The sequence below is a fragment of the Allobosea sp. UNC402CLCol genome, from assembly GCF_000745475.1.
Lineage (GTDB): Bacteria > Pseudomonadota > Alphaproteobacteria > Rhizobiales > Beijerinckiaceae > Allobosea > Allobosea spartocytisi.
In genome coordinates, this window is sequence record NZ_KN050692.1 from 279,683 (window position 1) to 327,794 (window position 48,112).

The 48,112-nt window shown below is 62.4% G+C and carries 70 protein-coding genes; 11 read left to right on the plus strand and 59 right to left on the minus strand.

Annotated features, from left to right (window positions below):
* Nucleotides 1–410 precede the first annotated feature (410 nt).
* The 17 genes from GY40_RS23875 to GY40_RS23955 all read right to left on the minus strand — a co-directional run bounded on the left by GY40_RS23875 (nt 411) and on the right by GY40_RS23955 (nt 11,809).
* Entirely contained in the window at nt 411–710 is a 300-nt protein-coding gene (locus GY40_RS23875; protein ID WP_038367811.1) for a PRC-barrel domain-containing protein, read from the minus strand.
* A gap of 181 nt (nt 711–891) precedes the next feature.
* Nucleotides 892–1,257, minus strand: coding sequence for a hypothetical protein (locus tag GY40_RS23880; protein WP_038367814.1), 366 nt, complete (start codon nt 1,255–1,257; stop codon nt 892–894).
* Nucleotides 1,244–1,726, minus strand: coding sequence for a hypothetical protein (locus GY40_RS23885; protein WP_051988462.1), 483 nt, complete (start codon nt 1,724–1,726; stop codon nt 1,244–1,246). The genes GY40_RS23880 and GY40_RS23885 overlap by 14 nt, the downstream gene beginning before the upstream one ends.
* A gap of 10 nt (nt 1,727–1,736) precedes the next feature.
* Complete coding sequence (locus GY40_RS23890) at nt 1,737–2,000, minus strand: Pam3-gp28 family putative phage holin (protein WP_038367816.1); 264 nt, start codon at nt 1,998–2,000, stop codon at nt 1,737–1,739.
* 3 nt (nt 2,001–2,003) lie between these two features.
* The gene (locus GY40_RS23895; protein WP_038367819.1) at nt 2,004–2,309 is read right to left on the minus strand and encodes a hypothetical protein; all 306 of its coding nucleotides are present in this window, start codon (nt 2,307–2,309) and stop codon (nt 2,004–2,006) included.
* A gap of 269 nt (nt 2,310–2,578) precedes the next feature.
* The gene (locus tag GY40_RS26770) at nt 2,579–3,379 is read right to left on the minus strand and encodes a peptidoglycan-binding protein (RefSeq protein ID WP_051988463.1); all 801 of its coding nucleotides are present in this window, start codon (nt 3,377–3,379) and stop codon (nt 2,579–2,581) included.
* 64 nt (nt 3,380–3,443) lie between these two features.
* The gene (locus GY40_RS26775; RefSeq protein WP_051988464.1) at nt 3,444–4,523 is read right to left on the minus strand and encodes an acyltransferase family protein; all 1,080 of its coding nucleotides are present in this window, start codon (nt 4,521–4,523) and stop codon (nt 3,444–3,446) included.
* Nucleotides 4,524–4,580: 57 nt separating this feature from the next.
* A complete protein-coding gene (locus GY40_RS23910) occupies nt 4,581–5,366 on the minus strand; it encodes a hypothetical protein (protein WP_038367821.1) in 786 nt (261 codons plus the stop codon).
* Nucleotides 5,363–5,782 carry a hypothetical protein gene (locus GY40_RS23915; RefSeq protein ID WP_038367823.1) on the minus strand — a complete coding sequence of 140 codons (420 nt, stop codon included), beginning with the start codon at nt 5,780–5,782 and terminating at the stop codon, nt 5,363–5,365. The genes GY40_RS23910 and GY40_RS23915 overlap by 4 nt, the downstream gene beginning before the upstream one ends.
* Before the next feature lie 3 nt (nt 5,783–5,785).
* Entirely contained in the window at nt 5,786–7,072 is a 1,287-nt protein-coding gene (locus tag GY40_RS26780) for a hypothetical protein (RefSeq protein ID WP_051988465.1), read from the minus strand.
* A gap of 15 nt (nt 7,073–7,087) precedes the next feature.
* Nucleotides 7,088–7,765 (minus strand): DUF2612 domain-containing protein, encoded by a 678-nt coding sequence (locus tag GY40_RS23925; RefSeq protein ID WP_038367825.1) that lies wholly within the window; start codon nt 7,763–7,765, stop codon nt 7,088–7,090.
* Nucleotides 7,765–8,949, minus strand: coding sequence for a baseplate J/gp47 family protein (locus tag GY40_RS23930; protein ID WP_038367828.1), 1,185 nt, complete (start codon nt 8,947–8,949; stop codon nt 7,765–7,767). Before GY40_RS23930 ends, GY40_RS23925 begins: the two co-directional genes overlap by 1 nt.
* A complete protein-coding gene (locus tag GY40_RS23935; protein ID WP_038367829.1) occupies nt 8,949–9,308 on the minus strand; it encodes a contractile injection system sheath initiator in 360 nt (119 codons plus the stop codon). The genes GY40_RS23930 and GY40_RS23935 overlap by 1 nt, the downstream gene beginning before the upstream one ends.
* A gap of 7 nt (nt 9,309–9,315) precedes the next feature.
* A complete protein-coding gene (locus GY40_RS23940) occupies nt 9,316–10,017 on the minus strand; it encodes a Gp138 family membrane-puncturing spike protein (protein WP_051988466.1) in 702 nt (233 codons plus the stop codon).
* A gap of 3 nt (nt 10,018–10,020) precedes the next feature.
* The gene (locus tag GY40_RS23945; RefSeq protein WP_156116059.1) at nt 10,021–10,872 is read right to left on the minus strand and encodes a phage protein; all 852 of its coding nucleotides are present in this window, start codon (nt 10,870–10,872) and stop codon (nt 10,021–10,023) included.
* Between the two features lie 86 nt (nt 10,873–10,958).
* Nucleotides 10,959–11,273, minus strand: coding sequence for a phage baseplate plug family protein (locus tag GY40_RS23950; protein WP_038367831.1), 315 nt, complete (start codon nt 11,271–11,273; stop codon nt 10,959–10,961).
* Nucleotides 11,273–11,809 carry a phage baseplate protein gene (locus tag GY40_RS23955; protein ID WP_051988468.1) on the minus strand — a complete coding sequence of 179 codons (537 nt, stop codon included), beginning with the start codon at nt 11,807–11,809 and terminating at the stop codon, nt 11,273–11,275. The genes GY40_RS23950 and GY40_RS23955 overlap by 1 nt, the downstream gene beginning before the upstream one ends.
* A gap of 60 nt (nt 11,810–11,869) precedes the next feature.
* Here GY40_RS23955 and GY40_RS23960 point away from each other — a divergent pair, with 60 nt between their 5' ends.
* Together GY40_RS23960 and GY40_RS23965 are read left to right on the plus strand one after the other, a co-directional pair.
* On the plus strand, nt 11,870–12,193 hold the full coding sequence (locus GY40_RS23960; RefSeq protein WP_038367832.1) for a hypothetical protein: 324 nt from the start codon (nt 11,870–11,872) through the stop codon (nt 12,191–12,193).
* The gene (locus tag GY40_RS23965; protein WP_156116060.1) at nt 12,184–12,510 is read left to right on the plus strand and encodes a hypothetical protein; all 327 of its coding nucleotides are present in this window, start codon (nt 12,184–12,186) and stop codon (nt 12,508–12,510) included. Before GY40_RS23960 ends, GY40_RS23965 begins: the two co-directional genes overlap by 10 nt.
* On the opposite strand, the gene GY40_RS23970 is transcribed toward GY40_RS23965, so the two are convergent.
* Genes GY40_RS23970 through GY40_RS24030 form a run of 14 tightly spaced genes read right to left on the minus strand, consistent with a single transcriptional unit; the run spans nt 12,507 to nt 23,423 of the window.
* On the minus strand, nt 12,507–14,483 hold the full coding sequence (locus GY40_RS23970) for a phage tail tip lysozyme (protein ID WP_038367838.1): 1,977 nt from the start codon (nt 14,481–14,483) through the stop codon (nt 12,507–12,509). The two genes, GY40_RS23965 and GY40_RS23970, sit on opposite strands and share 4 nt — an antisense overlap.
* The gene (locus GY40_RS28070) at nt 14,476–14,625 is read right to left on the minus strand and encodes a DUF6889 family protein (protein WP_210340009.1); all 150 of its coding nucleotides are present in this window, start codon (nt 14,623–14,625) and stop codon (nt 14,476–14,478) included. The genes GY40_RS23970 and GY40_RS28070 overlap by 8 nt, the downstream gene beginning before the upstream one ends.
* A gap of 41 nt (nt 14,626–14,666) precedes the next feature.
* Complete coding sequence (locus tag GY40_RS23975) at nt 14,667–15,149, minus strand: phage tail assembly chaperone (RefSeq protein ID WP_038367840.1); 483 nt, start codon at nt 15,147–15,149, stop codon at nt 14,667–14,669.
* Nucleotides 15,149–15,610, minus strand: a complete 462-nt coding sequence (locus GY40_RS23980; protein ID WP_038367842.1) for a tail tube family protein — start codon at nt 15,608–15,610, stop codon at nt 15,149–15,151. The genes GY40_RS23975 and GY40_RS23980 overlap by 1 nt, the downstream gene beginning before the upstream one ends.
* A gap of 14 nt (nt 15,611–15,624) precedes the next feature.
* Complete coding sequence (locus GY40_RS23985) at nt 15,625–17,433, minus strand: DUF3383 domain-containing protein (RefSeq protein WP_038367844.1); 1,809 nt, start codon at nt 17,431–17,433, stop codon at nt 15,625–15,627.
* A 2-nt stretch (nt 17,434–17,435) separates the two neighbouring features.
* Nucleotides 17,436–18,017 carry a phage neck terminator protein gene (locus GY40_RS23990; RefSeq protein ID WP_038367846.1) on the minus strand — a complete coding sequence of 194 codons (582 nt, stop codon included), beginning with the start codon at nt 18,015–18,017 and terminating at the stop codon, nt 17,436–17,438.
* Between the two features lie 6 nt (nt 18,018–18,023).
* Nucleotides 18,024–18,392 carry a hypothetical protein gene (locus tag GY40_RS23995; RefSeq protein ID WP_038367849.1) on the minus strand — a complete coding sequence of 123 codons (369 nt, stop codon included), beginning with the start codon at nt 18,390–18,392 and terminating at the stop codon, nt 18,024–18,026.
* Nucleotides 18,392–18,877: a hypothetical protein gene (locus tag GY40_RS24000; protein ID WP_038367850.1), complete on the minus strand. Its 486-nt coding sequence runs from the start codon at nt 18,875–18,877 to the stop codon at nt 18,392–18,394. The genes GY40_RS23995 and GY40_RS24000 overlap by 1 nt, the downstream gene beginning before the upstream one ends.
* Entirely contained in the window at nt 18,874–19,290 is a 417-nt protein-coding gene (locus GY40_RS24005) for a DUF4054 domain-containing protein (protein WP_038367853.1), read from the minus strand. Before GY40_RS24005 ends, GY40_RS24000 begins: the two co-directional genes overlap by 4 nt.
* Nucleotides 19,291–19,300: 10 nt before the next feature.
* Entirely contained in the window at nt 19,301–19,645 is a 345-nt protein-coding gene (locus tag GY40_RS24010; protein WP_038367855.1) for a hypothetical protein, read from the minus strand.
* Nucleotide 19,646: 1 nt separating this feature from the next.
* On the minus strand, nt 19,647–20,075 hold the full coding sequence (locus GY40_RS24015) for a hypothetical protein (protein WP_038367858.1): 429 nt from the start codon (nt 20,073–20,075) through the stop codon (nt 19,647–19,649).
* 3 nt (nt 20,076–20,078) lie between these two features.
* Nucleotides 20,079–21,122 carry a major capsid family protein gene (locus GY40_RS24020; protein WP_038367860.1) on the minus strand — a complete coding sequence of 348 codons (1,044 nt, stop codon included), beginning with the start codon at nt 21,120–21,122 and terminating at the stop codon, nt 20,079–20,081.
* 14 nt (nt 21,123–21,136) lie between these two features.
* Nucleotides 21,137–21,637 (minus strand): structural cement protein Gp24, encoded by a 501-nt coding sequence (locus GY40_RS24025; protein ID WP_038367862.1) that lies wholly within the window; start codon nt 21,635–21,637, stop codon nt 21,137–21,139.
* Between the two features lie 16 nt (nt 21,638–21,653).
* Entirely contained in the window at nt 21,654–23,423 is a 1,770-nt protein-coding gene (locus GY40_RS24030) for a DUF2213 domain-containing protein (protein WP_051988469.1), read from the minus strand.
* A 49-nt stretch (nt 23,424–23,472) separates the two neighbouring features.
* On the opposite strand from GY40_RS24030, the gene GY40_RS24035 reads away from it, so the two are divergent.
* Nucleotides 23,473–23,709: a hypothetical protein gene (locus tag GY40_RS24035; protein WP_038367865.1), complete on the plus strand. Its 237-nt coding sequence runs from the start codon at nt 23,473–23,475 to the stop codon at nt 23,707–23,709.
* On the opposite strand, the gene GY40_RS24040 is transcribed toward GY40_RS24035, so the two are convergent.
* From GY40_RS24040 to GY40_RS24065, 5 genes are read right to left on the minus strand one after another with little or no spacing between them, the layout of a single operon-like run.
* A complete protein-coding gene (locus GY40_RS24040; RefSeq protein ID WP_038367867.1) occupies nt 23,694–24,473 on the minus strand; it encodes a phage head morphogenesis protein in 780 nt (259 codons plus the stop codon). The two genes, GY40_RS24035 and GY40_RS24040, sit on opposite strands and share 16 nt — an antisense overlap.
* Entirely contained in the window at nt 24,470–26,035 is a 1,566-nt protein-coding gene (locus GY40_RS24045; RefSeq protein ID WP_038367870.1) for a DUF1073 domain-containing protein, read from the minus strand. The genes GY40_RS24040 and GY40_RS24045 overlap by 4 nt, the downstream gene beginning before the upstream one ends.
* Nucleotides 26,032–27,585, minus strand: a complete 1,554-nt coding sequence (gene terL, locus GY40_RS24050) for a phage terminase large subunit (RefSeq protein ID WP_349236416.1) — start codon at nt 27,583–27,585, stop codon at nt 26,032–26,034. The genes GY40_RS24045 and terL overlap by 4 nt, the downstream gene beginning before the upstream one ends.
* The gene (locus GY40_RS26785; protein WP_051988471.1) at nt 27,548–28,003 is read right to left on the minus strand and encodes a terminase small subunit; all 456 of its coding nucleotides are present in this window, start codon (nt 28,001–28,003) and stop codon (nt 27,548–27,550) included. Before GY40_RS26785 ends, terL begins: the two co-directional genes overlap by 38 nt.
* Nucleotides 28,004–28,006: 3 nt before the next feature.
* The gene (locus GY40_RS24065) at nt 28,007–28,228 is read right to left on the minus strand and encodes a hypothetical protein (protein WP_038367872.1); all 222 of its coding nucleotides are present in this window, start codon (nt 28,226–28,228) and stop codon (nt 28,007–28,009) included.
* Here GY40_RS24065 and GY40_RS24070 point away from each other — a divergent pair.
* A complete protein-coding gene (locus tag GY40_RS24070; RefSeq protein WP_038367875.1) occupies nt 28,227–28,481 on the plus strand; it encodes a hypothetical protein in 255 nt (84 codons plus the stop codon). The two genes, GY40_RS24065 and GY40_RS24070, sit on opposite strands and share 2 nt — an antisense overlap.
* On the opposite strand, the gene GY40_RS24075 is transcribed toward GY40_RS24070, so the two are convergent.
* The 22 genes from GY40_RS24075 to GY40_RS24170 all read right to left on the minus strand — a co-directional run bounded on the left by GY40_RS24075 (nt 28,456) and on the right by GY40_RS24170 (nt 44,602).
* A complete protein-coding gene (locus GY40_RS24075; RefSeq protein ID WP_156116061.1) occupies nt 28,456–28,701 on the minus strand; it encodes a hypothetical protein in 246 nt (81 codons plus the stop codon). The two genes, GY40_RS24070 and GY40_RS24075, sit on opposite strands and share 26 nt — an antisense overlap.
* A gap of 512 nt (nt 28,702–29,213) precedes the next feature.
* A complete protein-coding gene (locus GY40_RS27310) occupies nt 29,214–30,731 on the minus strand; it encodes an AlbA family DNA-binding domain-containing protein (RefSeq protein ID WP_349236417.1) in 1,518 nt (505 codons plus the stop codon).
* Complete coding sequence (locus tag GY40_RS27315) at nt 30,670–31,914, minus strand: S1 family peptidase (RefSeq protein WP_081925635.1); 1,245 nt, start codon at nt 31,912–31,914, stop codon at nt 30,670–30,672. Before GY40_RS27315 ends, GY40_RS27310 begins: the two co-directional genes overlap by 62 nt.
* A gap of 9 nt (nt 31,915–31,923) precedes the next feature.
* A complete protein-coding gene (locus GY40_RS27780; protein WP_197062812.1) occupies nt 31,924–32,682 on the minus strand; it encodes a M12 family metallopeptidase in 759 nt (252 codons plus the stop codon).
* 746 nt (nt 32,683–33,428) lie between these two features.
* A complete protein-coding gene (locus GY40_RS26790) occupies nt 33,429–34,253 on the minus strand; it encodes a hypothetical protein (protein ID WP_051988472.1) in 825 nt (274 codons plus the stop codon).
* A complete protein-coding gene (locus GY40_RS24095) occupies nt 34,250–34,615 on the minus strand; it encodes a hypothetical protein (protein WP_038367881.1) in 366 nt (121 codons plus the stop codon). Before GY40_RS24095 ends, GY40_RS26790 begins: the two co-directional genes overlap by 4 nt.
* A gap of 65 nt (nt 34,616–34,680) precedes the next feature.
* The gene (locus GY40_RS24100) at nt 34,681–35,043 is read right to left on the minus strand and encodes an HU family DNA-binding protein (protein WP_349236421.1); all 363 of its coding nucleotides are present in this window, start codon (nt 35,041–35,043) and stop codon (nt 34,681–34,683) included.
* A complete protein-coding gene (locus GY40_RS24105) occupies nt 35,001–35,297 on the minus strand; it encodes a hypothetical protein (protein WP_038367884.1) in 297 nt (98 codons plus the stop codon). The genes GY40_RS24100 and GY40_RS24105 overlap by 43 nt, the downstream gene beginning before the upstream one ends.
* Entirely contained in the window at nt 35,294–35,785 is a 492-nt protein-coding gene (locus tag GY40_RS24110; protein ID WP_156116063.1) for a hypothetical protein, read from the minus strand. The genes GY40_RS24105 and GY40_RS24110 overlap by 4 nt, the downstream gene beginning before the upstream one ends.
* Nucleotides 35,775–36,650, minus strand: coding sequence for a DUF1376 domain-containing protein (locus tag GY40_RS24115; RefSeq protein ID WP_038367886.1), 876 nt, complete (start codon nt 36,648–36,650; stop codon nt 35,775–35,777). The genes GY40_RS24110 and GY40_RS24115 overlap by 11 nt, the downstream gene beginning before the upstream one ends.
* Nucleotides 36,647–38,062, minus strand: coding sequence for a replicative DNA helicase (locus GY40_RS24120; RefSeq protein ID WP_248311286.1), 1,416 nt, complete (start codon nt 38,060–38,062; stop codon nt 36,647–36,649). Before GY40_RS24120 ends, GY40_RS24115 begins: the two co-directional genes overlap by 4 nt.
* A gap of 5 nt (nt 38,063–38,067) precedes the next feature.
* Entirely contained in the window at nt 38,068–38,868 is an 801-nt protein-coding gene (locus GY40_RS26795) for a hypothetical protein (protein ID WP_051988474.1), read from the minus strand.
* Complete coding sequence (locus tag GY40_RS24130) at nt 38,865–39,131, minus strand: hypothetical protein (RefSeq protein ID WP_038367893.1); 267 nt, start codon at nt 39,129–39,131, stop codon at nt 38,865–38,867. Before GY40_RS24130 ends, GY40_RS26795 begins: the two co-directional genes overlap by 4 nt.
* Nucleotides 39,128–40,150 carry a DNA-methyltransferase gene (locus tag GY40_RS24135; protein ID WP_038367895.1) on the minus strand — a complete coding sequence of 341 codons (1,023 nt, stop codon included), beginning with the start codon at nt 40,148–40,150 and terminating at the stop codon, nt 39,128–39,130. The genes GY40_RS24130 and GY40_RS24135 overlap by 4 nt, the downstream gene beginning before the upstream one ends.
* Entirely contained in the window at nt 40,147–41,550 is a 1,404-nt protein-coding gene (locus tag GY40_RS24140; RefSeq protein WP_038367897.1) for a helicase-related protein, read from the minus strand. Before GY40_RS24140 ends, GY40_RS24135 begins: the two co-directional genes overlap by 4 nt.
* Nucleotides 41,547–41,882: a LexA family protein gene (locus tag GY40_RS24145; RefSeq protein WP_051988475.1), complete on the minus strand. Its 336-nt coding sequence runs from the start codon at nt 41,880–41,882 to the stop codon at nt 41,547–41,549. The genes GY40_RS24140 and GY40_RS24145 overlap by 4 nt, the downstream gene beginning before the upstream one ends.
* Nucleotides 41,882–42,445 carry a hypothetical protein gene (locus GY40_RS24150; protein WP_038367900.1) on the minus strand — a complete coding sequence of 188 codons (564 nt, stop codon included), beginning with the start codon at nt 42,443–42,445 and terminating at the stop codon, nt 41,882–41,884. The genes GY40_RS24145 and GY40_RS24150 overlap by 1 nt, the downstream gene beginning before the upstream one ends.
* 2 nt (nt 42,446–42,447) lie before the next feature.
* A complete protein-coding gene (locus GY40_RS24155; RefSeq protein ID WP_038367901.1) occupies nt 42,448–43,104 on the minus strand; it encodes a hypothetical protein in 657 nt (218 codons plus the stop codon).
* 25 nt (nt 43,105–43,129) lie between these two features.
* Nucleotides 43,130–43,579: a hypothetical protein gene (locus GY40_RS24160; protein WP_156116064.1), complete on the minus strand. Its 450-nt coding sequence runs from the start codon at nt 43,577–43,579 to the stop codon at nt 43,130–43,132.
* On the minus strand, nt 43,576–43,725 hold the full coding sequence (locus GY40_RS27785; protein ID WP_156116065.1) for a hypothetical protein: 150 nt from the start codon (nt 43,723–43,725) through the stop codon (nt 43,576–43,578). The genes GY40_RS24160 and GY40_RS27785 overlap by 4 nt, the downstream gene beginning before the upstream one ends.
* Nucleotides 43,726–43,743: 18 nt before the next feature.
* Entirely contained in the window at nt 43,744–44,088 is a 345-nt protein-coding gene (locus tag GY40_RS24165; RefSeq protein ID WP_051988476.1) for a hypothetical protein, read from the minus strand.
* A gap of 283 nt (nt 44,089–44,371) precedes the next feature.
* Nucleotides 44,372–44,602, minus strand: coding sequence for a helix-turn-helix domain-containing protein (locus GY40_RS24170; RefSeq protein ID WP_038367906.1), 231 nt, complete (start codon nt 44,600–44,602; stop codon nt 44,372–44,374).
* Nucleotides 44,603–44,675: 73 nt separating this feature from the next.
* Between GY40_RS24170 and GY40_RS27790 the strand changes: the two genes are divergently transcribed.
* Nucleotides 44,676–45,431: a S24 family peptidase gene (locus GY40_RS27790; protein ID WP_156116066.1), complete on the plus strand. Its 756-nt coding sequence runs from the start codon at nt 44,676–44,678 to the stop codon at nt 45,429–45,431.
* A gap of 50 nt (nt 45,432–45,481) precedes the next feature.
* Here GY40_RS27790 and GY40_RS24180 read toward each other — a convergent pair whose 3' ends face one another.
* On the minus strand, nt 45,482–45,784 hold the full coding sequence (locus tag GY40_RS24180) for a hypothetical protein (RefSeq protein ID WP_156116067.1): 303 nt from the start codon (nt 45,782–45,784) through the stop codon (nt 45,482–45,484).
* Between the two features lie 440 nt (nt 45,785–46,224).
* On the opposite strand from GY40_RS24180, the gene GY40_RS24185 reads away from it, so the two are divergent.
* From GY40_RS24185 to GY40_RS24210, 6 genes are all read left to right on the plus strand, one after another.
* On the plus strand, nt 46,225–46,563 hold the full coding sequence (locus GY40_RS24185; RefSeq protein WP_038367911.1) for a hypothetical protein: 339 nt from the start codon (nt 46,225–46,227) through the stop codon (nt 46,561–46,563).
* Nucleotides 46,560–46,799: a hypothetical protein gene (locus GY40_RS24190; RefSeq protein WP_038367913.1), complete on the plus strand. Its 240-nt coding sequence runs from the start codon at nt 46,560–46,562 to the stop codon at nt 46,797–46,799. The genes GY40_RS24185 and GY40_RS24190 overlap by 4 nt, the downstream gene beginning before the upstream one ends.
* On the plus strand, nt 46,799–47,053 hold the full coding sequence (locus tag GY40_RS24195) for a hypothetical protein (RefSeq protein WP_038367915.1): 255 nt from the start codon (nt 46,799–46,801) through the stop codon (nt 47,051–47,053). Before GY40_RS24190 ends, GY40_RS24195 begins: the two co-directional genes overlap by 1 nt.
* Nucleotides 47,053–47,295 carry a hypothetical protein gene (locus GY40_RS24200; protein WP_038367918.1) on the plus strand — a complete coding sequence of 81 codons (243 nt, stop codon included), beginning with the start codon at nt 47,053–47,055 and terminating at the stop codon, nt 47,293–47,295. The genes GY40_RS24195 and GY40_RS24200 overlap by 1 nt, the downstream gene beginning before the upstream one ends.
* Nucleotides 47,292–47,606 carry a hypothetical protein gene (locus tag GY40_RS24205; RefSeq protein ID WP_038367920.1) on the plus strand — a complete coding sequence of 105 codons (315 nt, stop codon included), beginning with the start codon at nt 47,292–47,294 and terminating at the stop codon, nt 47,604–47,606. Before GY40_RS24200 ends, GY40_RS24205 begins: the two co-directional genes overlap by 4 nt.
* A gap of 84 nt (nt 47,607–47,690) precedes the next feature.
* On the plus strand, nt 47,691–47,918 hold the full coding sequence (locus GY40_RS24210; protein WP_156116068.1) for a hypothetical protein: 228 nt from the start codon (nt 47,691–47,693) through the stop codon (nt 47,916–47,918).
* Nucleotides 47,919–48,112: the final 194 nt, after the last annotated feature.

A 48,112-nucleotide genomic window follows, 5' to 3' on the forward strand; every position in this document is an offset into this window, starting at 1 on the left:
ATCGGGAAGGCGCTCAATGCGGAGCGCTGGCGACACGTCAACTCGGCGCGGTCGCCTCGGAACCTCGGGTTTGCGCGCAGAGACCGACCGCAATGCTGCGCCGAAGGTGTCGAAATAGGCCTGTGCGGTGCCGCCAATCCAAAGGCGATCCATGATCTCCAACGCGTCATTCAACGCGGATGGAGATGATCATGATGAACCGACGTGCGACTGTGATCCCGCACCCCACCGACCCCAAAAGGTTCCGGATAATCTGGGACGCTCCAGAGCCCAACGAGGCGCCGGAGATTGAGGTTGAGTTGCTGAGGCCGAACGTAACCCGGCCGCCCAGGCGTTCATTGCGCCGGGTCTGAAACAAAAAAAGCCCCGCCAGCCAGAGCTGACGGGGCCGTTGATCGAAAGAGCCAGCGTCAGGGGTCAACGTGCTCCGGCATCGCCTTCAACTCGTCCTTGGTCCAGTTCGTCACGGCGTGCACGTTTCCGTCTTCATCACGCATAAATTCGAGCTGGTTGATCGGTATGGGGACCGGCTTGGTACCGATTCCGAGGAAGCCGCCAACATCGATAATGGCCTGCGCCATTGGGCCGGAGCCGTAGACATGCGAGATCGAGCCGATTTTTTCGTCGCCCGGCCCATAGATGGTGGCGCCGTCGAGAACGTCGGGCGTCAGGTCGGTCGATGAAAGGCGGGTATGCTGAGAATGATCCATCGTCTCCTCCCAGGGTTGTTTCAGAATTAACGGTCAGAAGACGACCGCGTTCCTCGCAGTGCCGGCTCAAAGCAAAAAGGGCCGCCGCTCCCGAAGGAACGACGGCCCAAGTTCAGGGAGGAAACGCCCAAGGAGGGCCGCCCCTTACGAGGGCGAGGCGATCGGCGGCCGGAGCCGCGATCTATGTTCGGCGCCGGCGCGGCGCTGGCTTCGTGACCTGCAACTGCTTCAGCATCTCCTGAGCCATGATTTCGGCTCGCCGGACAATCTCGGCGTCCTCAGCGCGCTCCTGGCTGATGGCCAGCATCTTCTCGAGCGAGACGGCGATGCGCTCCATGATCGCGGTCAGCTTCAATTGCTCGGCGGCCATTTCCTGAAGCGGTCGCATATCTGCGATCGACAGCCCCGGGATCAATCGATCGCCGGACGGCGTTGTCGGGCTCTTCCGATCCTTCAGGTACTGACGGATCATCACGGCGCCGATGGCAAGGCCAGCGACGAGCGTGCCGATCGCGTTCTCTGGGGTGATACCTTCAGGGAGAACCATCGGCGACGACCCTGTCCATGCTCGCGGCATCCTTGGTCGCGGCGACGATGTTCATCGCGTCGAGGACAAGAAGGCCGGGATACACAGCAAGGCCAGTCGTCGCCGCATCGGAGGCCAGCAGGCCGAAGGTGATCTGAAGCCAGAGGAAGCAGGACAGAAACGACGCCAGAGCCCGCACATGCGGCGACCAGCGACCGTACCATGTGCCTGAAAACGTCCCGTTCACGACGAGTGCCAGCAGCCGGAAGACCCCGATCGCGATGGCGAACCACCCCCAGGTGCTCTCGTTCATCATGGCCGCCATCTGGGCCCAGGCAGGGTTGCCGGCGAAGGTTGGAGCCGGGCCGATCAATATGCAGCCCCACGCCACCATGATCCCGGCCAGAACCCATTCGGAGCGCCGGGCCGGGAAATGGTCATGGATGCCGAGGTAGATCCGGACCGGAAGCGGGTGATTGCGGTAGGGCACCGGCCTCCTCCTATCCCGCGGTCACGCTCGGGTCTTCCACCTTGCGAGCCATTTCCGGCGTGGTGCGGATCTCGCTCACCTCCGGGAGTGCGGCGGCCGAGGCGACCAGACCAGCCTTGCGGCGGACATAGAGCCCCCAGACCGTCGGGATCAGCCACATGACGAAGGCGACCACCACCGTCTGCCCCTGCGCATCGAGCACTCCGTAGGTGCCGAGCGCGGCCGCGGCTGATTGGACGACGGTGCGGATAAGGCTGAGGATCTGTTCGTTCATGGCTCAGGCTCCTTTCTTCGCGGATTCGATCGCCTGCAGCGCCTTCATCGTTTCGCCGATGGCGATAGCGAGATCGGCAGCGGAGCGCGGCGGTTTGGCGCAGAACTGCGCGAGCACGACCTGTCCCTGCTGCGCGGCGGCGCGCACCCTCTCCGGCGCGAGCAGGTCGACGGTCAGCGCCGCCGTCTGCAGATCGGCGCAGCGGGCGGACAACCGATCGCTGACCTGCGCGATCTGGCTGTCCAGCGTCTGGCAGCCGGCAAGCGCCAGAGATCCCAAGGCGACGAGCGCCAGGACGACACGTTTCATGTGATGCTCCGGGGTGATGAGGGTGCGGCAGGCCCGGCCGCTGCGGGATCAAAGGCGCGGCACCGCATTTGCGGAGATGCCGGTCATGTAGACTGGAGTGTTCTCAGATGACCCAATCGGCTCCACATCGGCACAAGCGAAGCACGGAGAGGCTGAGCTCAGAGGCCGTAGAATTCATGTTCGCCACGGCGCTCGTTGCGACCCAAATCACCTGGATCGGTGCAATAGCGTTCTGCTTCTGGAAGGCCGTGCAACTGATCGTCAGATGATCAAGCGGTGGCCTTAGCCGCAAAGATAGCCGCCATGAACTGGCGATAGAAGCCGGCGATCTCTTCCCAGTGGTCCGTGAGGTTGACCGTGCGGCGCGCGTTCTTCAGGTCATCGGGTCCGGCGTTCGGGAGATAGAAGGAGATGCCCTTCCCCTGCCCGTTCCATCGGCCGTCAATCAGGCCGGAAAACATGAGCTCGGCAGCGAACTCGGGATCGAGCGCACGATCGGGATCAGAGGCAATGCCCTCACGGTCGTAATTGTCAAACCAGGTCAATTGAACGATTCCCCGGCCATAATAGACGTGGCCCCACGGCCCGGCTGGCTTGCTGTAGCCCTTGTCGGGATAGTGCTTGGCCACATAGGCGCGGGCCGCCGCGTCGGTCTTGCAGAAGCCCTCCCGCACCGGCACCATGCCGGAGCCAACCTCGCGCCGCGCCGTGGCGAGCCCATAGCCCAGCGTCTTGTCGCGGCCATCCCCCGTCTTCGTGAAGCCGTCGAGGATGCCTTCAATGCCTCGGACCTGACCGGGCGAGAGCGACGTGCCGAACATCGAAGCTTTGCCCGACCTGAGATAGGCAAAGAACTTCGCGCGATCGATGGCCAAGACGCCCTGCGGTCTTCCCGCCGCCGCCGCGCTCAGCGCTGCAATCGTCTTCGGTCCAACGATCCCGTCGACATGCAGCCCATGTGACACCTGAAACGCCTGAACGGCCGCCTTCGTCGCCGGCCCCGGCTTGCCGTCAACCACAAGCGAATAGCCGAGCGCGACCAGCGCCCGCTGAACTGCGGTCGTGTCCATGAAGTGCTCCGAGCAAAAAGAAACCGCCTCAGAAGGCGGCTAGACGGGCCAAGCGTTGCGCTGCTCAGCTTGCGCCGGATTTGGCCAACAGGCCGGGCTTTGTCGATTTCGCAAAATCGAGAATGCGATCATGCACCGGATCGCTGAAATACCGCCGAACGAGCACAGACAGGGCAATGAGCGCCGCGATATAGATCGCTAAAGCGACAAGCGGGTATGCCGAGACGAATGGCGCGAGTGGCCTGACGATCATGATCAGGCTCACATGGAAGAGATAGAGTTCATAGCTGTTCCGCCCAAGATAGCTCAGTGGGTCAAGCCGCCGTCTTGGCTCGAAGGTGGAAGCTGCAATGACCAAGCCAGCCGATACACCCATTAAGAACGGGCCAATCGCATAGTGAAATTGCATGCTGACAAATAGATAGGTCAGCAGCATCGCCGTCGCGCCGCCCCAGCGGGTCAGAAGCCGGGTCACAGGCGTGAAGAACTGCTGCAGGCGGTTGAAGATGATCGCGACAAAAGCGCCCATCGCGATTGCGTCAAAGCAACCGAAGTAATCCCAAGGGGTAAAGTGCAGGCTAGAGCTTGTCGCTCGATAGATGGGTCCGTAGGCAATGATTGAGACGAGCGCTGCCACTATTAGGCCGCGCCAAGCAAGGCCGCGGCAAAGAAGCGGATACCAGAGGTAGAACATCTCCTCTATGGCCAGCGACCAGAGGATTAGCCAAGCTGCAACGCGATACCCCTCGTGCCAGTGAACGAAGACATTAAAACGGAATGTCAGAGCATACCACGCCATCTTCAGCGTCGACATGTCGTCTGGCACAGCGAGCCCATCGACCCCCGATTTGCTGACGGCCACCAAGAAAACAAGGAAGAGCAAGAACAGCGGTAGGATTCTAGCGGCACGCCGCACATAGAAATCCGGAAGCGCGACTGCGCCGAGAGCCCCGTTTCGCTTGAGAATATTGGTCGTTATCAGAAAACCGGAGACGACGAAAAAGACGGTGACGCCGTAATATCCGTTGCCTGCTGGCCCCATGATGGTGACGCCGAAAGGCAGCGTGAGATACTGTCCGTAGTGCAAAGCGATGACGGCGAGGATCGACAGCCCCCTCAACCGTCCTACCGTGACATTGAACATCGCGCCCTCCGCCAAGGCGCTGTAGCCCTATGCCCTGCACAAGAGCAACTGTCGCAATCAGCTCCCATCGCCCGACAGGAAGAAGCCGGTTGCATCCATCCCACCCGGCTCGCTGCCTGGGAAGGTGTTGCGTGACGCGCACCCGATGATACCGCGGTTGCTGGCCCAGAAGCGCTTTCCCGCCGCCGCGCCGTTGAATGTCTTGGTATGAGACGTGACGTTCCCGCCGAAATTCGCCCATGCGAACGCGGCTGAGAAATACGGAATGCCGACCAGATCGGTGTTGCCGGTCGTACTGAACGCCTCGCCCGTATCGGAGGCATAGAGGTGCGCGGTGGCCCAGCCGGAAATGCGGATATCGCCTAGATCGAAGGTAGAGCCGCCCTTGGAGGCCGCGAGATGGGGGCCGTTCGGACAGGCACCGAATTCCACATGATGATAAGCGACCCAGCTTCCCTCGTGCGAGTAGATGCCGGCGCCATAAGCCGAGGTGACTTTCACGCCCGCGAGCGTGAACCGCGCGCCGTAAGCAGCGTCCAGAGCGTTGCCGCCTGACGCGGCGTTGATGCGGCAGCTATACGGCGCCGCTAGGTCGCCTTCGATGAGAACAGAATCGGGGTCGGCGAACCCGACCCAAGGGCCCGCGATCCAAGCCGATGCGTAGTCACCCGCAGCGAGTTTGATCTTGAGCTGGTTCCCGCGCAGGTCGACGTTGTCGCGAGTCCATTGCGCGGCCTTAGCGAGAGAGGCCCAAGGCAGCGCCATGGAGCCGTCGCCGGTTGCATCGTTGCCGGAGGACGAATCGACGTAGAAAGTCGTGGGCGCGGTGAGTTCAAGTCTCATGGCGTGGCGCCCGCAAGAACCTGAACCTTTCGCGCCGCGGTGATCAACTTCGCGCTGACCAGTGCGTCTAGACCCGCCGCGAGATCGGCGTCGCCAAGATCAATGAACTCCGCCCCAACCGCTTGATCATACCAGAGCTTTGTTGCGGCATCAGTCATCGCTGCCTGAGCAATCCCCAACTGCTCGTCTTTGGTGAAAAGCCGGATGAACTCTCGGAAAGACAGCCGCGGCGAAACAACGGCCATAGGCTGGAGCTTCACTGAAGCCAGATCAGCATCGCTTGGCTGGGGTCCAAGCTTCGTTTCGTTCCAGTTGTAGATGCCGACCTCTTCGCCGGGGGGGTGATAAAGCAGGAAATCGACATCCGGGATGGCGATTGGATGCAGCGCCAGAATGCGATCGTTGAGACGGTCCATGGGTCAGCGCCCCGTGAGGAAAACAGAGAATTCGGAAGCGTTGCCGTTGATGATACCGGAGCCACCCGCGGCGCGGACGCCGATCAGCAATATGGTGCCCTGGGGGTAATACTGCGTGTAGGTCAACTTTGGTTTTGCGGCGAAGCTGTTGAAGATCGCCAAAGACGAAGTTCCCTGTGAAACTAGGCCGGAAGTGTTGTTGAAAACAGAGACATCCAAATTATCCCACGCTGCAACATTGTTATATCCATTGACGCCGGCCACTACGTTGTAGACGCCAGAAACAGGCACAGTGATAGTTGCAGAGGTGAGCTGGAAGACACCTGGCGTCCCGGCATTTGTGTCAACGTTGACGTTGCCGAAGGACGTGCTGACCGCAACAGTCGCAGGTTGGCTGGTGGCGGTTCGGTAAATGCCGATAAGACCGGGCTGGGAAACCAGACGGATCAGCCACTGCGTGCCGGTATTTACGAACTCGAAGACTTCGCCGCCGCCAATCAGATAAAATGTCGCAGTAGCAGCGGCGCGGTAAAAGAGATTTCCGCCGCCCGTGGCGTTCACATACGCAGTTTGGAAGCCGGACGGGCTGTTGCTCGTTTCCAGCGTGCAGCGAAAACCGACCGGCACGCTGCTCGCCGCCGGTAGCGTGAAGACCTGGCGCACCGACAGGTCCATGACATAGGTGGTATATTCGTTCGCCGCAGTGACAGTGACGCCCCCGCTCGGCACCGTCACGCGAGGCGTGCGCAGGCGCGGAACAGCCTGAAGGCGGAACGACGTGCCGTCGTAAATGAGCGTGCACGTCCCCAGCATCTCGCCGCCTTCCAGCGCGGCGCCGTTGTCGTTGCGGACGATCGCCTTTGCACCCAAGCCGTTAACGTTGAGGGTCGCCGCCCCTGTATTTGGACCGCCGGGAACAATGCGAATGGGCGCCCCGACCAACTGCGCATAGTCGGTATTGGCCGGAGAGAAGGAGGCGGTGATGGCATTGGCCGTGCCCCCAACGACGCCGATGTAGCTATAAGACTGCCCACGAAGACCGAGTTCGAAATGAGCCTGGAGGGTGGCCAAGTCGCCGTTGTCCAAGGCATCGAGCTGCGAGCGATCTGCCGTGAATTGTCCGATCATGGCAGCCATGGCGGCAGATTGGCGCCAGGCCTTGTTCGCCTGCTCGGGAAGCGCGATTCCGTTGACAAACCCGGCCAGCCGAGCCGCCAATGCTGCATAATCCGCTTGCGAAATGACATTCGCTCCGCCCGTCGCAGCGAAAGGCAGAAATTCATTGGCCATGTGGCTCTCCGAAGATCAGGACGTGAAATAGTCTGGAGGCGCGCCCCAGGCGCCGGTGCCCCAGCCGCTGATGAACTCGTTATTGACGCCCCAGCCGAACAGCGGTCCGTCAACCGTGGTGATGCGGTAGTTGGCCTTCACACCTTCGGGCTTCAAAGGAAGATATCCCTGCGAAAGCAGAGCGATGAACAGAGCTGAAGGGATGATACCCGCGACGCCGAAGGTGATCGACATGTCCTGGTTGTCGATGACGACGATTTTTGTGTCGCCACTGGGGAACAGAATCTCGAGCGCTGCCTTTGCGCTTGGCAACGTCCCGTCCCAGTTGTTGGCCGCAATCTTCGCGCGTAGAAGCGTGCGATAGGTGTCGTCGTCTAGGCGGGTGATACCGGCGGGCGTATCGTATCGCGAGTCATACCAGACACCCCGCCCCCAGCCTCGGGTTGCGTCGCCCCAAGTGAACCAAGCGTTCGCGATCGGCACCTTGACGAAGCGTGTCCGACCAACCCACTCGCCAACCTCATCGAGCTGGACGCCGATGGCCTGGTCGAGGTCGAAGTCGAGCGGCAGATGCTCCATGACAGCCTGCTGCGCGACGATCGGCTCGACCAGAGCCTTGATCATCGCTTCGAACTTCGGCTTGCCCGCGTGGAGACTCGTGATCAGCGCCAGATAGGCGTCAACGTCAGCCATCAGGGCACCACGGTTATCGTCACGTCGGTTAGGGCTGCCGATGGCGCCTCATTAAATGCTATCGGCAGATCGGCGGTGCCGAACGATCCGCCGTTCTTCGCAATTGTGAGGGCCGTGATCTTGTAAGTCTTGGCGTTGCCGGCGAGCGCCAGGTTGGCCGGGACAAAAACCTCTGCCCATTCGACGGCGCCGCTGGTGCCGCCGATTTCGAGGCCGTTGATGAAGTCGACGACCGCCTGCTTGATGCTAGTCTCGATGGCTGTCGTGTAGCCGACCAGCGCCTTCAGTGAGATCGCAACTTTGATCGTCGCCGCGGTAGGCCGGTAGAACTTGATAGCGCGCGCGACGCCATACTCATCGGTGATCGTGACATTGGTCGTGCCGTATGTGCCTGTCCCCGCGGTCTTTTTAGCAGCGATGGCCTGGGCGATCGCGGTTGCGTCGCCCCCCTGGACAACCAGCGAAATCGAGTGCGCCGGGATGCCATTCGCATCTGTCGTGCCGGTATCGTTCTCGTAGCCTTTCAGTCGATCGACGCCGGCCACGCTTGCAACGGCACCCATGGTGCCCTCAAAGACCGTTAGGGACGGGAGGGCGGTCGAGATGGTCTGGCGCTGGCGAAGCTGAGCGTCGAGTTCAACGGGCTGACCGGGCGCAGCGGCATTGGCATTTGTGACGCTCTGCCAACCGCGCGTCGGTGTTCCGATGGTCGAAATCGCGCCGGGCAGTGCTTGAATTGCACCGGCATCCTTCGCGATGGCCGTGACCGTGATTGATCCGCCCGCCGGGATGGTGACAGACGTCGGCAAAAGCCACTGATTGCCAGCGTTATCCTTGGCAATTCCGCCTGTGATCGTGGTGCCAGCCTGCCCGATCAGCGTGAGATCGACGGTCGAGTTCGATGCAACCAGCCGCTTGATGCCGTTGATCTTGACGACGGAAGAGAGCCCGACGCCGCGCGCAGTCGAAGGCGAGAAGGCGTTGTAGACCTGAAGGGCCATGGCGTTGGCGTCATCCACCGCCGCGGCGAAGATGGCGATCTGCTGGCCATCCTGGGTGTCCGGATCGATGTCGATGTCCTGCCCGAAGATCGCGCGGAACTGCTCCTGGAAATAGGCCAGCACGGTGGCATAATCCGGCTTGAAGATGCCGTTCTCGTCGATCGTGCAGACAGGAAGCGCCATCAGAAATTCACCCCACGCACGGTTGCGGCGCCGTAGATTGTGTCGAGCGTCAGCGTGTCGACGCTGAAGGCGCGGTTGTCGCGGTTGAGGTTGCTTGAATAGGACGTGATCGCCTTCACGCCGGTCGTGCCGAGCACGCGGCGCCGGATGGCCGGATCACGGGTGTTCGCGGTGCGGACGCCCAGTACTTCGGTCTTCCACGTCATGCCTTCGGTCTGGTCGAGGAACCACTCGCCCTGCCAGAGGCCCAGACGGGTCTGGACTGACTGCGCGACAGCTTCGGGCTGGTCTATCCAGAAGTCCTGCTTCCCACGGCCGAACGAATAATCGCCCTGCGCGTCGAGCTTGCGGTAAAGCATGGCTGCCTCAGTTCGTCGGGCCGGCCGAGTTGCCGCCGCCGGGTTGCACGCCGGAGTGCTTGTGCGTCGAAAAGACGATGTCGTTCACGATGAGCTCGCCATTGATGCGAACGGTGCCGGTGATTGCCGTCTCGCCCGCCCCGCCGCCAATGCTGACGCCATTCGCAGCCGAGATGCCGACCTGCTTGTCCGTCGAGATGCCGACACCGCCAGCGCCGGACATGCTGATCTTGGTCTTTCCATCATCGGAACGGATCTCGGTCGAGCTCGTGCTGATGCCGTCGATCGCGTTCGGGTTCGACTTGAGGCCAGGCGTGAAATAGCCGTTCGACAGGCTGTGCATGCTGGCGTCTGCCGGCACCTGCTCGCCCCCGCTCTGTTGCCAGGTATCCGGCGAGCGGGAGGTGAAATTCACCATGCCCTCGTCACCAACCTTCAGCGGGAAGGTGATGTTCATGCCCCCGCCGCCGGGATAATGGACCGGGACGTCCTGCAGCACAGGAAGGTCGATCGCCTTCTGTGACCCATCCTCCTGCTTCACGAAGGACTTGATGCCTATTTGAAGTTTGACGGATGGTGCCTTGCCCGCACCGCCCGGATCGAAGGCCAGCACGCGCGCCGGCGCTGATGTCTGGATCCGCGAAATGTGTTGTTCGATCGCCGCCCGAAGGTTCTCCTCGGGATCGTCGACTCGCTGGCGAAGGTCCATGGATTACTGGCCCGGATCGAGATCGATGCCCTGCTGCACGAGACGGATGGGCTGCGGGCCCTGCCCGTCTGCACGAATGCAGGTGGCATCGGTGTAGTAGATGTTCCCCTCGGTATCGCCGATAAGGTCGGCGACGAGAACGCGGTAGAGGCCGTCGTCCGCGAGCGATGGAATCATCGAATTCTGGACTTCTGCCGTAAAATTTGGGCTGAGGGCGGCCTGATCGATGCTGGCCTGGTCGATCTTCAGCCGGGTGTCCGGACGAACCTTCGGATTCAGCAGCATCCGGACAATGATGCCGTCCAGCGTCTGGACGGGCCGCCCGACCATGCCGGTATCCGAGTTGATCACGAATGCCTCACCGGGGCGCGGCTCGTTGTTCTTGGTGATATTGAGCTTGTCGTTCTCGACGAACCAGCTCGAGCCGGTTGAAAAAGCGATGTCGCGCATGACGTCGCGCGCCATTCCGAACAGCACTCGGGGCCGCGGCATCTGCTTGGTCCCCAGATCGGCGATGTAGCCAGCCGTGATGCCGTGCGGCTTGAAGGCTTCCAGCACGACGTCAACCTGATCCTTGAAGGTCGACCCTGCCGCGAGCGTCTTGCTCACGGTGGCGAAGTTGTAGGCCTTGTCGCCAGACGTCGCGAGCAGCGAGCAATAGGTGTCGACGGGGTTCTCGCGCCCGGTCCGCTTCTGGATCAGGTTGCCCTTGAAGATGATCTCGCGGGCGCCCTGGTATCCAGCCGAGAGCGTGACGGACTGGCCCTCTTTCTTGATCTTCTGCGCCGTTGATTCCTTGAGATTTGTGATTGTGATTTCGGCGGCATTCGGCGTCTGAAGCCGGTTCTGCGTCACCTTGAAACGGATCCGCAGATTGGAAACGTCGATGGTCTCGCCGCCGGCATCGATCGTCAGCGCGACATCTCTGATCCACTGGCGTGTCATGGCGAGATGAAGAGGACTTTGCCGTTGGTGCCGAGATTGGCGTAGGTCGGCTCGACGAGCTCGCTGCTGTCCGTCATGACCCTGATTTCGCCTGGGAAGCCGAGGTAATCGAACTGCTGCAGGACGTTCTCGCCGGCGGTGAGCGGGAGCCCTTGCACCAGCGGGTTGCCGTCGATATCGGCGATGTCGATGAACCACCCTCCGTCAGGCGTGTCGCACCAGCCGAACCGAACCTGATACTCAACCGTGCCGAGCGTGATCGACATCTGCTGCGCCTGAGGCAGCAACGGAAACTCGTAGACGGTCGCCATCAGGCCCTCGCAGACGGTGACGCGAAGCCGCTCGTACCGGAACTCTTGAGCTGCTGCTGACCGACATTCGCGGTCGCGCCGGTTTTCGCTGGATTGGCCTGGGCCGAATTCGGAGCGCCAGTGGTCTGCGTCGAGACGATCCGCGCCTCGCGCAACCGTACCGAAATCAGCGAGATGTTCTCGGTCCGCTCGTCCTTGGACAGCGAGACCGAGCTCAGAAGCATGTTCTGGTACTGGCGCGAGCCAGTAGTGACCTCGAAGGGCTCGCGCTGCCGCTGAAGCGCTATAAGTTGCTCATAGGCCTCAGTGGCATACCCGACATAGCCGCCGGTCGAATCCGACCACGCAATCTGCATCTCGATCTCGGACGGACGGAAGAACGCATGATCCGAAATCGAGGCGCCGCGCTCGACCGGATGGTCCGTCACTACCATCTCGTCCTTGCTGATCTCGCGGATCACGACATCGGGGATCAGCGTCCCGATCTGGCGCGTCCCTGTCGTCAGCAGCGCGAAGGTGTCATCGATCAGCGCCATATGTGAACCGGTTCCCTATCTGGGGCGACTGCCATATGATCTGGGCCCTCGGAGGCAGGCATGCGCGCGATACTGGTAGCTCTGGCGATGGTAGCTAGCGGGGCAGCGATGGCCGCCCCAGCCCGTTGCCTGTTGGTCGTGGATGGCAAGACCTACCTCAACGGCCCCTGCCCCGTGGATGTCTCAAAGGATGGGAGCTTCAGCATCGGGACGGGCCCCAAAGCTTCGTACTTCGCCTATGTCACGGTCGAAGGGCCTGGCGTTGCCAAGGGCTCCTGGAACGAAGAGCGCGGCGCGAGCCATGCCCATACGGACCTCGGCCAGCTTCGCCGCAACGATGCTTGCTGGCAGAACGACAGGGCGATCGTATGCGCTTGGCGCTGACCGCCTTGCTGGGGCTCATCACCACTGCCGTAGCCCGAGCGGAAACACCATTGCCCATGATCGATGTTGAAAGCCGCTGCACCGTGGCAGCCGATCGCGGCATCCAGCGTGCGGATTGTATCAACAGCGAGCAGCGCGCCTACGATCTGTTAGGCAGCCAATGGGAACGCGTGGAAGACCGGTTTCGAATAGGCTGCGTCAAACAATTCGGCGGGGTGCTGATGGCTTATACAGCCCTGGCACGCTGCGCAGCCGATAGCTTGATGGTCCAGGATCTAAACCGGAAGCGGGAGGAAAAGCCGTTTCGCTATCGCTAGCGAACCGCGCCCGTCATGTTCCGAAGCATCCGGCCGTTGACGCCGTTCTGAGCATCAGCGACCGCCGAGGCCGTGGCGCTGGGGTCCGATCCTCCAAGGATGGTGATCTCGGTCTTCTGCGCCATGTCGACGTTGGTGTTGTTGTTCGCCGCCGGCGGCACAAGCGGAGAGCCGCTCGGCTGGATGCCGCTGCCGATCAGAGCAGCATTGGACTGGACCGCCGCCATTGATCCGGCATTGAGCCGCGAGAACGGCGTATAGGCGGGGATAGTTCCCGCTTCAGCCTGCGCCGCTGCCGCTCGTTCCGCGGCGCGAAGGGCACGCTGTGCCCACTTGTTGCGGGACGGGTAGTTCTTGATGCCCGCCTGCTCGAAGGTGTTCTCGAACGCGACGGTCGCATCCTCGACACTGCCTGCGCGCTTCACGGCGGAAACCGCGCCCTTGTGCGAGGTACGCAACTCGTGGCGCAGAAACCCGTAGTTGGCTTCGTCGGATGCTGGATCGAGGCCCTTTTCTGCCGCCCATGCTTCAAAGGCACGCCGGCGCGGCCCCGTCCACTGAGCCCACCCATAACCGCCACGCCCTGAAGTGGGATTGCGCTCCTGAAGCTCATTGAGGCCACCGCTCTCATGGCCCAGATTGCCGACGATGCCGGCGGCCTGCTCACGGGTGAACCCGAAGTCAGCCATCAGGCGATTGATGATGCCGGGGGCCTTTTGCGTGAAGGTGCTGCCGCGGATCGGCGCGTTGCTGTCGCCGCGCCCACCGCCGCCAGAAGGCGCGTCCTGGCCGCCCATGAACTTCGGCATCGTGCGCTGCCACCAGTTACGCTTGTCGGTAATCTGCGGCGCGCTGCCCGGCGTGCCATCGTTCGGGGTCTTGCCCCAGGTGCCATTGGCGCGACGGCGCGCAATCTCCTGGTCCTCGCCGCCGTTGGCCGGGCTGGTGCTCAGCGCCAGAGCGCCGGCCGCACCCAAGGTGAGCGGATTGATGCCGAGCTTCAGCAGCATGGCGCCCCACCCAGCCCCGATGGCGGTAAATGCCCCCAGGATCCGCAGCAGCCATGATCCGACGAGCCATACGGCGAAGGCTTCCAATGCAACCTGCAAGCCGCTCTGCCCCGTCAGGGACTGCGCGATTTTGTCGAACGCTTCCCAAGCCGGCGTCAGGGCCTGAACCAGCTTCTGGAACGCCGCAGCAAGCCATGCCGCCGCTTTGCCCGCCTCGTCGAAGAACGTGACGATCTTGTCGGCATTGCGGATCAGGAAATCATCGACGTCCTTGACGAACGAGGCCAGCGAGCGACCGAGCGTCTGCTCAAGCTTCGCGCCGATCAGCTCCGCGGTCGCCCCGAGCGAGCGCCAAGCCTGGGTGAGCTGGTTGCCGATATCGGCCGCCTGCTTTTGGTCCACGCCGAGCGCGCGCGCCTTGGCGGCATACTCATCCATGAACCGGGTGAGGTCGCCGGACTTGATTGCATTGTAGGTGCGTTCATCGATCCCGAGCGCCTCGAGATACTGGAGCGCGACGTATTGCGGCTTCTTCGATAGCGCCTTGGCGAGATCCTGAACGATTGCGGTCGTCTCGCGCAGCCTGCCGTTCTCGCGGGTGGCCACGCCGAGCGACTTGACCAGGCTCTCATAGCCCGGATTGCTGCGCATCTTCTGCGCGAAGCTCTCGATCGAGGCGAGCGCGCCCTGATACGAGCCGCCGAGCTGCGACACCGCATAGCTCAGGCCCTTGATGTTCTGAACCGACGCGCCGGCGCGCTGCGCGGTGAAATAGATTTCGTCGAAACCAGCCGCAATCTTTGTCACAACCGCGCCGATGCCGGTGGCGATCCCCAGCAGCGTGACATTCATCTTGATGACGGCCTTCGTGGCCGCACCAACGCTGTTCAGGAACTTCGCTTCCGACCCGCCATCGATCTTATAGCCGATGCCGACCAGAAATTCCTTGATCGTATCAGCCACGGGGTTTGCTCGCTTCGTTGGCGCGCCAGGCGTTCTCGTCCATGGCCGTGATGGCGTCGTTCATGTCGGCGACGTCGCAGAGCGTCAGAGTGCCGTCGATCAGGCTCTCGTATTTGCAGAGGCCGCGGAGGACCGGGCGCATCAGCAGATCCGCTCCATCGGGAAGAGCGATCGGGTCGAACTCTAGGGCTGGGCGGCTGCTATCGACTTGGAGACCAGCCCGAAGAAAAAAGGGGCGAGTTCGACCACCAGCACCTTCATCATGATCGCGACGCTATCGGCGCCGTCCAGGTTGTCGTCGAGGAGGCGTTCGGATTGCGTGCCCCAGATCGGAACCCATCCAGCGTCGCCGTCCCGCTTGCGCTTCACGCGCGAGAGGCACTTTGCCTGAACGTAGTCATAGGTCTCGTCCGGCATCTGGGCGAGGAGGTTCGATGCAGCCTCGAGCCCCGGCATGACCGTCTCCTGGAGGTTCATGTCCAGAAGCGCGCCAGGGTTCTCCTTGAGCTTGTCGAGCGTGCCGGCCGGGATCATCGCCGTAACCGACGGGAGGATGCTAACCAGGAGAGGCTGGACGCGACGGGCAACATGCTGCTGCGTCTTGGCGTCCATCGGCTCAGCCCGATAGGTCTGGCTGCCGATCGTGAATTCGACGGGCTCGCGCATCAGATCGCCGCCGGCGTGCCGGTCCCGAGCTTCTGGTCGATCCGACCCGAGTTCCAAGTCCACTCGACGATCTGTCCTGTCTTGCCGTTGTTGAGATCGGGCACCTTTCGCCAACCACAGCCGGCGCAGGAAATGACATCGCCGCGGGCAGGATTGCGGAGGACGATGGTGCCGTCGCCGTACGTGGCGCCGGATTGGCGCTCCGCATTCATCGCGTCGTTCAGCAATGCGTTGGTGGGCGAAGTCTTGAGAAGCCGAAGTGTGACGGTTCCCGCCCGACCGGAATGCAGGCTGTGCATGTAGCTGCCATCCGCGCCGATCGTGAGGGTGCCGATATCGTCGACCTGCGTGATGCTGATGCCCTCTTCAGCGACCCCGGCGCCATTGCCGATTGCGAAGGTGCCGCCCGGCCCCGAATACGAGGCGCTGACATCGGCGAAGGAATAGGTGGTCGTGCCCATGAGAGCCCCTCAGGTCAGCGATTGACGGAGATCAGCACCGGCACGCTGTGCACGGCGCCAGCAAGTTTGGTCGCGATTTGGAAAACGACGGACTCGCGAGCTTCGCGGTTGGCCTGAGCCTGGCTTGCAACCGGCGGCGCATAAACATAGTAGCCCGTCGGCAGTGTATCCCCGGTCTTCAACTGCCCAATTCCAGCGGCATTCCAGACGCCGGGCGCAATCAGCCCATTGGTACGAGCCTGAATCAGCCGTTTCTCCATGATGGTCTGGAGCGTCGTCATACCCTCGTCGGTCTGAGGGATCTTCGGGAAGGTGTAGAGCGCGTTGTAGACGGCGGTCTGAAGGTCGTTCTCCAGCCAGTCGAGGCCGTGCCATTCGTCAAAGAACGATCCGTCCGAGTTCGTTCCGAACTGCAGGATCGCGGTCGCATTGTCGTAGTTGACGAAGACGTTGACGTTCTTCGCCTTCAGCGTCGCGGCTTGGCTTTCGGTCAGGGTCTCGGCAACGACGCCGGGTTCCTGCTTGAACATCATCGTGATGGTGGTGTTCGAGCCCTGGAAATTGACCGTCGACGCCCTCCCGAAGAACGACGCGATGGCCTGAGGCGAGGACGTCGAATACTGAATGAAGGACCGCTTGTAGCCGGCCACTTTGAGCTGCGAGCCGAGGTCGGTCGAGATCGTGGAATCCACCGCCGTGGTGTCGGTCGTGGTGAAGCCGATGCGGCGCTTCTTGCCCTGCCCTTCGATAAAGGCGGCTGCCGCGAGGCAGGATGGGATATCGACGTTGGGCTCGGCGATCACCGCCGCATACCAGTCGCCCGAGGCGTTGACGAGTGCCTGAAGGGCCTGGGTCAGTGTCTCCGCAACGATGCCGTTCGCCGGGGCGCTGGCTTGCCCAGCCTTACCCTTGAGGAGGGCCGCGACCGACGTACCTGCACCGCCCGAAAGCGTCGCGCCGGAGACAGTGATATTCGTGCCGCTTTTGGCCAGGGTGTAGGCGTTGCCGCCGGTGCCGGGCGCGTCCGCGATAACGTAGACGTTCGTCCCCACCGCCAGGAAGTTCATCAGAGCGATGTTGACGTCGGTCGAGGTGTTCAGGAACGCGGCGAGATCCGTCGCCATCTGAGCCGGTGAAGCCGAGATGTTGATCTGGTTCCCGGTTGCGCCAGACGCCTTGAAGGTGATGGCGGTGCCATTGACGGTGACGGTGTCATTCACCGCCGGCAGACCACTGAACCCGATGCTGCCGAACGCAGTCGGATCGGCGAGATAGCCGATCGTCGAGGTGGCGCCAGTCGAGCCGGATTTGATGACGAACCGGCTGTTGACCGCATCCCAGATGACCGTGGACCCAGCCACCAGCGCCGCAACTGCGGTCTGGATCACCGAAGCCACACCATTGAGGTTGGTCTGCGCCGAGAAGTTGAGGCCGGAAACCGTGCGGGGGATGCTGTCGAGGATGAAATAGAAGGCGCCGGCGGTGATCGCGGTGAAGTTGGCGATCAACTGTTCCGTCGAAGACAGCACGCCGCCGTTGAGCGTCGCATGCGTCGCGGTGCGGGCCCAGCGGCCGATGTAGTAGATCGACGGCTGCGGCGTCTGGCCGAAATGGCGCGCCGCGGCCAGATACTCCGGATCAGTTGTCGAGAAATCGGCGGCGACACCGGTCAGGTTCGAATAGCCACGGATGCGCTGGTTGATGTCGATGACATCAGTCGCCCCGACGGCGATGCCGGCGCCGAAATTGCGCGTCGGCGCCGCAACGGGCGCCAGGCTGATGTTGATGTTAACGATGTCGCTGACAGCGAGCCCTTGGGCCATGATCAGGTCTCCACGATGAAGGGCTGGGTGGCTTCAGGGGTCGAGATCGAACCCTGAGCCGAGAGAAGGTTGAGGATGGGGTAGGAGCGCGTGATTACGCGCCGGAACTGCATCTCAAGGTCGACCTTGCGGATGTAGCGCTCGTTGACGATGTCGGTTGCCGTGCGGGCCCGGCTGCAATCCAGGAGCGCGACGCCCACTGCGTTCAGCGCGTCCCAGTTTTGCTTGATCCAGAGCCCGTCGCGGAGCTGGGAAGCCTTCGAATAGCCGTTGGGCCCGTAGAAGCTGGCGAGCATTGTCAGCGTCTCGTGCCGCGTCAGTTCGGTGCTTCCATCGCCCTCTGGATGATGTTGTTGGTGAGCGCCCCAGTCCGCATCGAGATCCATGATCCCGAAGGCGCACCAAGAGACGTTGTCGGGCGGCATCGGTGGCGGTTTTGGCTGCCAGCGTGGCCGAACATTCACCCGGGTGATCGCGGTGAGGCCAGAGATCGTGTTGCCAATCAGATCCTCAAAGGCATCATCCTCGACAGGCGTCGTGGTCGACGGGACCAGAGGTCCGCCGGTCGCTGACGTGTTGGCCATGTCGGATCACCGCAGATCGAGCAGGCGGCAGGTCGCGCAGGTGAAACCGGCGCCGTATCGGGAATAATCATCGACCACGACGACGGTCCATTTCCGGCCGTTCCAGTCGAGCTCGTCGGCATCGACGCCGTTGCCACCCTCGGTGAAGGTGAAGGTGGAATGGACGATGATGGAGCCTTCCGACAGCGCCGCCTGGGGATTGCGCTGGAGGTTGCGGCCCTTGTCGGAGGTGACGACGCATAGGATCGCTGTCGATGTCGTCGTGACCGTGGTACGGCCCGTGACAGGGTCAACAGCCACCGCGTTGCGATAGACCGTGGCGGTGTCAGCGAACTCCGGATCGTCCAGGATTTCGGAGACGTCGAGAGTTGGCATCACTCGCCCTTCTTCCGAACCACGTGCGTGATGGCTCGACGGTACTGCCCCGTATCGATCAGCGGCTTCGTACCGGTGCGGCCTTTGGCATTGCGCTTGGCGATCGTGACCGGCGATAGCGGCGCGAACGGCCCTTCGGTGATCTTCACCTTCACTGCGTTCTCCGCGACGATCCCGACTGCGGTCAGGGTGGCATCGGCGTCCGACGATTTGCCTGAAAGCGCGGCTTGCGCCCCGGTCTTCATCCGCTTCTCGATCTTGTCGCGAGCGGATTCGACGCCAGGCACCAGATGCGGCCGCGGCGGGATGTTCTGGGTCGGGGAACCCGTCTCCATCAGGTAGCCGATTTCGGCATTGCTGATGGCGTCGCCGTCGTCGCGCCCGGCCGCTGTGTCTGGGATCCCGACCAGCACCTCTTTCGAGGTCAAGTCCTTGATCGCTTTGAGGAGAGCCGGCACGCCGTCCTTCGTGATCTTGACGGTCACGGGATCGCGAAGCGCTTGTTCGGGACATAGAGAAGCCCCGCGCCGAAGGCCCTGATCATGGCGTAGAGGCGCTGCCCGTAAACGGTCGCGTTCCAGAGCCCTGCCCCGGCAATAGTCGTAGTGGTCGTGTCATAGCTAACGCTGACCTTGTCGACGGCCTTCGACGCAACCAGGCTTGAAGACGTTGTGACCACTCCACCGCCGCTCTGCGCCGACTTCTTGGCCTGCGCCGACAAGACGAGGTTGTGAGCGACGAACAGCATCACCGCGAGATCGAGTGAAGGGCCGAACCGCCCTGCATTGAGCTGCAGGTAGGCCTGCGTCTCCCAGAAATCGAACTGCGCCTGCGGATAGACAGTCGCATCGGAGAACTCAGGGAACGCCGTGACGAAATCCTGGTAGGTAACCGCCACGGCGCGTCCCTCAGGTCTTGCTCTTGGCCGGCGCCTTCGAATCCTCGGCTGGCGCTTTCTCGGACGCGGCCTCGAAACCGTAGGTGATGCCCTGCGGCTGCTCCTCCGCGCCCACCTTGCGCAGCAGGCCGTTCACGACCGCGCCATGGTTCGGGTTGGCCTTCACCCAGGCATCGAAGAGGTCTTCGTCGACGCCGGCAGTGAGCCCTTCGACGGTGCCGAGATCATTCCCGGCCCCCTTGATAACGGTCCGCTGACGATCCTTGGAGAGCCCCGGTTTGTCCGGATTGCCCTCGGGCTCCTCGATGCGGATCGCCATCGGGATACGGCTGGCGATGGTGACGGTCTTGCCCATGTCAGCCTCCGACGCTGGCGGTTTCGATCTTCCGGAATTCTGCCGGCAGGTTCTGGGGATCGGCCGGCTCCATGCCCGTGCGCTTGTCGGCGTAGCGATCGACGTACTTGTCGATGGCCGCCGGCTGTTCGGAGGCGAAAATGAAGCCCCCCTCGACCGCCGGATGCTCCTTGTTCTGCTCCAGCCATTTGGAGAAGAAGTCGGCGTCGACATCGCGCGTCAGGGCGTAGCCGCCCCGAAGCTCCTTGGTCGACGGGCGATCCATGGGGATGGCGCATCCGTTGATCCGGACGACCTTGCCGACGCGCTCGTAGCGGGTGACTTTCCGCTCGGGATTGCTCTGCGTCGGCTCGGCGACCTCGATGGGGTTCTGGAGCTGCAGCAACAGCCCATGGGGCAGCTTGCAGGCGACAGTGACGGTTGCGGCCATGGTTCAGACCCCCAGCATCTGCGAGATGGCAACGGGATAGCGGATCACCGCGCCCCAGGTGCCGCTGGTCTTCTTCTGCTGCCAGGAGGAGAGCTGACGGACGATCGCGTGATCGCGGAGCTTCTCGTTGAACGCGCAGTAGCCGGTATCGTGACCGTCGAAGCTGTCGGCGATCAGCTGGACGACGTTGCCGGCCGCCGTGCCGTACCGATAAGAGGTCTTCACCGTCAGGTTGGGGAAGTTCTTCTGCAGCAGGTCGGAGACGCTGATGCCGAAGGTGTTGGTCGCGGTGAGCGCGACTTCCGAACCGGGCGACATGGCCAGGGTGAGCTTGTCGCTCTTCTTCACGCGGCCGGCGGTCTGAGCCACGAGCTGCGAGAACATCGCCTGGATGTCGGCGAATACCTCGTTGGCGGTCGCGACGATGGCGTTGTTGTTGATCCACTTCACGCCACCGGCGGCCTTGGTGGCCGGGGTGAGCGCAGCGGAGAGCGACGGGTCGTTGAGAAGGCCGTAGTTCTGCAGGCCGCTGACGCCGAAGTGGTAGGTGTAGTCCGCGAACTTGTCGAGCGTCGACGCCGCCGAGGTCTGGAGCTCGCCGACCCAGTTGAGCTTGGCCGCCCCAGCCCGGTCGATCTGGAGATCGCCGTATTCCACGACGGTCTGGAACAGGTAGGACTGGCGCTGCGGGAAGGTGGCGTTCGCGTCCGACCGACCATTGGTATTGAAGTCGCCATAGCTGGAGACTTCGCCGGTATTCTCGACGACCGTGAAGACCGCGGTCTGGGCAGTCCAGTCGCCGGTCTTCTTCTCGCCGAGAATGTCGGCGCCCTCGTTGGGCGATTGGAGGATGCGGACCACTTCGGGATCCACATACTGCGTCAGCCAGGCCGGGATACCGCCGCTGGCAGTCGTGGCGAGCGCCGGCTGCGCATCGAGCGCGAACTGGAAATCGGCACGGAACTCTCGGGGCATCCAGTCCATCGCCAACGGCAGATGGATGCCCCACTCGCGCTCGAGGCGAGCGAAGTCGGAATTGCGGGTCATGTGTGGTTGCTCCCTCAGCCCAGCGGGGTGTCGGACATTTTGACGAGTTCGCCAGCCGCGCCGGCGGTCATGGCGAACCATTTGGTTTCGGTGCTGCCGGCGACGGTGGCGCCCGCGGCCGCGAAGCTGATCGTGCCGTCTGCGTTCTTGGCGAAAGCCTTCATGCCGACGGTCACGGCGCCGGCGCCGGCGTTCTTCACCCAGAAGTCGCCGCCGTTGAACAGTTCGCCGATGCCGAAGCCGGCCGGGATCACCATCCCGGATTCCGCGAGGTAGGTGGTGATGAGCGCCTGGAGATCCCGATGCAGGAAGCCGGTCGGGGCGCCGGTGCCGGTGTTGGCCAGGATGCGGTTCGTCGAGGCATCGGCCCAGCAGAAGCGGCCGATGGTGAGCCCGCTAGGGCCCGCGACGAAACCGCCCTCGACGGAGAGCACCGAATGGCGCGGATTGGCGCTGGCGAAGTCGCCTTCGACGGCCGGCGCCTGGGTCAGATTGACCTGGGTCTGGAAAGGCATGTGCTGATCTCCTTCCTCAAACCTTGAGGCGGTTGGCGTGCGGGAAGCGGTTCTCGAATTCCTTCGAAGCAGCGGCGTCCTGCGCGATCGGCTTGCGCGCCGGCGGGATGTCGCCGGGCTTGGGCTGCAGCTTCAGGATGGCCGGGAAGGCGGACGGGTGGACGCCGTCGACATCGACGCCGAGCGAGGTCAGGGCGGTGCGGTAAACCGCATCGGCGCTGTCATGCGCCATTGCGAGGTCGCCGACGTAGGGCCGGACGGCGCGCTCCGCCTCGCGGATATCCTGCTGGGCCTTGATCGCAGCGGCGGTAGCCGACTTGGTCGCGGACTTCACAGCAGCGGCGATTGCCGCGTCCATGGCCGTCTTGGTGACCTTGTCATCATCCTCTTCGCCGTCGTCGTCCCCGTCTTCGGCCACCTTCTTTTTCTTGTCGTCCTCGTCGTCGGAATCGTCCTCATCGGCGGCGAGATCGGCTTCCTCCTCGGGAAGGATATCGGCCAGAGCCTCGATGACCTCGGCGGCGTCCTCGATCGAGGAATCCTTCGCGAGCTTGCCTTCGGCCGCCGTCTTCAGGCCGGTCAGGATGGCCGGCTTGCTGGCCGCGAAGTTCGCGGCGGTCACCTTCGCGAGCACAGGGGCGAGGTCGATCTTGGCGTCCTGCGCCAGCTTCGGCTTGAGGTAGAGGGAGAGAGCGGTCAGCGCGGCCGCGCCACCACGGGTGATCGATGGCTTCTTTGCCATGCTGATGAACTCCTTGATTTTGGGGATAGGCTTCTCATCGCCGACAACGACGTCCGGCCCGGCGCGGCCTTCTTTGACGAGGGCGACGTGGTTGCCGATCAAATCGCGCATCACGCCGTCGTACCTGGCCCCTTCGAAGGTGCCGGGGGTCATGTCCGCGCGATATCGATACGCGCTCGACAGTTCTTTCTGCGTCTCGGCTTCGATGGCCTTGATCGCCAGACCGTCCCAGATCGACAGATCGGCCTTGAGGTAAGGGGCTTCCCAGATCGGGTTGCTGATGGAGCCGGCGACAGCCTCGTGCTCGTGATCATCGGCTGTCACTGGCCGGTGGATGTTCAGGAGCGGCTTTCCAGCGAAGGATGCCGCGGCCTTTTCCAACTCCTCCGGGTCGCGGAGAAGCTGGTAGAGCCGGTCGGGGTTGAGCCCGAGCCCTTCCCAGTCGGGGATTTCACGCCCGTAATAGGGGCAGACATTCGCCTTGCTGATCGGCGTGCGCGCCACATGGAGATGGCCGTCCTGATCGTAGGTGCGCGCTGATGCGCGGTCGAAGGCGAGCGCATCCCCTGCCATCTTCGGCTTCCAGTCTTCATCGATCTCGGAGAATTCTTCCGGCCCCAGTTCGATGGGGCCTGCGTATGGTTCGATCTGCGCGATATCGATGTCGCCCGGGTCGTACGTGACTGTGATGTGCGGCCTATAGGCGTCATGATCCCAAGAGGCGCCGGCTTTCCGAAACTGCTGCCAGCGCTTGGCAAGGTCAGAGGATTCGAAGCGAAGGACGATGGCGCCCTTATCACCGAGCTTCTCGATTGAGCGCTGCGCCTCGTGATCAGCTAGAGACGGTATTCGAATGCGGTCGAAATCGTCCGGGGCCGCGAACCAGTCGAACTTGTCCTTACTGTAGGCGATCGTAACGTGAAGGTCGGAGGCCGCGAGAGGCTTTGATAGCCCCTGTTCCATCGCCCAAGCGATCAAGGCGTCTGCGTTCAACACCGGGCGCCGCGCGAACAGCGTCCGTAGCTCGGGCTGCTCCGTCGCCATGTTATCTCTCGTTTGAATGGCTGGCGCCGCTCGGCTATCGTGATGAGGCATGACAGAGCATCCTTCCGACCCCACCGAAGTGATCGAGGCGCTCAAGGAGCTGGCCCGCGCCAGCTTCGTCGACAATTTCCCAAACATCCCAGAAGACGAGACGATCGAGGGCGAGGCCGCGATCATGATCGGCGAGATGCTGGCGGACTTCCGTAAGATCGCGGCTGGGGCGTCTGATGGCGCCGCCATCGCCCAAGCGTGGATCGACAGGGTCTTCGACTACGGCGAAGAGTAATCGTCCTTCAGGATCGGTTCCGCGTAGCAGCGGCAATTCCAGATCGCGCCAGGCAACGCGTGGTGGCCGGGATCGCACTCCGGCGGGTCGTCCCATCGGAACGACTTGCCGTTAAGCGCACGATGCGAGGGACGGACATCGCTGTCCCCCGACGTGCGCCAAATGAAGTGCGTGGAACCTATGCTCTCCGCCCTCGCCCGCGTCAGTTCGGCCGAGGTACGAGACACTTCCGTCCGCGCGATCAGATCGGCGCGGCTCTTGGTCACCTCGCCGGTTTTCATGATCTCAGCAGCAATTTCGCTAGCGCGGGCGCCGTTGCTGATACCCTCGATGGTAAGCCTGTGGACGCGCTCCGCGGCCTCGGTAGGAAGCGACGTGATCAGTGACACTTGGTCCGCGAGCCGCTGCCGCAGTAAAGCGCCAGTGGGAGCCTTCGCGATCTCCCGATGGACTGCGATCCCCATCTCCCGAGAGACAGCCATCCAAGCCTTTCGGTCCCGAGCGGCGACTTCCGCCACCATGCGGCCGCCGACCGAACTGGCCCAGGCTTCGATGGTACCTGCGTAGCGCCGCAGCGCTCGTTCGACGATACCGGCCGACGCTGGATCAGCCTGGTCAAACAGGCCCATGACCAGATCGCCAATGTGGCGCGCGACCTTGCGCAGCTGTCGGGAATACGTCACCTCAGCCTTACGGGCCCGGATGAATGCGCTCTTGGCGCTGGGCTCCGCACGGTCGAAGGCGAGGCGATGACGACGGCTCATGCCTCAGCCTCTTCGGTTTCCTCCTCGTCCGTCTCAGGTGCCGGAGGATCGTTCTCGCCAGGTGCCGGAAGCGGCACGTCGTCCACATCCAAACCGGCGTAGGGCGATTCATCATCGCTGGCGAGGCGCTTGCGAACCTCAAGAGGGTCGAGCACGCCGGAGTCGATGTAGACGGCGTCGGTGTCCGCCTCCGCCTTTCGCATCTCAGCCTTGGCCTTGTCGTCGAGGCTCCAGAGCGGTTCGAAGACGAAGCCGATATCGGGGTCGACGTCGCCGAATTCCGACATCTGGATCAGGTTGATAACCGTCGTCAGGTGCGGGCGCAGGAACTTCTCCTGCAGTGCCTCGATCCCGTCATAGTAGACCCGGATCTCGCCCTCGGACGATGCATTGAGCCCCGACGGCGTGATGCCTGTGAACTTCACCAGCGGGATGCCGGCAACCGAGCAGATGTGCTCCTGGCTCTGAGCCTGCAGGTGGTCGAGCGTGCCCAGCGGGGTGGAGACGTTGAAGAACTCCTCCGCCGGGTCGTTCGGACCGGCACCCTTGTTCAGCACCATCGTTCCGCGGTTGTCGCGGAGGTTGTTGAAGAGCTCGACGCGGCGGAAGAGCCCATCGGCGTCGACATTCAGCACATTGGCCAAGTCGATCTTGATGCCGCTGACCGAGAATGAGCTGATAAGGTCAGCGACGCTCTGCCGGGTCCGTAGCCAGTTGTCGACATAGGGCTTCGCCATCTGCGACATGCTGAGGCCGCCGAACGAATAGGCCGGCTTCAGAAGGTCAGGCACCTCCCGAGCGATGAAGGTCAGCAGCCGGGTCGCATGGACCTTCTGCCCCTGCACGTACCAGGCGGACGGCTTGTACCAGCTCGGCTTGAGCGGATTGCTCGTCTCGTATTCAGCCGGATAGCACCAGACGGCCTCGACGGTTCGGAAGCCTTTCAAGGCACCCTTCCCGACTTTGGCCTTCGTTACCGTGTCGGCGCCGTTGCCGATCGGGGTGGCGAGCTCGGGCCCCTCGGTTTGTCCGAGGTCGGCGAAGAGGTGCGCCCGGCCGAAGAACCCATCCTGCTCCGTGATCCTCTGGAACAGCTCCTTGACGCCGAGCTCCTTGAGCTTGTCGCCAATGGCCTTGATCTTGGCGGCCTTGTCGTCCCCGCCGGCGGCCGTGATCCGAATCCACTGCCGGGTCGCCTCGGTCGCGATGATCTCCGAGATGCGGCGAAACTCGGGACGCTGGGCGAGCTCCGACAGGTGCGGGAACCCGAGCCACGCCATTCCCTCGTTGTAGAGCCCGGCTGCCGCCTGCTGAATCGCCCAGGACTGGCCCGGCAATGCGCTTTCGTCCATCGCCATGCCGTTCGACGGCAGAACGCCCGCAGGAGGCGGGAGGATCTTGAACGGATTGACCTTCTCGGCCTCTGGCTTGGCCGGCGGGATGCGCGACCGCGCGACGGTCTCAGGGCTCACCGCCACGGGCTTGCGCGGCTGTTCGGTGGCAACCACAGGCGCTGGCTGCGGCCCCGCGATCCACGCCGCGATACGCTGGCGGAGGCTCATCGCCGGCCACCAGCCGCCGCACGCGCCAAGACCTCGTCGCTGATAACCAGAGGACCGCGCACGCTCATCAGCTTTCCGAATGCCCCCGAGCTCGCGTCGACCTGGTCCTTGAAGGCACCGCCTGGGAACAGGCAGAGCTCGTCGAGGTAGTCATCGTTCCATTGGCCGCGGACGAGATAGACGTTCCCGGCCTCGCACTGGGCTGAGAACGGCTCCGCGCGAGTAATTTTGTCGCCAGTTTCAGGTTCCGCCTGGGCGACAAAGCCTGCGAGCATCGAGATCATGTCCTTGCTCTGAACCTTGCCGGCTTGGCCGGGGTCCTGAGGAAGGCTGATCTTGACTGCACGGCCGTCGCTCTCGGCTGTGGCTTTGATCAGCCGCCGGACCGCGGGCCCTTCAATCTGGTCCTTCACGACATGCCCGACGATAAACGAGCCATCAGGCGCCCGGCCCAACTTCACGCCGGCCGTCCTGGCAGCAGTCGCGCTCTCGGTTGCCGCGAGGTCCCAATGCCTAACCCACGTCGTACCTGCGGGCGCGGCTTCTAAAATCTTGTCCGCGAACCAGTGGCGCTTGAACATGCCGCCTTCACGCGGTGAGGGGCGCTGCTGATATTGGCCGGCGTAGGCATAGCTGCCCTTGGCGCGTTTCAGTCGCTCGACCTCTTCACGAGGGAAGCGTTCTGGGAACAGCAATTCGCCGTCTTCGGTCCGCGGATCCTCGAAGAACAGTTCGCCAGCCACATATGTGCGGCAGGGTCCACTCGTCACCTTCCCGGTTTGGTCGATGCGCTCCGCTTCGAATTCCATCGGCAAGTTCAGGTGCACGAAGCCCAGATCCAGCTCAAGAGCGACCGCGGCCACGTCCTGATGGTGCAGGCGCTGCATGATGATCACCATCGCCGACGACGTGATGTCGTTCAGGCGATCGGAAATGCCCTCGCGGAATATTCTGACCGTGGTCTTGCGTTCGGCATCGCTCTCGGCCGTTTCGGTCGAGTGCGGGTCGTCCACCTTCACGCGGTCGCCGCGGCCGCCTGTCATTGAACTGAAGGGGCGCGCCTCGCTGAAACCGTTACCCGTGTTCTCGAACTTACCCTTGGCGTTCTGATCGCCGCGCAGCCTCATCGGCCAAGCCGCCTGGTACTGGTCGCTCTCGATGAGGCGCCGGAGCTTCAGGTTGTCGCGCAGCACGTTGAGCTGGCTGTACGACGTGGCGAGCGTCTGCAGATCGGGGCGACCCACCGGCCCCCACTCCCATGCGGTCCAGAAGACCATCAGGAGCGACTTCATCATGCCAGGCGGAACAGTCATCAGCAGAAATTGGATGCGGCCTTCTGTGACAGCCTCCAAGTGCTTGCACATGGCCCGGAGAGCCCATCCGAATTTCAGTGGCCGGGTGGGTTCCAGTATCCGCCAATGCTCCTTGATGAAGCCCTCCAGTGTCTGAGAGCGGGCCCGGATACCTTCGACGTCCTCCGCGATGCGCTGGCGCTCGCGCTCCTGCTCCCGCCTACGCCTCTCCGCCCTGATCTCCGCCAGCGTCGGCAAGCGGACCGAGGATCGCCTCAAGGCTACCGAGCTCGTCATCTGAGAGCTTGGTGAGGTCATAGGTGCCGATTGATCCGGAGTGCTTGTGCTTCTCGACGATGAGCCCGAACAGCTTCGCTTTGCCCATGGAGGCAGCGACGGCGGCGCTGGACTGCTTCTCCGCGATGGCGAGGACGCGGGCCTCTTCCAGCTCGCGGGCGATGCTTTCGACCGTCACCTCGACCTTGCGCGCGGCCTTGGATTGCAGCTCCAGAACTCTTGCTGCGACCTTAGCATCTGTTAGCAGGCGTGAGGCGCAGGCTTCGGCGGCCTTGTCAGAAGCCCCGTATCCAGCGGCTTTGTAGGCGACGCGAGCTGCTAAGCCCTTAGCAATCGCCTGGGCGAATGCCTCGTGTCGGTTGTTGCGAAGGACTGGCACTGGTCAATCCGCGCTCCCGAGATCGCGTCCGGTCACTGCATCAACGACCCGAGCATACGACTTGATGAAGACGTGCGGGCGCCGCAGCCCTTCCGGGAACTCGGGATGCCACACGAGGTCTTCGATCACTCGCGCCTCAGCCTTGGACATTCTGCCCTGCTTGACGAGGTCGTCGACGAGCTCAACCGCACGGCCAGCGGGGCTTTCCGTGTGGAGGAGCTTCATGGCAACATCCGGTGAAGGCGAATTGGGGTTCAGTTCGATGCCTGAGACCAGGACCGACGTTGCCGTCGAGGCCACGGCGAAAGCGTTCCACGAGACTTGCCGTGAGAAGCGGCAATACACCTGGGAGCAATCGAGCGAGGAATGGCGCCGCGACCTGCGAGCTTTTGTTCGGCCGATCGTCGAAGCGGCGCTGGTCGCTTCTGATGCCTATGTGGCTGCGGCGCTGCCTACGCCCACCAAGGGCGATCGATGAACGGCTTCCCCGCGATGATGACGACCGGTACGACTTCGCAGCCGGCGCCATCATAATCGCCGCTGTTCAGCCGCTCTGTGGCCGTTTCCTTGCTGCTGGCGATGCCGCAAGTGAAAACGCCTTGGCAGTTGTTAGAAACCGCCCAGGCTCGATGCCCGGCGATGTCGAGAATGTTGCAGATTGGGCAGCGATTGAGTTCGGGCCGGTCAGCATAGACCACGGCTCGCTCGTCGCGTGGATCGAACCTCATCTCACAAGACTGGCATTCCAGCGTCTTCGGGAGCCGAGGCATTGCATTGACCTTCTGCCACTCGCCGGGGACAATCCGGCGCTGAAACCGTCGGGGCCGTTATCTGGCTGGTCCGAAGCGGACTGCTAGTCGACGAGAGAGCTTGCCCTCCGGCGTGTATGCCCGTGTCTCCTGACACCCGAAGGGTAGGACTGACCGCGCTCCCGCGCTTCCGGCACGCCCCCATCGCTCCGTCTCTGGCGGATGGGCCTCCGCCCGTTCCCGGGCCTCTCGCCGAACTCTAAATCTTGCATCGTCGCAAAGGGCCGTTTCGCGCTATGCGCTGGCCGGGAGGTGCCGTTAGCGACACGTTTCGCGACGATGACCGATGCATGCCTGCAAAACGGGGGTTCGACAACCACCCAATTTCGGCTTCAAATCTTGCGTTGCTACAAGATTATGGAGGTGTAGCGCGAACCTTCAAATGGCAACAAGCTTGGGAATTAGGCCCCGGCCCAGAGTCGGAGAAGCTCAGTGACCGCATCGCCTGGTTTGATCGATCTCGGCTGAACATGAGCCAGCCCGAGGGCATGCCAGACTTCTCGCTCAATCGAGCGGAACACCGCAGTGAAGCTTTCCTCGCGGCCATAGACGAAGGGACCTATCGATGCGGGTTGGCCATCCAGCTCGCATCGCTCCTCTTCCCAATCGTTGATTCGAGAGTGAGCCAATGCGTGGAAGCCCATCACCTCAGCATCAATTTCAAAGGGCACTCCTGGTCTCGATGCCCTTCTTCGCACTGCCTCCGCCATCGCCAGCGCCTGCGCCGCCGGTGCAACAAGCCAAGCCGGGTTGACGTAGTGCACTTCGGGCTCTGCCCGCGAGGCTACGGCTTCTCGAAACCCGTACACCTCGATGGAGCCATTATCGCGGATGAGCCACCGAGACGGGCTCTGATCAACGACCTCGACGCCGTGGGCGATTGGCCTCGGGTGCCAGCTGATGCGACCGTCCCCTGCGGGAAAAACGGGTTGCTTTTCGAATAACATTCGACCTTCCGGGCGCAGCAACTGCGTCCAGGCATTACGACTGTCGAGATCTTGCAGCTCTAGCGAGCTTTGCGGGTACACACAGAAACGGAAAAAAATCCCTCTAGGCGGGTTTGGCCATGACATGCGGCAACGACCATGAAGCGCACCCCGATCAGCGCTGTCTCGAAGAAAGGCTGACGCCCTCGATCGCTCTTCAGCAATCCGTTCACTACGGGTCCGAGCGTCCCAAAAGACGTTCTGCAAGTCCTGCATGGTCATGGGCGCGGCTGCCAGAGCGCGCCTGATATAGCTCGCAGGCGGATCGCCATAGCCGTGCGGAGCTAATGTGGAGCGGTTGACTCGGATGACGACAACGCCTGTGTCGTCGCTCTCTGGATCCAGTACAGCATGGCATTCCAAACTCGCCAGCGGCGGGTCGATCACGCTCTGGACCGCCGCTTGAAGCTTCTGAGCAAGCTCAGTCACCCGCGGGAGCTTCGTGATCCCGCAACACACCCGAGGCGTGGATTTGTCCTCATCTGCTCCAAGAACGAGTGTCCCGCCCCAAGCGTTAGCGAGCGCCACGATTTCTCGCGCGATCCCGTCTCTCCCGGGCCGATCAAGGTCCTCTCCCTTATGCCACCGGTGCGGGCCAGCACCGTTGGGGACAGAAAGATCTCGTTTGAATTCAATATCGGCCGTTTCCGAGGTGCCGATCAGGCCAAGGATGTCCTGCCAAGTGATGGCGTTGATCGCGATCGTTGAGATGCTCAGACTCGATCCCCCTGAAATTATCAGCTCTTGCGCCCTCTGCGCTCTGTTGGTGCACCCGCTTTGAAACTGAGATCGACAGTCTCGATCGAGGCCCAGCGAACAGCTCGCGCACGTCGGGCACGGCGTCAACGAGAGGATCGCGAACCAAGTCAGTTCACGGGGACTTTGGAAACCAGACCTCGAGCAAGCCCGACAAATCTCGGCCTGGGAGGACAACTTTCCGCGCCGAGAATTTCGTCTGCGCAGATACTATCGACGCAACGGAAGCCGCTGTCGCAGAGTCAGCGTCGTTGAAATAGCGGACTTCTCCCTGGGATGGAGCCGCCTTCACTTGCTCGATGCCCTTGGCCACCTTGATCTTCAGGCCGTCGCTAGTCGATGCAACCTTCTCAAGCCTCTGCTGAGCCTCTTTCGCAGCTGATGTTTGGCCGCTATCTGCGATCTGAAAAAATACGCTCGTGAGCGCAGGGGAACCCGACGGATCCTTTACAACCTTGCTATCACTCGAAGTCGCGCTCGCCAAAGCCCCGATCGCCTTGGACACCGCTTCGGCATTCTTCTGAAGGCTATTGTTACCGCCCAAAACCGAAGTAGCCTCGGCAGTCGCCAATGCAACAGAGCTTTTTCTGATATCGTCGGCGTTTACCCCAGCTGCCTTCTCAAGAGACTTGGCAATATCAAGGCCTGATTGCTTGACCGCAGCCTCCTCTCCATCCGTCTTTGCTTTCTCAGCAAGAATTGGACACGCAATAGACGCCATCCCGAACAAAGCGAAACCATGGCTCAGTGGTGTGAACATCGGGAGACCCAAATTTGAGTCCTTACCCCAAATTACGCCAATTACCGTTCCGTTTTCATCGAAGATTGGTCCCCCGCTCATGCCGGGAACGATATTGTTCGACATGATGATCTTGCCTAGCTCGCCGAGCCCTCTGTTCGAGACGATGCCGGGAAACATGACCAGGGGATTCGAGTTCCCGATAGGATAACCAGCAGCGGTGATACCTTGCTCCGCCCTTGGAGCAACGCAGCTCAGCGAGACGCTTCTTGAAATACCAGCGGACCTGACCGAGTCGCTGCTAATGTATAGCAGGCACAAATCAAGCATCGGCGACGTACAGTCAATCTTTCTTGCTGTATATCCACTTCCTTCGCGTGTCTTAAGTGATACAGATATTCGATCTTTGGTTTCATCAAACAAATTCAACACATGGCGAGCCGTAACAATATAGCCATCGGCACCAATCAAAAACCCAGAGCCGTGATCTTTCTTTTTCCCGTCCTGGTCCTTGATCTCAATGTATACTACAGTGTCAGCGAGCTGCGAGAGGCTAGTTTGGGACATCACTGCGGTGCTAACGCAGAAAATCGCCAGAGCAGCCAAAAACAGCTTCAACATTGGATTCCCCTAGATATTATAGAGACCACGAATGCAAGCGAGATCACGGGGGTGGATATTCTTGCCACCGGCTGAGATGAGCTCTCTCCACACTCCGTTATCGTCCTTATATTCTCCCCATCCCTCTAGAACGGGATACATCATGACAGAATCCTTGTTGAATTTCGGATCTCCAACGCAGGCGGTAGTCGCGGGTAGCCTTTGCAATATTTGCTCAGTGGTTGTTTTCGGCGACCACTTATAATCTAGCATATCGGCAATAACTTTCTCGGGATTCCATCGCACTGCCCCGGGAAACATGTGTTCATGCTCCAACCCAAGAGCATGACCGAATTCGTGTTCAATTGTCGGACTATATGGATCCTCTAGATTCATTGTCCTCTTGGTTTTCGGCGCAAACAAATTTTCACGCCCAACCAAGGAGAAACTACCGATTCCCGAATCGAAAGTGATTCTAATATGCGATTTCTCTTGAGAGGCGGAAAAATCAAATGCAATTTTTTTTGGGATATTACCCTGCAACCATCTATTAGCACCATCGATCACACGTTGCTGTGTCGCTTGATCACCGGCCATAAAGAAAACGCCGAGCGTGATTTTGTCACTACTCGGGGTCAATCCATCAGTTGAAAGCCAGCAGTTTTTTCGGAATGCCGTGCCATAAGGGGTCGGACGAAAGTCGACGTCAGCGGGCGTCACGGGCTGCGTGGCCCCGGAAGGTTGACTACCAGGTGAAATGGGATCTGACGGCAGCTCGTCTTGGCGCAAAAAACTATCTGGCGTCGTACAAACAAACCGCCGCGAAGGAGCTTGTGCGAGAGAGGGCCCCAGGATCAGAGTTGCGCCTGACATGCATGCGCAACTCTGAAGGAACTGCCGCCTGTCCATGTCCGCTATCTCGCAAACTGTCCGCGAATTGGGACACCCGCCACAGTCGGAACGCTTTTCGCGCCTGGCGAAGCCTCCGAAGCGACAACGGCCTTGCAGACTGCATCTGCAATCTCAGATGCAGTTGAGAGACCCGGAATTGACTTGAGCAATATCTTAAGGAGAGGCTGGGCAGCGGCAACATATTTACAAGTAGAAGAAATTCTTGCCTGAGCATCCTTAACGATACTGCTCGTGTCCGCCTTATTTTCTGAGGATGCACCCTGCGGCGATCCAGGGATTATTGGATTTTCTTTATTAGGATCGCACGCGACAAGAAACAATGCGAACGAACAAACCGACAACTGCTTAATCATCGCCGCCCCCCCTGATTATTCATTGATATTTCCTTGGGGCATCCAGAGAGTCAACCATTAGTTGAGCGCCGGCCATCTCTCCCCCACGGGACAAATTGCGATTGCGCCATCCCGATGCAAACCATAGGCGACGGCGACCGGTTCTCGCGCTTCTTGAACCATCTCGGCTCGTCGCCTAGCGAGGTGCTTGGGCATGCCCATGACCCGCGGAGATATAGATCCTGAACGCGGACGCGGTTGAGGGGTGCCGGGCGCGTCGATAAGAGCAGCCTATCTGACTGCGACACCTTGACGACGAAGCCCGCCGGCCACCGCCGCCGCGCCGGCCTTCCGCTGCCGATCAAGATTGGTCCGCGACAAGCATCGCCCCGGAACTGCCTCATGCGGCTTCACGGCCAAGGGCAGGCAGCCCTCCTCCAGGCATCGCGCGCGGAATACCGACTGGGCATGCGCTTTGATCTGACCGTGGGTGGTTTTGCTGGCACGGGCCAGGGCGTCGTTCGTGATCTTCGCGACCTCGCGAGCTATCTCGACGCGGCGCTCATAGGCTTCGAGCACGGCCCGGTCTCGCGTGTCCATGACCTTGCCATCGTGGAGATGCGGCGGCGCGTTGTGGCGGCGCATGATCTCGTCTGCCAACGCCTTGGCTTTCTTCTTACGGTGATGGAGCATGGCGGCCATATCGCGGCCAAGCGCGGTCGCATAGGCCCAGAGCATAAGGGCGTCGGACTGCATTGGCCGTCCATCGAGATAGGTCATCGGCCATTTGAGCGCTTCGTTCATGCGCGAGAGCTCATCGGCCGTCGGGCGCGCGGCACGCTCCTGTTGCCTCTCCTTCTCCGCCAGAGCTCGAGCCTGAGCGTCGACCAGGTCGGAGAACTCGTGGATCATCGCCGGCCAGCCGTTCGCATGCTGGCGGGGCCCGACGCGGGTGCCGGAGCGGGCGAGAATATCGAAGGCTTCGACCATGCGGTTCTGGACATGCTCGGGGGTCCACGAAGTTGGGATATCCCCCTCGCCTATCGCCGCGATGCGGCTGGCAAGATCGTCGGCGGGGCCAAGATATCCGGGGATGGCGATGGCATGTGCGTTCATGGGCGTGGCCGTGTTGGGAGGGCGAGTTTTCCGAGGCGGCGGCGGGCGTGTTCGATCCCGTCGTCGAGGACGACGCGGGTGATGCGGTCGAGCATGGTTGCGGCGCTGACGTTCGCCGCCGCTGCGAGCTCGGTGAGAACGCGGGCATTGCGGTCAGGCAGGTAGGTACCGAAGCGGCGGGCGCCGGGACGGGCGAGCTTGATGCAGTACCGCTTGGCGATGGCCCGAACGCGCTGCGGGCTGATCTCGCCAATCGCCTGCGCGATCTCGTGACTGGTCATTCCCTCAGCCGCCAGGGCGGCAATTTTGGGAGCCCGGTCCCGCGCCGGCTTGAATTTGGTTCTGTCGATCGGTCCCATCATCCTGCCGCATCGTGGTGGTGGCAGCCGGCGCGGGGATGCGCCGGCCGATGTTGGCGCCTGTCCTCTCAGGCGACGGCGTCAGCGAGATCCTTGACCGCCTTGAACTTCACGACGGTCTTGGCCGGAACGTCGATCATGGCGCCGGTGGCTGGGTTCCGGGCGGAACGCGCGGCGCGCTTCGCCGTCGAGAGCTTGCCGATGCCGGGGACGGTCAGATCACCGCCGGATTGCAGCGCGCCGCCGACCGCCCTGCCGAGGCTGGCGAGCACCGTAGCGACGTCCGTCTTCGTCTTGCCGGTGTCGTCGGCGATCGCCTGGATCAATTCACTCTTGGTCATGGTCTTCTCCTCTGTTGAAACGGGCGCGGGATGCGCCCCGATCTGCCCTAGCGGGCGGATTCCATTCGGCGGTGGCGCCCCTGCCCTGATGGTCGGAACACCTTCGCGTTGCGGGTAAGAGGCTGGCGGCCGCGGTCTTCGGCGCGATCCTTCGCTCGAGCCGCAGCGATGATCGCTTCAACCTCGGTCGGGAAAATCCGGGCGATCGGCTTACCGTTCTCGCGGGTCACAACGCCGTCGACCGTCAGGGTGCGGAAACCGACGCCGGGCGCGATGTACCAAGCCGTCCAGCCGACCTTGCCGGGGATCGGATCGGCGCCGAAATCGCGAGGCAGCATGCTCATGCCGCCCTCGCCTGCTTGCGCTGCCGGGTCGCCTCTTCGAAGTCTTTGAGCAAATGCGGCGGGCAGAGGTGCGGGAAGCTCAGGCTTTCCGGATCCTGTGCCCAGTGCGGGTTCCATTCCTGGCCAGTGCGCCATGCCTCCAGCCGTTGGCGCCACTGGCGCTCCTTGGCCTCCGGGCTCTTCGCGGCAATGGTCCGGATGGTGTGGGCGACGACCGCCGTCGACGGGAGCCACGTCCTATCGACACCTTCGACTTCGCCGCTGATGAGCTGCCGGATACCTTCCTGAATCGACCAAGCGCTGAACTCTCCGAGGACCATCACGTACACGGCGGCGAGCTGAGCCGGGTCATCACGCTGCTGGCTGGCGAAGGCCCGAAACAGCAAGGAGAGGCTCGCCCCGAGCTCGGCTTTGGTCGGCTTTCGAACCAATTCGGCGCCTACTGGGACCGGCTGCTTTCCTGCTGGGATTGCGGGACTATTGTTCATCGGGGAAGAGCTCCATCACTGTTCTGAGACCTGCGACCAATCGATCATCTGAGGACGGCCGCCGTGGCGCATCGCGTGCTCCGGTTGGCCCAGGCCTCGCGTCGGCGTGCGTGATCGCTCCAACGAAGCCGGGACGGCTCATGTCGGCATCGGGTGGCGGCGCGTTGTTGCGAATCCAGTTTCGGTATGCCGCTGCCCAATCGAGCTTCACGGCATTCGGTGACGAGGCGGCCCAGTCCTTGAACCGTTCTGTTTCTTCCTGGCAGGCGCGATTGCTAGGCAGTCGTTCGCGGGCATAGGCCTTGAGCTCGTCATCCGGCCACCAATCCGATGGGAGCCGAGTCCCGCGCTTCCGGCCTTTCGCCTTGCGAGGATCGGCATCGGCATTCGGCTGCTCGTGCGCATCCCGAAGAGACGAAGTCTCTGAGGATATGTCTTCTCTCCTCTCCTCTTCTCTTCTCTGGTTCGTTTTGCTTGAAGCAAGTGCTTCATCTGCGTCGTTGATTTTCAACGCGTTGCGACGAATTTCCCCGCTGCGTATGCCACCTGTCCTCCCGGCGTCTGCCCTGTGTGTCGACTGTGTCTTCCGGGTGTCTAGCTCCTGTGTCACCCGGGTGTTGGTCAGATGCCCGTCACCAGTGGGCACGATCTTGCCCGCGGCGATCAGGTCATCGCGGAGCTTCGATGCCTTGTTCGGATGGCACTTCCAGAGGCGCCCGAGCACCATCTTGTCATCGACGACCGCGCTCTTGCGCCGGTACATCTGGTGGCAAAAGCGGAGGTATGCGCCCTCCTGCTCAAGGGAGAGGGTGTCGGTCCCCTCGTCCCAAGCCTCGTATTCCATCTTGTAGAATTCGCCCCTCACCGGCCATCTCCATGGATGCCGCAGACGATGGAGCGGCCCGGATCGCACCAGAGGTTGACGCGGCCGGTCTGGCCCTGCCGGCTCTTCTCGATGCCGATCTCGATGTTGTTGCGGACGGCATCGGCTTCGTCATGCGCGGCTTGGTCGCCGCGGCGGAAGGCTTCGGTGCGCGTGGCGTAATAGTGCTCGCGGTAGAGCATCAGGACGGCGTCGGCGGCCTCTTCGATCTCACCGGAGGCGCGTAGATCCGAAAGCTGCGGCCGCTTGTCCTCGCGCTTCTCGACGTCCCGGCCGAGCTGGCAGCACAGCATGACGGTGCATTCCAGGCTCTTCGCCATGACCTTGGCGGCGTTGGCAATCTCACCGAGTTCGTTGACCTTGTTGCCCTGGTATCGGCTCGATGGCTTCACCAGCATGGCGTGGTCGATCAGAGCGAGACGAAGCCGTTTTCCCTGCTTGTCGAGACGGTCAGCGTATTTGCGGGATTCGACGAGAATGTCCGCCATGCTGAGCGCTGGCGTGTCGTCGATGCGGAGCGGTTCCTTCTTCGCCTGACCTGCGGCCCACATATAGGCCTCAAGCTCGTTCTCGGTGGTGTGCCCCGACAGGACTTCACCGTAGGTCGGGCCCTTTGACCCCAGACGCTCGCAGATGACCCGTGCAGCGATCTCTTTCGATGGCACCTCGAGCGAATAGTACTGCGTGCCGCCGCCCTGGCTGCTCATCTTCGAAGCGAGAGCGGAACCCATGAGGGTCTTGCCGGCCCCAGTTCTCCCGGCGAGGACATAAAGCGCGCCCGGTGCCAGCCCCCGCATCGGCAGATGCTTGTCGAGATCTGGGATGCCGCAGGATGGCGGCCGCTCCAGTTCGCCGCGCATCATGGCCTCAGCCTCGCGGCCGGCCTGTTCAGCGATGTCGCCCAAGCTTCCGCGGCTGGACCGACGCTGATCGGTCGCCGCATCGCGGAGGGCATCGACGGATTCGATAAGCCCCCGCGCCAGATCCGAGACATCCGAGGTCGCAATCTGGCTCCGGGCGCCGTCTGCGGCGTCGAAGATGCGACGGACGACCCATGCGCTGCGGATGATCTTGGCGTATTCGGCCAGAGACCCGGCCGGCGCAGCAATCGCTGCCATGCGGGCGACCAGCTTATCGATCGAACCGCCCTCGCCCATCAGGACAGAGGCGCCACCCTGAACGACGGTGCGGAAATCGACCGTACCGCCGCGGGCGACGATGTCGATGATGCGGCGATATAGAGCACCGGCGGAGAGATCGCCGAAGTGCTCTTCCTGCAGGCCAGTCAGCATGACGCTGCTGATCGCCGGCGGTGCCATCAGCATGCCGCCGATCAGCGCCATCTCCGTTTCAGAGATCTCGCGGAACCAGTCACTGAATTGGTCGGGGGCCATCGCGTTCACAGCAGCCTCCCGAAGGTTGCTTGCTGCGGGGCTGGCAGCTCCGGCGGCTTCCAGTCATCCCAGAGAGCATCAATCTCGGCAAAGTTGCGAGGATGCTGCCGACAGAAGTCGGGCCACTGCGGGCCGCGCCGGTATGCGCCGTCGACCGTGACGATCCAGCGGTTGGCAACGAAGAGCCTGTGGTTCAGATCCAGATGCTTGAAGTCCGCCCGGCAGACCCAGCCGCGGCGCTCGAGGATGCAGGCCAGTTTAAGAGCCTTGATCTTCCACGGTGTCAGTGTGAGCGGCGACGGCGTTCCGGCTTGGGTATCCGGCACGAATTCGGGCAGCGGGCAGCGCTTGGCCGGCAGCATCTGCGGCCATGCATCGTTCCACGAGCTACCCCACTCGACATCCTCGCGCGGGATCTCCGGATAGATGTAGCCGCGCTCGTCGATTGTCACGACCTGGACACCCATGCGATGGCAGATCGACCGGTGGAGCTCGCTTCCTGTGCCGTGCGGAACAAGCACGGCGCGGCAGTCGGGCCCGGGCGCGCACGGGTCTCGTGGCTCCAGCGCCTGCATGATGACGTGGTCGTTGAGACGGAGCTTCGCCTCGAACCCGATCTGCAGGCCACCGCGCTCGCGCACCAACAGGATGTCCCAGCCCGCAGTCTCCGGGTAAGAAATCCATCCCGTCGGCTTCGGCGGCCGAGAGCTTTCCCAGCCTGGGCGGTGGGCGGTCCCGGTCGCAATCGCGATGAAGCGGGAGCACATCTCAGCCTCGGTCGCGAATTGAGCAACCCTCTTCTTCATCTCGCCCTCCGCTGGAAGTGACCAACAAGGACGCCAACGAGCGCAGGGACATCGAGAGGCGAGACGGCGCCATTCCGTTCCACGCGAGCGAGGACGATTTCCAGCGCCGCGGCTGGGCTGGTGAGGCCGGCGTGGAACCCAGCCTCATGCTGGCCGATCGCTTCCCATGCGATCTTCGCTTCGCCACTGCTGTTGGAACGGGTGGTGAGGACGAGCGTCCAGTCAGCGGCACCGATGTCGACGATGTCTGCCGAGATGGTCATGCGGCCACGACCCCAGCCATCATTGGTGCCGCTTCCTTGGCCGCCAGGATCTGCGCCGCTTGCCGGAAATAGTCCTTGTTCAGCTCGGTCCCGATGAACTTGCGGCCGGTATCGAGCGCCTTGAACCCCTCGCTGCCGATGCCGGCATACGGCGACAGAACCAAATCGCCGGGGTTCGACCAGAGACGAATACAGCGCTCGATCAGGTCGAGCGGCATCGGGCAGAGATGCCGGACCGCCTCAGGGTCGCGCGAGAAGACGGTGTTCAGTACGTCCGTCTCGTCAGTGTCGTCCCATACCGGTGACGCCCAGCGCTGCCAGATGTCGAGCGCTTCGAAATATCGCGGATCGGCCTTTTGGTCCTTGTCGCTGAGGGACGTATAGTCCGGCAGAGCGTCATGACTGAGCACGCGGCGCGTGACGAACTGAGCGCCCTCACCTGCCCACAACGGCCAGTCTCCGGGCAAGTGCACTACAGGATGATCATCCATGCCGTCCGCCCATTTGCGGAAGGTCACGATGTATTCTGGCAAGCCCTGACGGACGCGGCCGGCATCAGTTCGGAAGTTCTTGTAGAGCAGGCCGTCCGGCTTGGACTTGGTCATCTCGCGGACGGGGCAGCGCCGCACCGTCGTCTTGGAGTGGAGCGTCCAACCCGCGCGCCGGTGTGTGCGAATGCAGTCTCCGGTGAAGTCCGTCAGGCCCCGATCGCCGCGCTCGCTGGCGTTCGAGTAATAGACCATGTCCTTGACGTGGATCGAAACGTGCCGCCCGGGTTTGATGACCCGGAACAGCTCGCGAGCGACGTAGGAATAGGCCTCTTGGAACTCCTCATCGCTCGCGACATTGCCCATGTCGCGCTCGCAATCCGAATAGATGTAGAGGTTGGAGAACGGCGGGCTGTAGACGGAAAAATCGACGCTGTTGTCAGGCAATCGCGACAGCACTTCGACGCAATCGGCGTTCCAGAGTGTGAAGTTTTCGCCCTCGGCGATACCGTCGTGCGGAATCTCGATCATGCCACCCTCATGAATTTTGGAAGCGGAGACGCCTGAGACGGCGCGTAATCGTTGAGGACCGAGGAGGAGAGGGCCGCACGGCCCATGGCCGCCGTCATCTCTCGCTTCATGAGATCGTGGTCCCCGGCCTTGCGGGCGATTGCCTGTCCGATCGCCGCCTCGGTGTCGGCACAGACGACATGGACATGAACGGGCCGCGTTTGGCCAAAACGCCAGCAGCGCCGAACTGCCTGGTAATAGCTCTCGTAGGAGAAGCTGAGCCCGACGAAGGCCATGCGGGCACAGTGCTGCCAGTTCAGGCCATATCCTGCGACCGATGGCTTGCTGATCAGGTGCTTGATCTCGCCGCGGGAGAAGGCGTCGAGGCGCTTTTCTTTGATCTCCGCGATCTGGCTGCCACGGACCTCCGTCGCATCGGGCATCGCCTCGCGAAGTGCATCGGCCTCATAGTCGGTGTCGCACCAGATAATCCATGGCTCGCCCGCATCCGCCGCGACGATCTCTGCAACCTTCTCCGCGCGAGCTCGCACGGTCATACGCTTCTCTCGATGGATGGAGGTGGCGGACATCTCTGGCAGACGGAACATGCGAGCCTGCCCGTCGCGCTCCTCGCCGGCATCGCCGCTCACATCGGCTCGAATGAGGTGGCGATGCTGGACGAGCTCGGGCAGCACATAACCATCGTCCGGGAAACCGATATCAGACGGCATGCCGATGCATCGCGACCACGAAGCCATCCATTCCCAGAACGACTTGGCGGCGGCACGCTTCAGCCGATAGCGCGCCATCTGCGCCTGGTCCGAGATGAACCAGCGTGAAAGCATTTCGTTCGCGGCCATGACACCGAGAAAGGCCGATTGCTGGCCCAGTTCCATGTGATCGTTCGGCGCCGGCGTCGCCGTCGCGGAAAGGCGATATGGCGTCGACTTGAAGATCTCGATCAGCTTGCGTGTCGTGACGCCCGTAAAGCTCTTGAGGATCGACGACTCGTCGAGAATGACCGCGCCGAACTGCGAGACATCGAAGCGATCCAGTCGCTCATAGTTGGTGATGACGATGCGGGCGCGATCGGAGGGGACTGGCTCGCGCCGGAAGACGGCATCAATGCCCCAGCGCTGCGCCTCGCGCTCATGCTGGGCCCCAACGGCGAGCGGTGCCAGCATCAGCGCCGGCCGGTTGGTATGTTCAACGACGACGCGGCCGTATTCGAGCGCGGCGAAGCTCTTGCCCAGGCCAGTATCGAGGAAATGCGCTGCGCGGCCGGTGCGTAGGGCGAACTCGACGCAATGTTCCTGATGCGGCTTTAGCGCTGAATTCAGGGCTGGGATCCGCGCAAGCCCCGATGGCACGGCAGCGATGCGCTTAGATGCAACCAGGGCGTGATAGGCCTCAATGCTCATGCCACGCCTCCCCGCAGGAGGCATTCGGCGGCGCGCTGATCGAAGGTGGCGCGAGCAATGCCGATGTTGCGGCAGTAGGCCGCGATCCGCTGTTCCAGATCACGAGGGAGGCTGGTCTGGTCGATCACCTCAATGGAGCGCGCGCGGTTCGGCAGGCGGCGGATAGCGCCGCGCTCCTCAAGATTGGCCATCAGTCGGAACACGCCTGACTTGGAGCGTAGACCAACTCCGGCTGCCATCTGCTCATAGGAAGGCGGCTGCCCTTCGCGAGCGGCAAACTCGTTCACGAAATCCAACAGCGCGCGCTGCCGCTTTGTCAGGCCCGTGCTCATCAGGCGGCTCCTGCGATGAAAGGGTCGCGCATCCGCATCCGGGCGACGGCATCGCGGGCGGCGAAATCGGGGTCGGCTTTGAAGGCGACGGCGAACCAGAGGCAGAGAGCGTCACTGTGGTTGTCGTCGACGAATTCGAGACCGCGGGTCAGGCATTCCTGCTTGACGGCCGCTTTGGCTTCTTCGCGTTTCAGGCGGCCTTTGCCCTTGCCAAGGAAGGCGATGCGGGCCTGCGCAGGCTGGACCTCGTCACAGCGAACGCGCAGCAGATGGGAGATGCCGAGAATTCCCCAGCGCATCCCAGCCTGCATCATGATGGTGTCGATGTTGGTGAAGCCCTGGCCCTGCTTCCCGGCAATCGTCTGTGTCGAGAATTCGAAGGCGACGCGGTCTGGCTGATGCAGCCCGATCATGTCGCCAACGAACTGAAGCTGCTCACCCGCGATCTTGCCGTGATCTGACCCTGACGGCGCGAGACGGCGCGTTCCGCCGATCAGCTTTCCGCCGATGGGGGCAAACGCCCATCCCGTCTTCACGCCGATGTCGAAGGTGAGCAGTTTCATGGTCAGTGGACCGAGCCGGCTTCGCGCTCTTCCTCGCGAGCGCGCAGGAAGGCGGGACGGATGTCCTCGTCGAAGTCCTCGGACGGCGCCGGCGGAACTTCGTCATCGACGGGTGCAGCGGCGACTTCGGGAGCGGCTTCGGCCTGAGCTTCGACAGCCTTCTTGCGACCGCCCCTGCCCTTCGGCTTCGCCGGCTCGGTCGGTGCTTCGGTCTTCAGGTTCTCGAGATCGAGCGCTTCGCCAGCGGCGGCACGGTTCTGCTCGGTGAAGATGCGGTTCGCGGCTTCGGCGGCGGTTTCTTGCTGCGCGCCCTCGTCTTCGTCGCCATCCTGCTTGGCGGCGGCCTTCGACATCCGGTCAAGATCGCCAACATGCCCGGCGTTCTCGAATTCCTCGTCGAGGAGGTCGAGCAGGAAGCGGAGATGGGCGACGTGCTCGCGGGCCTTGAGCTCGTTGTTCTTGGCCTTCCGGAAGATCGAAGCGGCATGCCGGAACGACGGACCATGCAGATTGCCGATCTCGATCTGCGTCTTCACGCGATCGCCGTAGGTGCCGTTGATGCTGGACGTCTCTTCCTTCGCCTTGTTGTTGGCGACGAAGAGCGCCTTCACCACGGATGGTGCTGGGAATTTGATCGGGGCTTCGGATTCCGGCTTCATGTGTGCGCGCTCCTGGGGCTGGTGGTCAGTGGTGAAGCTGTTCGGGGAGGCCGGGCTCGGGGATGCGTCCTTCGCGGATCATCCGCTGATGGATCTGGCGGATGCGCTCGGCGCCGGCTGACGGTGTCTTGAACCGGGTGCGCGGCGCGAAGCGCAGGACGCTCATCGGCTCGCGTGCATCGAGATCCGGGATGCTGATGTGAGGCAGCGTCGGCTTCGGGCTGGTCTCAATCACCGGCTCTGATGGCGCCTCAGTCGGCGCTGGCTGACGACGGACCGGCTCGCGGACAATGCGTTCTGCCGGAGCCCGCCGCTGCAGGCGGACGCGCTCGCGATGCTTCAACTTGGTGTCGCCGACATCCAGCGCCCAAGCGACGGAACTGCGCGGGCGCCGAAGGCGGCGTGCGATCTCGCCAATCAGCATTCCTTCTGCACGAAGGCGCTTGGCGCTTGCATGCCAGTCTGGGGGGTTCATGGGCGTGGCTCCGAGAGGTTTTTGGCCTGCCGGTCGCACCACTCCGCGCCATCGGCGAAGGCCGCTGCTGGAAACATCGTCAGCCGGGAAAGCTTGGCGAGGAACCAAGACAGACCGGCCAGGAAAAACGCGAGAAGGCCCCGCATGGCCCCTCCTTTCAGGGTTCACGCGCCAAGGGCGTCGAGTTGTTCTTGAATGCGGCGCTGCTCGGCTCGCAGCGCGTCTTGCCGTTCACGGCGATGGGCTTCGTCGAGCCACGCCGGCGCCTTCGGGTACACGGCCATCAGGAACGCGGGGCCGTAGGCCAGGATCAGTAGAGAAAGCCCCGTCCACGAGGGCTTCGCCACACCCTCCAGCCAGCGCTTCACCGTATGAATTGGGAGCCCGATGTCGGCGGAGACGTGTTCTGCAGTCTTCACTGGATATCGCGCGCGGACGAACGCGACCGCGCGATCGGGACAAGCTTGGGACGTGATCGCCTCAATCTTGGTCTGTTCTGACCAATTCATTTCCGGCCTCTTCTGCGAAGTTGGCTTCACAGACGAGGACGGCACTGCAGATCGCTTGGACGCGGACGCGGGATCGACCTTCCGGGGATGGCGGGCTGCAACCCGCGCCCCACCGGAATTCGAAGGAGATGATGGCAGTGGATGGAGAAGCGCGTGGCCCACCATGACTAGCGCCCCGACAAAACGAGGCCGATCAGCAGGATCGGCGCGAACGCGATGAGACCGGCGGCCGCAAGGGCGCCAACGAAGAGAACGCCGACGATGAGATCGAGGGCGCGGGACATCAGGCGACCTCTCTCGCAGGAGCGAACTTCTGGGATCGCAATTGGCGGAAGAGCGGGTAATCGACCCCGCTGATGCCGTGCTCGGGCGCCGCCTCAATGAGCAGTCCCCAGTACTCCGCAGGGATCGAGCCTCGCGTCTTCATGACGCGGACATGGCTCTCCTTCACGCCGAGAAGCTCGGCGACCACCTTCACGCCAAAGGCGTCGATCACGGATGCGAAGCTGTGCATATCCGTATCGCTACACTAAGTAGCGATACTGGTCAATGCGGCACGTAGCGATATGGGCGCTACATTCTGTAGCATGACCGACGACCGCATTCGAAAAGTTCAGGGGCAGCGGCTCGCTGAAGCTCGCCTCAAAGCGGGGTGGCGCTCGTCACGAGCAGCGGCGATTGAAAATGGTTGGGCAGAGTCCAGCTATCGCGCCCACGAAAACGGCAGCCGGACGATCGGCCAGAACGACGCCGAGACTTATGCGCGACGCTTTCGCGCTGCCGGAGTAAGCATCACCGCTCAAGAAATCCTGTTTGGTCCTAGTGCGGACGCTTCCCAGGATGACGCCTCTAAGCCCGACGAGCTCATCGTAGCCGGCGCGCGCATCCCTCTCTCTGATCGAGCCCTGCGCGGCGGCGCTCGTGACCTGCCAGTACCCGGAATCGCCCTTGGAGGTTCGGAGGAGGAAGGCGATTTTCAGCTCAATGGCGAGGTCCAGTACTTCTTGGACCGGCCTGCCGGGCTCGTTGGACGGAAGCGAGCATTTGCCGTCGTCATTCGGAACGACAGCATGATCCATTCCTATAGGCCGAGCTGGCCGATCTTCGTGGATCCTGATGGGCGCCAGCCTGTCGCAGGCGTCGATGATGTCTTGATCGAACTCTATTCCGAGGAAGAGGGTCGGGCCGGACCGGCGTTTGTGAAGAAGCTCGTCTCGCGACGTGGCAGCGAGGTTGTTCTGTGGCAACAGAACCCCGAGAAGGAGATCCGCTTTCCTATTGATCGGGTGAAGCAAATTCTCCGTGTTATCCCCTACCCCGAGGCTATGGGGTTGTCTGTGTGACTGACAGCCTCCACCGCCTCTAACTCGCGCTCGATCTTGGGGAGCGCTGGCTATGACAGCCCGGTCCTCCCGCAATCGAACTCGCGCAGAGCGGCTTCGATCTCGCGAAGTTTGATATCTGACGGCGGCGCCAGAATTTGGCTGTTCGCTCCGCCAACAGTCCCGCACATCGGCATGACGCTAGCATCCTCGTCTAGGCCGTACTCTTCAAATTCAAACTGCATCTCGGGGAATTCGCGGCGCAGGTACGCTTCGATCCGCTCGCGCGCCCCATTGAACGCGCGCTCCTTGCCGAGTGGCGGGAACACGACGATCTGCTTCGTCTCGGGCAATCCTTCATGCCACGGTTTCATCACTCACCTCGCTTGATTGGATAGACGCTGACGTTTTTGCCGAGGCCGCCACGGTCGCGGCAGACGGCGCAATGCAGTTTGTCGTGCAGCCCAATCAGGCTGAAGACGCCGTTTGCTATGTGCCGTCGGATCTCACCAGGCGGCATTCGCTTGGTGCGGCCACAGTCCTCACACCTGATGTCGATCGCTCGAAATAGCGATAATTCCGGCCGCAACGGCCCCTCTTCCGCCCATAGGCTCATCTCGACGCCACCCAGTTTTGTTCTCGTTGCGTTCCCATTGAAGCCAGACGCGCCGCCATGAGTCGAGTCGAGTTTTCGCGCTACTGACGCGCGCTGTCAGGAAACGCCTAATCAGGATCGCTACATGGCGTGTTGACATAGATCGCTACTTCATGTAGCGATACTTCCATCAGCCAACCGGCGATGGGGATCGACGCAATGGCCTACAGCCACACAATCTACGTCAACATCGGCAGCGCGGAGATCGCGCTCGATGTCAGCTACACGGTGACGCCGGGCTTTGCCGGCGACCGTGTTGACCCGCCCTACCCGGCTGAGGCGAGCGTCTCCAAAGTCGAGGCGATCATCGAGACTTGGCGCTTCGGCAAGAAGACGACCGAGCGCAAGCCGGTCGAGGGCTGGCTGTTCAATCTCATCGCCAGCGACGCCGAGATCAACGCTGACCTGCTCAGCGAGGCCGGCGAGGAAGATGATTACCGCGCGGACGAAGCGGCTGAGATGCGCCGTGAAGACCTTCGCATGCAGGCGGCGGAATGACGGCCGTGAAGCACGCCACCCGCGAGCGCAAAGAGCGCTTTCTCCGCAGCTTCGACGCTTACAAGGGCCCGTTGCGCACGGCAATCACCGCGATCAGCGAGCGCATTTATCGCGACGGCCTTGACTGGCTGTCCGACGAGCAACTGACCGAGATCACGTCGGATGTCGCCGAGAACGCGATGTCCGCCAACCGCCGCATGGTTCGAAACCGCGCAATCCTCCGGAGGGCTTCCTAATGCCCCGTTTTCCGACGCCGACCGAGCCCGGCCACTACTGGGCGAAACTCGTCCATCCAACCCGCATGCCGGAAGGCGAGGATTGGGCCTCCGTCGATTGGGAAGTGGTCCAGGTTTTCGAAAACTGCCTGGACCGCGACGGCCCCGAATATCTCGGCGTGCACGTCCCTGGCGTGAAATTCGTCCAGTGGGTTCCCGATTTTGTCTGGGGTCCGGCTGTTCCGGTTCCTTCCGATCTTCGGAGGGCTTCGTGATGTCCAACGCCGCCCGCGAATACGAATACTGGCTCCGCGCCGCTCACCTGGACACGAAACGCTGGGAAGCCGAGCGCTCGCCTGCGGCTCAGTCCCTCTACCTGAACCTCGTCGTGTCTTCGCTGACGCGGGCTCTGGTCAGCGCCAACAAGCTGAACGACCGCGACCGCCGCGCCTACTGCATGCGCAATCTCGGCCGCGCTCGCGCCCTCCTCAACCGCATTGAACGGAGCGCAGCATGAGCACGCGGGTTCTCCACATCCCGGCAAAAAGCCTGAGCGAGGCGCGCATGGTTGCGCATGCTGTCGAGGCCGGTCGCGTGCCCTGCCTCAAGCAGTATCTCGACGAAGCCCGCGCGAAGGCATCGGCCGCTTCCCTGACCGAGCTTCACCGCGTCCCGTACACCGTGATCCCGATCATCATGGTTGATGGGTTGACCGACGACGGCCGGATCAAGATCGCACGTGTCGCCAATACGGCCGGGCAGGCAGTGGCCGCCCTTCTCCTCGTCATCGGCGGCTCCTTCCTCGTCGGATGGGGAAGCCTGCTGTGACGCGCATTTCACGCCTTGCTGGGGAGGCGGCGCAGGCCGCCGTTCCCCCTTCGCCCGGCCCGCTCTCGATGGTCGAGAACCGGGATGGTGTCCGCCTCTCCAGCAAACCCAGGGGAGATCGCGATGCAGCCTGAACCGCTGTTCCAGGCGTTCGATGCCGGTTGGCTGATCATCGGCGGCGCTGTGCTGCTGATCGGCGCCCTCTGGTGGGACATCAACCGCAGCGATGAGCCCGTTCACGACGATGAGGACTGGGATGTCGAGCCCCGCCGGCACGACCCGGAAGCCGACGCCCGGAACTGGCCATTCTGAACCAAAACCCAACTCAAGCAGGAACAAGATCCATGGCACAGGAATGGCTTGAAGACGCCAACGGCAACCGCTGTTCGGTCGAGTATTTCGGCTCCCGCGAGGAAGCGCAGAAGGCTCTCGATAGCCTCGAAAACTGCGAGAATTGCGCCAACTGCTCGCGCTGCTCGGGCTGCTCGGACTGCTCGGACTGCTCG

Bases quoted from the DNA above. Each gene is read 5' to 3' on its own strand.
- GY40_RS23875 (WP_038367811.1), bottom strand. From the start codon at position 710: ATGGATCATTCTCAGCATACCCGCCTTTCATCGACCGACCTGACGCCC.
- GY40_RS23880 (WP_038367814.1), bottom strand. From the start codon at position 1,257: ATGGTTCTCCCTGAAGGTATCACCCCAGAGAACGCGATCGGCACGCTC.
- GY40_RS23890 (WP_038367816.1), bottom strand. From the start codon at position 2,000: ATGAACGAACAGATCCTCAGCCTTATCCGCACCGTCGTCCAATCAGCC.
- GY40_RS23895 (WP_038367819.1), bottom strand. From the start codon at position 2,309: ATGAAACGTGTCGTCCTGGCGCTCGTCGCCTTGGGATCTCTGGCGCTT.
- GY40_RS26770 (WP_051988463.1), bottom strand. From the start codon at position 3,379: ATGGACACGACCGCAGTTCAGCGGGCGCTGGTCGCGCTCGGCTATTCG.
- GY40_RS26775 (WP_051988464.1), bottom strand. From the start codon at position 4,523: ATGTTCAATGTCACGGTAGGACGGTTGAGGGGGCTGTCGATCCTCGCC.
- GY40_RS23910 (WP_038367821.1), bottom strand. From the start codon at position 5,366: ATGAGACTTGAACTCACCGCGCCCACGACTTTCTACGTCGATTCGTCC.
- GY40_RS23915 (WP_038367823.1), bottom strand. From the start codon at position 5,782: ATGGACCGTCTCAACGATCGCATTCTGGCGCTGCATCCAATCGCCATC.
- GY40_RS26780 (WP_051988465.1), bottom strand. From the start codon at position 7,072: ATGGCCAATGAATTTCTGCCTTTCGCTGCGACGGGCGGAGCGAATGTC.
- GY40_RS23925 (WP_038367825.1), bottom strand. From the start codon at position 7,765: ATGGCTGACGTTGACGCCTATCTGGCGCTGATCACGAGTCTCCACGCG.
- GY40_RS23930 (WP_038367828.1), bottom strand. From the start codon at position 8,949: ATGGCGCTTCCTGTCTGCACGATCGACGAGAACGGCATCTTCAAGCCG.
- GY40_RS23935 (WP_038367829.1), bottom strand. From the start codon at position 9,308: ATGCTTTACCGCAAGCTCGACGCGCAGGGCGATTATTCGTTCGGCCGT.
- GY40_RS23940 (WP_051988466.1), bottom strand. From the start codon at position 10,017: ATGGACCTTCGCCAGCGAGTCGACGATCCCGAGGAGAACCTTCGGGCG.
- GY40_RS23950 (WP_038367831.1), bottom strand. From the start codon at position 11,273: ATGGCGACCGTCTACGAGTTTCCGTTGCTGCCTCAGGCGCAGCAGATG.
- GY40_RS23955 (WP_051988468.1), bottom strand. From the start codon at position 11,809: ATGGCGCTGATCGATGACACCTTCGCGCTGCTGACGACAGGGACGCGC.
- GY40_RS23960 (WP_038367832.1), top strand. From the start codon at position 11,870: ATGCGCGCGATACTGGTAGCTCTGGCGATGGTAGCTAGCGGGGCAGCG.
- GY40_RS28070 (WP_210340009.1), bottom strand. From the start codon at position 14,625: ATGCGCCCGGTCCTCCGCGGCCTCTGCAAATACGAGAGCCTGATCGAC.
- GY40_RS23975 (WP_038367840.1), bottom strand. From the start codon at position 15,149: ATGCGCGAGCCCGTCGAATTCACGATCGGCAGCCAGACCTATCGGGCT.
- GY40_RS23980 (WP_038367842.1), bottom strand. From the start codon at position 15,610: ATGGGCACGACCACCTATTCCTTCGCCGATGTCAGCGCCTCGTATTCG.
- GY40_RS23985 (WP_038367844.1), bottom strand. From the start codon at position 17,433: ATGGCCCAAGGGCTCGCTGTCAGCGACATCGTTAACATCAACATCAGC.
- GY40_RS23990 (WP_038367846.1), bottom strand. From the start codon at position 18,017: ATGGCCAACACGTCAGCGACCGGCGGACCTCTGGTCCCGTCGACCACG.
- GY40_RS23995 (WP_038367849.1), bottom strand. From the start codon at position 18,392: ATGCCAACTCTCGACGTCTCCGAAATCCTGGACGATCCGGAGTTCGCT.
- GY40_RS24010 (WP_038367855.1), bottom strand. From the start codon at position 19,645: ATGGGCAAGACCGTCACCATCGCCAGCCGTATCCCGATGGCGATCCGC.
- GY40_RS24015 (WP_038367858.1), bottom strand. From the start codon at position 20,075: ATGGCCGCAACCGTCACTGTCGCCTGCAAGCTGCCCCATGGGCTGTTG.
- GY40_RS24020 (WP_038367860.1), bottom strand. From the start codon at position 21,122: ATGACCCGCAATTCCGACTTCGCTCGCCTCGAGCGCGAGTGGGGCATC.
- GY40_RS24025 (WP_038367862.1), bottom strand. From the start codon at position 21,637: ATGCCTTTCCAGACCCAGGTCAATCTGACCCAGGCGCCGGCCGTCGAA.
- GY40_RS24030 (WP_051988469.1), bottom strand. From the start codon at position 23,423: ATGGCGACGGAGCAGCCCGAGCTACGGACGCTGTTCGCGCGGCGCCCG.
- GY40_RS24035 (WP_038367865.1), top strand. From the start codon at position 23,473: ATGACAGAGCATCCTTCCGACCCCACCGAAGTGATCGAGGCGCTCAAG.
- GY40_RS24040 (WP_038367867.1), bottom strand. From the start codon at position 24,473: ATGAGCCGTCGTCATCGCCTCGCCTTCGACCGTGCGGAGCCCAGCGCC.
- GY40_RS24045 (WP_038367870.1), bottom strand. From the start codon at position 26,035: ATGAGCCTCCGCCAGCGTATCGCGGCGTGGATCGCGGGGCCGCAGCCA.
- GY40_RS24070 (WP_038367875.1), top strand. From the start codon at position 28,227: ATGGCAACATCCGGTGAAGGCGAATTGGGGTTCAGTTCGATGCCTGAG.
- GY40_RS24065 (WP_038367872.1), bottom strand. From the start codon at position 28,228: ATGAAGCTCCTCCACACGGAAAGCCCCGCTGGCCGTGCGGTTGAGCTC.
- GY40_RS27315 (WP_081925635.1), bottom strand. From the start codon at position 31,914: ATGTTGAAGCTGTTTTTGGCTGCTCTGGCGATTTTCTGCGTTAGCACC.
- GY40_RS26790 (WP_051988472.1), bottom strand. From the start codon at position 34,253: ATGAACGCACATGCCATCGCCATCCCCGGATATCTTGGCCCCGCCGAC.
- GY40_RS24095 (WP_038367881.1), bottom strand. From the start codon at position 34,615: ATGATGGGACCGATCGACAGAACCAAATTCAAGCCGGCGCGGGACCGG.
- GY40_RS24105 (WP_038367884.1), bottom strand. From the start codon at position 35,297: ATGAGCATGCTGCCTCGCGATTTCGGCGCCGATCCGATCCCCGGCAAG.
- GY40_RS24110 (WP_156116063.1), bottom strand. From the start codon at position 35,785: ATGAACAATAGTCCCGCAATCCCAGCAGGAAAGCAGCCGGTCCCAGTA.
- GY40_RS24120 (WP_248311286.1), bottom strand. From the start codon at position 38,062: ATGGCCCCCGACCAATTCAGTGACTGGTTCCGCGAGATCTCTGAAACG.
- GY40_RS26795 (WP_051988474.1), bottom strand. From the start codon at position 38,868: ATGAAGAAGAGGGTTGCTCAATTCGCGACCGAGGCTGAGATGTGCTCC.
- GY40_RS24130 (WP_038367893.1), bottom strand. From the start codon at position 39,131: ATGACCATCTCGGCAGACATCGTCGACATCGGTGCCGCTGACTGGACG.
- GY40_RS24135 (WP_038367895.1), bottom strand. From the start codon at position 40,150: ATGATCGAGATTCCGCACGACGGTATCGCCGAGGGCGAAAACTTCACA.
- GY40_RS24140 (WP_038367897.1), bottom strand. From the start codon at position 41,550: ATGAGCATTGAGGCCTATCACGCCCTGGTTGCATCTAAGCGCATCGCT.
- GY40_RS24145 (WP_051988475.1), bottom strand. From the start codon at position 41,882: ATGAGCACGGGCCTGACAAAGCGGCAGCGCGCGCTGTTGGATTTCGTG.
- GY40_RS24150 (WP_038367900.1), bottom strand. From the start codon at position 42,445: ATGAAACTGCTCACCTTCGACATCGGCGTGAAGACGGGATGGGCGTTT.
- GY40_RS24155 (WP_038367901.1), bottom strand. From the start codon at position 43,104: ATGAAGCCGGAATCCGAAGCCCCGATCAAATTCCCAGCACCATCCGTG.
- GY40_RS24160 (WP_156116064.1), bottom strand. From the start codon at position 43,579: ATGAACCCCCCAGACTGGCATGCAAGCGCCAAGCGCCTTCGTGCAGAA.
- GY40_RS27785 (WP_156116065.1), bottom strand. From the start codon at position 43,725: ATGCGGGGCCTTCTCGCGTTTTTCCTGGCCGGTCTGTCTTGGTTCCTC.
- GY40_RS24165 (WP_051988476.1), bottom strand. From the start codon at position 44,088: ATGAATTGGTCAGAACAGACCAAGATTGAGGCGATCACGTCCCAAGCT.
- GY40_RS24170 (WP_038367906.1), bottom strand. From the start codon at position 44,602: ATGCACAGCTTCGCATCCGTGATCGACGCCTTTGGCGTGAAGGTGGTC.
- GY40_RS27790 (WP_156116066.1), top strand. From the start codon at position 44,676: ATGACCGACGACCGCATTCGAAAAGTTCAGGGGCAGCGGCTCGCTGAA.
- GY40_RS24180 (WP_156116067.1), bottom strand. From the start codon at position 45,784: ATGAAACCGTGGCATGAAGGATTGCCCGAGACGAAGCAGATCGTCGTG.
- GY40_RS24185 (WP_038367911.1), top strand. From the start codon at position 46,225: ATGGCCTACAGCCACACAATCTACGTCAACATCGGCAGCGCGGAGATC.
- GY40_RS24190 (WP_038367913.1), top strand. From the start codon at position 46,560: ATGACGGCCGTGAAGCACGCCACCCGCGAGCGCAAAGAGCGCTTTCTC.
- GY40_RS24195 (WP_038367915.1), top strand. From the start codon at position 46,799: ATGCCCCGTTTTCCGACGCCGACCGAGCCCGGCCACTACTGGGCGAAA.
- GY40_RS24200 (WP_038367918.1), top strand. From the start codon at position 47,053: ATGTCCAACGCCGCCCGCGAATACGAATACTGGCTCCGCGCCGCTCAC.
- GY40_RS24205 (WP_038367920.1), top strand. From the start codon at position 47,292: ATGAGCACGCGGGTTCTCCACATCCCGGCAAAAAGCCTGAGCGAGGCG.
- GY40_RS24210 (WP_156116068.1), top strand. From the start codon at position 47,691: ATGGTGTCCGCCTCTCCAGCAAACCCAGGGGAGATCGCGATGCAGCCT.